Source organism: Pseudomonas orientalis (assembly GCF_022807995.1).
In the GTDB taxonomy this organism is placed as follows: domain Bacteria; phylum Pseudomonadota; class Gammaproteobacteria; order Pseudomonadales; family Pseudomonadaceae; genus Aquipseudomonas; species Aquipseudomonas orientalis_B.
This window is the reverse complement of the sequence record NZ_CP094351.1, coordinates 5,690,884-5,748,554: the sequence shown is the minus strand read 5'-3', so window position 1 is coordinate 5,748,554 and position 57,671 is coordinate 5,690,884. Positions and strand designations below refer to the sequence as shown.

45 protein-coding genes (2 of these 45 only partly in view) are annotated in these 57,671 nt (G+C 61.3%); 20 read left to right on the top strand and 25 right to left on the bottom strand.

All coding sequences use genetic code 11. The annotated features are described in order from the left end of the window. On the bottom strand, positions 1–768 hold the 5' portion of the coding sequence (gene uvrD / locus MRY17_RS25845; protein WP_243353061.1) for a DNA helicase II. The gene continues 1,416 nt to the left of window position 1, outside the view; only the first 768 of its 2,184 coding nucleotides appear in the window; its start codon is at positions 766–768; the stop codon falls past the left edge of the window. 268 nt (positions 769–1,036) lie between these two features. Between uvrD and MRY17_RS25840 the strand changes: the two genes are divergently transcribed. The 3 genes from MRY17_RS25840 to MRY17_RS25830 all read left to right on the top strand — a co-directional run bounded on the left by MRY17_RS25840 (position 1,037) and on the right by MRY17_RS25830 (position 5,352). After that, a complete protein-coding gene (locus MRY17_RS25840; protein WP_243353060.1) occupies positions 1,037–3,910 on the top strand; it encodes an EAL domain-containing protein in 2,874 nt (957 codons plus the stop codon). A gap of 163 nt (positions 3,911–4,073) precedes the next feature. After that, a complete protein-coding gene (gene hexR / locus MRY17_RS25835; RefSeq protein ID WP_003187110.1) occupies positions 4,074–4,940 on the top strand; it encodes a transcriptional regulator HexR in 867 nt (288 codons plus the stop codon). A 214-nt stretch (positions 4,941–5,154) separates the two neighbouring features. After that, positions 5,155–5,352 carry a PA3496 family putative envelope integrity protein gene (locus MRY17_RS25830; protein ID WP_181285743.1) on the top strand — a complete coding sequence of 66 codons (198 nt, stop codon included), beginning with the start codon at positions 5,155–5,157 and terminating at the stop codon, positions 5,350–5,352. Here the strand turns inward: MRY17_RS25830 and MRY17_RS25825 are convergent. Beyond that, positions 5,282–6,256 carry a LysR family transcriptional regulator gene (locus MRY17_RS25825; RefSeq protein WP_181285742.1) on the bottom strand — a complete coding sequence of 325 codons (975 nt, stop codon included), beginning with the start codon at positions 6,254–6,256 and terminating at the stop codon, positions 5,282–5,284. The genes MRY17_RS25830 and MRY17_RS25825 overlap by 71 nt on opposite strands. Before the next feature lie 195 nt (positions 6,257–6,451). Here MRY17_RS25825 and MRY17_RS25820 point away from each other — a divergent pair, with 195 nt between their 5' ends. Both MRY17_RS25820 and oadA read left to right on the top strand, forming a co-directional pair. After that, a complete protein-coding gene (locus MRY17_RS25820) occupies positions 6,452–7,867 on the top strand; it encodes an acetyl-CoA carboxylase biotin carboxylase subunit (protein WP_003195732.1) in 1,416 nt (471 codons plus the stop codon). Between the two features lie 11 nt (positions 7,868–7,878). Beyond that, the gene (oadA, locus tag MRY17_RS25815; protein ID WP_181285741.1) at positions 7,879–9,687 is read left to right on the top strand and encodes a sodium-extruding oxaloacetate decarboxylase subunit alpha; all 1,809 of its coding nucleotides are present in this window, start codon (positions 7,879–7,881) and stop codon (positions 9,685–9,687) included. 68 nt (positions 9,688–9,755) lie between these two features. Here the strand turns inward: oadA and MRY17_RS25810 are convergent, their stop codons facing one another. The 4 genes from MRY17_RS25810 to MRY17_RS25795 form a co-directional block, all read right to left on the bottom strand. Further along, on the bottom strand, positions 9,756–10,691 hold the full coding sequence (locus MRY17_RS25810) for a hypothetical protein (RefSeq protein ID WP_243353059.1): 936 nt from the start codon (positions 10,689–10,691) through the stop codon (positions 9,756–9,758). A gap of 121 nt (positions 10,692–10,812) precedes the next feature. Further along, positions 10,813–12,114, bottom strand: coding sequence for an autotransporter outer membrane beta-barrel domain-containing protein (locus MRY17_RS25805; protein ID WP_243353058.1), 1,302 nt, complete (start codon positions 12,112–12,114; stop codon positions 10,813–10,815). A gap of 174 nt (positions 12,115–12,288) precedes the next feature. After that, a complete protein-coding gene (locus MRY17_RS25800; RefSeq protein WP_375154687.1) occupies positions 12,289–13,083 on the bottom strand; it encodes an amino acid ABC transporter permease in 795 nt (264 codons plus the stop codon). Beyond that, complete coding sequence (locus MRY17_RS25795) at positions 13,056–13,877, bottom strand: ABC transporter substrate-binding protein (protein ID WP_243353057.1); 822 nt, start codon at positions 13,875–13,877, stop codon at positions 13,056–13,058. Before MRY17_RS25795 ends, MRY17_RS25800 begins: the two co-directional genes overlap by 28 nt. Positions 13,878–13,991: 114 nt before the next feature. On the opposite strand from MRY17_RS25795, the gene MRY17_RS25790 reads away from it, so the two are divergent. Beyond that, the gene (locus MRY17_RS25790) at positions 13,992–14,894 is read left to right on the top strand and encodes a homocysteine S-methyltransferase family protein (protein WP_243353056.1); all 903 of its coding nucleotides are present in this window, start codon (positions 13,992–13,994) and stop codon (positions 14,892–14,894) included. Between the two features lie 130 nt (positions 14,895–15,024). On the opposite strand, the gene MRY17_RS25785 is transcribed toward MRY17_RS25790, so the two are convergent. From MRY17_RS25785 to MRY17_RS25775, 3 genes are read right to left on the bottom strand one after another with little or no spacing between them, the layout of a single operon-like run. Further along, positions 15,025–15,696 carry a GNAT family N-acetyltransferase gene (locus MRY17_RS25785; RefSeq protein ID WP_181285735.1) on the bottom strand — a complete coding sequence of 224 codons (672 nt, stop codon included), beginning with the start codon at positions 15,694–15,696 and terminating at the stop codon, positions 15,025–15,027. Beyond that, positions 15,689–16,153 carry a GNAT family N-acetyltransferase gene (locus MRY17_RS25780; RefSeq protein WP_181285734.1) on the bottom strand — a complete coding sequence of 155 codons (465 nt, stop codon included), beginning with the start codon at positions 16,151–16,153 and terminating at the stop codon, positions 15,689–15,691. The genes MRY17_RS25785 and MRY17_RS25780 overlap by 8 nt, the downstream gene beginning before the upstream one ends. After that, entirely contained in the window at positions 16,150–16,788 is a 639-nt protein-coding gene (locus MRY17_RS25775; RefSeq protein ID WP_191952476.1) for an FMN-binding negative transcriptional regulator, read from the bottom strand. Before MRY17_RS25775 ends, MRY17_RS25780 begins: the two co-directional genes overlap by 4 nt. A gap of 87 nt (positions 16,789–16,875) precedes the next feature. Between MRY17_RS25775 and MRY17_RS25770 the strand changes: the two genes are divergently transcribed. After that, on the top strand, positions 16,876–18,417 hold the full coding sequence (locus tag MRY17_RS25770) for a PLP-dependent aminotransferase family protein (protein WP_243353055.1): 1,542 nt from the start codon (positions 16,876–16,878) through the stop codon (positions 18,415–18,417). Positions 18,418–18,423: 6 nt separating this feature from the next. On the opposite strand, the gene MRY17_RS25765 is transcribed toward MRY17_RS25770, so the two are convergent. The 9 genes from MRY17_RS25765 to aspA all read right to left on the bottom strand — a co-directional run bounded on the left by MRY17_RS25765 (position 18,424) and on the right by aspA (position 36,716). Beyond that, complete coding sequence (locus tag MRY17_RS25765) at positions 18,424–23,034, bottom strand: dermonecrotic toxin domain-containing protein (protein WP_243353054.1); 4,611 nt, start codon at positions 23,032–23,034, stop codon at positions 18,424–18,426. 155 nt (positions 23,035–23,189) lie between these two features. Then, complete coding sequence (locus MRY17_RS25760) at positions 23,190–27,791, bottom strand: hypothetical protein (RefSeq protein ID WP_243353053.1); 4,602 nt, start codon at positions 27,789–27,791, stop codon at positions 23,190–23,192. A gap of 127 nt (positions 27,792–27,918) precedes the next feature. Continuing rightward, positions 27,919–29,010 (bottom strand): polyamine ABC transporter substrate-binding protein, encoded by a 1,092-nt coding sequence (locus MRY17_RS25755; protein ID WP_181285730.1) that lies wholly within the window; start codon positions 29,008–29,010, stop codon positions 27,919–27,921. Next, the gene (locus tag MRY17_RS25750) at positions 29,007–30,041 is read right to left on the bottom strand and encodes a histone deacetylase family protein (RefSeq protein ID WP_181285729.1); all 1,035 of its coding nucleotides are present in this window, start codon (positions 30,039–30,041) and stop codon (positions 29,007–29,009) included. The genes MRY17_RS25755 and MRY17_RS25750 overlap by 4 nt, the downstream gene beginning before the upstream one ends. Before the next feature lie 133 nt (positions 30,042–30,174). Beyond that, on the bottom strand, positions 30,175–31,167 hold the full coding sequence (locus tag MRY17_RS25745; RefSeq protein WP_243353052.1) for an AraC family transcriptional regulator: 993 nt from the start codon (positions 31,165–31,167) through the stop codon (positions 30,175–30,177). A gap of 149 nt (positions 31,168–31,316) precedes the next feature. After that, entirely contained in the window at positions 31,317–32,204 is an 888-nt protein-coding gene (locus MRY17_RS25740; RefSeq protein WP_191956262.1) for a hypothetical protein, read from the bottom strand. A 115-nt stretch (positions 32,205–32,319) separates the two neighbouring features. Beyond that, on the bottom strand, positions 32,320–33,297 hold the full coding sequence (locus MRY17_RS25735; protein WP_191952483.1) for an asparaginase: 978 nt from the start codon (positions 33,295–33,297) through the stop codon (positions 32,320–32,322). 76 nt (positions 33,298–33,373) lie between these two features. After that, positions 33,374–34,819 (bottom strand): alanine/glycine:cation symporter family protein, encoded by a 1,446-nt coding sequence (locus MRY17_RS25730; RefSeq protein ID WP_181285725.1) that lies wholly within the window; start codon positions 34,817–34,819, stop codon positions 33,374–33,376. Positions 34,820–35,291: 472 nt separating this feature from the next. Next, positions 35,292–36,716 carry an aspartate ammonia-lyase gene (gene aspA / locus MRY17_RS25725; protein WP_032884466.1) on the bottom strand — a complete coding sequence of 475 codons (1,425 nt, stop codon included), beginning with the start codon at positions 36,714–36,716 and terminating at the stop codon, positions 35,292–35,294. Between the two features lie 182 nt (positions 36,717–36,898). On the opposite strand from aspA, the gene MRY17_RS25720 reads away from it, so the two are divergent. The 5 genes from MRY17_RS25720 (at position 36,899) to MRY17_RS25700 (ending at position 40,705) form a co-directional block, all read left to right on the top strand. Beyond that, on the top strand, positions 36,899–37,807 hold the full coding sequence (locus MRY17_RS25720; RefSeq protein ID WP_057726084.1) for a LysR substrate-binding domain-containing protein: 909 nt from the start codon (positions 36,899–36,901) through the stop codon (positions 37,805–37,807). Positions 37,808–38,150: 343 nt separating this feature from the next. Further along, positions 38,151–38,642, top strand: a complete 492-nt coding sequence (purE, locus tag MRY17_RS25715; RefSeq protein ID WP_003195648.1) for a 5-(carboxyamino)imidazole ribonucleotide mutase — start codon at positions 38,151–38,153, stop codon at positions 38,640–38,642. A 12-nt stretch (positions 38,643–38,654) separates the two neighbouring features. Next, on the top strand, positions 38,655–39,740 hold the full coding sequence (locus tag MRY17_RS25710; protein ID WP_054916926.1) for a 5-(carboxyamino)imidazole ribonucleotide synthase: 1,086 nt from the start codon (positions 38,655–38,657) through the stop codon (positions 39,738–39,740). Positions 39,741–39,845: 105 nt separating this feature from the next. After that, positions 39,846–40,091 carry a GlsB/YeaQ/YmgE family stress response membrane protein gene (locus MRY17_RS25705; protein ID WP_057006311.1) on the top strand — a complete coding sequence of 82 codons (246 nt, stop codon included), beginning with the start codon at positions 39,846–39,848 and terminating at the stop codon, positions 40,089–40,091. Positions 40,092–40,168: 77 nt separating this feature from the next. Continuing rightward, entirely contained in the window at positions 40,169–40,705 is a 537-nt protein-coding gene (locus tag MRY17_RS25700; RefSeq protein WP_181285723.1) for a DUF3299 domain-containing protein, read from the top strand. Positions 40,706–40,824: 119 nt separating this feature from the next. On the opposite strand, the gene MRY17_RS25695 is transcribed toward MRY17_RS25700, so the two are convergent. Then, the gene (locus tag MRY17_RS25695) at positions 40,825–41,724 is read right to left on the bottom strand and encodes a D-hexose-6-phosphate mutarotase (protein WP_243353051.1); all 900 of its coding nucleotides are present in this window, start codon (positions 41,722–41,724) and stop codon (positions 40,825–40,827) included. A gap of 65 nt (positions 41,725–41,789) precedes the next feature. After that, positions 41,790–42,194, bottom strand: coding sequence for an acyl-CoA thioesterase (locus MRY17_RS25690; protein WP_003176975.1), 405 nt, complete (start codon positions 42,192–42,194; stop codon positions 41,790–41,792). A 406-nt stretch (positions 42,195–42,600) separates the two neighbouring features. On the opposite strand from MRY17_RS25690, the gene MRY17_RS25685 reads away from it, so the two are divergent. The 7 genes from MRY17_RS25685 (at position 42,601) to MRY17_RS25655 (ending at position 52,109) form a co-directional block, all read left to right on the top strand. Next, on the top strand, positions 42,601–43,890 hold the full coding sequence (locus MRY17_RS25685; RefSeq protein WP_181285721.1) for an MFS transporter: 1,290 nt from the start codon (positions 42,601–42,603) through the stop codon (positions 43,888–43,890). A 159-nt stretch (positions 43,891–44,049) separates the two neighbouring features. After that, a complete protein-coding gene (locus MRY17_RS25680) occupies positions 44,050–45,036 on the top strand; it encodes a phosphate ABC transporter substrate-binding protein PstS (RefSeq protein ID WP_010207586.1) in 987 nt (328 codons plus the stop codon). Between the two features lie 484 nt (positions 45,037–45,520). Then, positions 45,521–47,554 carry an ABC transporter permease subunit gene (locus tag MRY17_RS25675; protein ID WP_181285749.1) on the top strand — a complete coding sequence of 678 codons (2,034 nt, stop codon included), beginning with the start codon at positions 45,521–45,523 and terminating at the stop codon, positions 47,552–47,554. Positions 47,555–47,569: 15 nt separating this feature from the next. Beyond that, positions 47,570–49,240: a phosphate ABC transporter permease PstA gene (gene pstA, locus MRY17_RS25670; RefSeq protein WP_191952487.1), complete on the top strand. Its 1,671-nt coding sequence runs from the start codon at positions 47,570–47,572 to the stop codon at positions 49,238–49,240. A gap of 133 nt (positions 49,241–49,373) precedes the next feature. Further along, positions 49,374–50,207, top strand: coding sequence for a phosphate ABC transporter ATP-binding protein PstB (pstB, locus tag MRY17_RS25665; protein WP_124434522.1), 834 nt, complete (start codon positions 49,374–49,376; stop codon positions 50,205–50,207). A 70-nt stretch (positions 50,208–50,277) separates the two neighbouring features. After that, positions 50,278–51,039: a phosphate signaling complex protein PhoU gene (gene phoU / locus MRY17_RS25660; RefSeq protein WP_124434521.1), complete on the top strand. Its 762-nt coding sequence runs from the start codon at positions 50,278–50,280 to the stop codon at positions 51,037–51,039. Between the two features lie 167 nt (positions 51,040–51,206). After that, positions 51,207–52,109, top strand: a complete 903-nt coding sequence (locus MRY17_RS25655; protein ID WP_191956259.1) for a response regulator — start codon at positions 51,207–51,209, stop codon at positions 52,107–52,109. A gap of 120 nt (positions 52,110–52,229) precedes the next feature. On the opposite strand, the gene MRY17_RS25650 is transcribed toward MRY17_RS25655, so the two are convergent. The 3 genes from MRY17_RS25650 to phoB form a co-directional block, all read right to left on the bottom strand. Continuing rightward, positions 52,230–53,570 carry a hemolysin family protein gene (locus MRY17_RS25650; RefSeq protein ID WP_057726098.1) on the bottom strand — a complete coding sequence of 447 codons (1,341 nt, stop codon included), beginning with the start codon at positions 53,568–53,570 and terminating at the stop codon, positions 52,230–52,232. 266 nt (positions 53,571–53,836) lie between these two features. Further along, a complete protein-coding gene (gene phoR, locus MRY17_RS25645) occupies positions 53,837–55,123 on the bottom strand; it encodes a phosphate regulon sensor histidine kinase PhoR (protein WP_199771673.1) in 1,287 nt (428 codons plus the stop codon). Positions 55,124–55,217: 94 nt separating this feature from the next. Next, on the bottom strand, positions 55,218–55,907 hold the full coding sequence (phoB, locus tag MRY17_RS25640) for a phosphate regulon transcriptional regulator PhoB (RefSeq protein WP_003195617.1): 690 nt from the start codon (positions 55,905–55,907) through the stop codon (positions 55,218–55,220). Between the two features lie 156 nt (positions 55,908–56,063). On the opposite strand from phoB, the gene MRY17_RS25635 reads away from it, so the two are divergent. Then, entirely contained in the window at positions 56,064–56,441 is a 378-nt protein-coding gene (locus MRY17_RS25635; RefSeq protein WP_191956258.1) for a COG4315 family predicted lipoprotein, read from the top strand. Between the two features lie 119 nt (positions 56,442–56,560). Here the strand turns inward: MRY17_RS25635 and ubiA are convergent, their stop codons facing one another. After that, positions 56,561–57,451 (bottom strand): 4-hydroxybenzoate octaprenyltransferase, encoded by an 891-nt coding sequence (ubiA, locus tag MRY17_RS25630; protein WP_243353050.1) that lies wholly within the window; start codon positions 57,449–57,451, stop codon positions 56,561–56,563. Continuing rightward, positions 57,451–57,671 carry the 3' end of a chorismate--pyruvate lyase family protein gene (locus MRY17_RS25625; RefSeq protein WP_243353049.1) on the bottom strand. 343 nt of this gene lie beyond the right edge of the window, so only the last 221 of its 564 coding nucleotides appear in the window; the start codon falls outside the window, past its right edge — the gene reads right to left on this strand; its stop codon occupies positions 57,451–57,453. Before MRY17_RS25625 ends, ubiA begins: the two co-directional genes overlap by 1 nt.

Here is a 57,671-nt window from a genome sequence, read left to right as displayed (position 1 = left end):
GTAGATCGACTGGTCGTCGTCACCCACCACCATCAGGCTGTCGCCACCCTTGGCCAGCAGGCGCAACCAGGCGTACTGCACGGCGTTGGTGTCCTGGAATTCGTCCACCAGGATGTGCCGGAAACGCTTCTGGTAATGGGCCAGCAAGCCGGGGTTGTCGCGCCACAGGTCGAGGGCACGCAACAGCAGTTCGGAGAAGTCGATCACGCCGGCGCGTGCGCAGGCCGCCTCGTAGGCTTCATAGATGCTGCGCATGGTGGCCAGGAACAGATCGCCGCTGGCCTGGATATGTTGCGGGCGCAGGCCTTCGTCTTTCTGGCCGTTGATGAACCACTGGGCCTGGCGTGCCGGCCAACGTTGCTCGTCGAGGCCCAGCTCGCGGATCACCCGCTTGACCAGGCGTTGCTGGTCGTCGCTGTCGAGGATCTGGAACGTCTGGGCCAGCCCCGCCTCCTGCCAATGCGCCCGCAACAGGCGGTGCGCCAGGCCGTGGAAGGTGCCCACCCACATGCCGGCCGGGCTGATGCCCATCAGTTGCTCGATGCGATGGCGCATCTCGGCGGCCGCCTTGTTGGTGAACGTCACCGACAGGATGGAATGGGGCGACGCGTTCTCGACCTGGATCAACCAGGCGATACGGTGCACCAGCACTCGGGTTTTACCGGAGCCAGCACCGGCCAGGACCAACTGACGGCCAACGGGGGCCGCTACGGCCTGGCGTTGGGCATCGTTGAGGGAGTTCAGCAAAAGGGAGAGATCATCGCGCATCGGCGCATTCTAGGGTGCCGGGGGGGAGACGGGCAAACCCCAATGCCAGGTGGCCGACGGAAAACCGCAGGCGGGCAAACTTCTATTGGGTGCGGATGACCGGTCAGTCATGCGTCACAGCCCGCGTGGCGTCTCGTTCAAGCTGTCTGGAACAACGCTTTGCGCCCAGCCGACGGGTAGTTTTTATGACCTGGGGCAGTTTGGCCCGAGCGCTTGCTTGTGTATGCTCCGTCGACGTTTCGGGCTCACCATTATAAGAACACCGCCTATGACCTTTGACACTGACCTGCTCGGCCCTTCGGCGGCGCCTGCGCAGGTTATCCGCAAGCGTTACGCCACCCAGATGGCGGTCGAGCGGACACGCCTGCTGTATCAGGGCTCATTGGTGCCGACCCTGTTGATGCTGGTCAATGGCCTGGTCTGCGCCTGGCTGCTGTGGGATCCCGAGCAATACTTGCTCGACAGCGCCTGGCTGGTCTGGTTGCTGGCTCTCGTGGCGATGCGGGTCATCCAGGTGGCGGCCTTTGAGTCGGCCATGCCCGGCCGCCAGGCCCAACCGGTCTGGCGCCGGATGTTCATGCTCGGTTCGGCGGCCAGCGGCCTGACCCTGTCGATCGCGGCCATCGCCCTGGTGCCCACCGACAACTTTATGCAGCAGGCCTGGGTGTTCGGCCTGATCGGCGCGGCGATGTTGTCGGCCAGCGTGGCGTACGCCGTCAGCCTATGGGCCTTTGTGTCTTTCGCCTTGCCGTGCTTGCTGCCGGTCATCGTGTATCTGTTCTGGAACGGAACCTCGCAGCAACAGGGCTGGGGCGTGCTCGGTGTGATCCTGCTGGCGTCGTTGAGTGTGGTGGCGTGGCAGGTCAACCGCCTGATCCAGCGCGGGCTGCTGCGCCGCTTCCAGAACCAGGCCTTGATCGAGCATTTGCAGCAGGCCCGGCAACGCAGCGAGCAGTTGAACCAGGCGCTGATGCGCGAAGTCGAGCAGCGCCGCCAGGTCGAACAGGACTTGCGTGACGCCCAGGTCGGCCTGCAAGACCGTATGGCGCTGCGCAGCCAGGAACTGGACGCCGCCAGCCTTGCCCTGAATAAAAGCGAGGCGCGCCTGGCCATGGCACTGCAAGCCAGTGAACTGGGCCTGTGGGACTGGAACCTGCAAACCGATGAGGTGCACCACACCCAGCTCAAGGAACTGTTCGGCCTGGAACCCGAGTACGTCACCGCCATGCTCAGTCATCTCAAGCCGCGCCTGCACCCCGATGACCTGCCGCTGCTCAAGCATGCGCTGGTGAAGCACCTCAAAGGCCGCACCGAGGACTATCAGGTGGAATACCGGATACGTCATGGCGATGGGCATTGGGTGTGGATCGAGGACCGCGGGCGTGCGGTAGAACGTTCGCCCAATGGGCGGGTGATTCGCATGCTTGGCACGCGCCGCGACATCAGTGCCGGCAAGGCCCTGGAAGAACAGCAACGGCTTGCCTCGACGGTGTTCGAGGCCGCCAGCGAAGGCATCGTGATTCTCGACCCGGACTACGTGCTGATCGCAGTGAACCAGGCTTTCAGTCGTGTCACCGGTTTTGATAGCGACGACATGCTCGGACGCAATGTCGTGGAGTTGCCCAGCAGTCGTGATGCCCGGCGCCACTTCCCGGCGATCCGCCAGGCGCTGCTCAGCCACGGCACCTGGCAGGGTGAGCTGGTGGAAACGCGCAAGAACGGCGAACTGTACCCGCAGTGGCTGCAATTGAACGTGGTTCGCGATGTTCGCGGCAATGTCAGTCATATTGTCGGCTTTTTCGCCGATCTTTCCGCGCGGCGCGAGTCCGAGGAGCGCATGCGCTACCTCACCCATTACGATGAGTTGACGGGCCTGGCCAACCGTTCGCTGTTTCGCGAACGGCTGCGCGAAGCCCATCAGCGCGTGCGCCAGGGCGGGCGCAGCCTGGCGCTGCTGCACATCAACCTCGACCGATTCAAGCTGCTCAATGACAGCCTTGGCCATGAAGTCGCCGACCAGCTGTTGCAGAAAATGGCGCGGCGGCTGATCAACGCGCTGCCGGAAGCCGACACCATTGCACGCTTGTCCGGTGACGAATTTGCTGTGCTGTTCGATGCCTATGGCAACTTGTCGAGCCTGGCGCGGGTGGCGACACGGCTATTGGCAAAGCTGCGCGTGCCGGTGACGGTGGAGGGGCATGAGCTGGTGGTCAGCGCCTCCATGGGCGTCAGCCTGCTGCCGGATAATGCGCGGGAGATTTCTGCGCTGGTCAGCCAGTCGAATATGGCGATGCAGCACGCCAAGCACCTGGGCGGGAATAATTTCCAGTTCTACACCGACAGCCTGCAAGCCAGCACTCTGGAGCGCTTGCAGCTGGAAAACCATCTGCGCAAAGCCATCGACGAAGGCCAGCTCACGGTGTTCTACCAACCCAAACTGTGCCTGGCCACCGGTAAGATGAATGCGGTCGAGGCCCTGGTGCGCTGGGAACATCCGCAGTGGGGCCTGGTGCCGCCGGGGGACTTTATCGGCCTGGCCGAAGAAACCGGCCTGATCGTGCCGTTGGGTGAATCAGTGCTGCGCCAGGCGTGCTGGCAGGCCTGTGAGTGGCAGCGTCAGGGGCTGGCGCCGATTCGCGTGTCGGTGAACCTGTCGGTGCACCAGTTGCGCCAGGGCAAGCTGGTCAGCCTGGTGCGCCAGGTGCTGGAGGAGACCGGGCTGGACCCGCAATATCTGGAGTTGGAACTGACCGAAAGTCAGCTGCTCGACAGTGTCGAGCACATCATCACCACCTTCCGGCAGTTGCGCGACCTGGGTGTGAAGCTGGCCATCGACGATTTCGGTACCGGCTATTCATCCCTCAGCTACCTCAAGCGCATCCCGGTGGATTACGTGAAGATCGACCAGACCTTTATCCGCGGGCTTGGCCAGGGGCGTGAAGACGCCGCCATTACCCGGGCGATCATTGCCATGGCCCACGGGTTGGCGCTCAAAGTGGTGGCCGAAGGTGTGGAAGATCAGCAGCAACTGGATTTCCTGCGAAGCGAGGGGTGCGACGAGGTGCAGGGCTATCTGATCAGCCGGCCGATGCACGCCGATGGGCTGGCAGATTTGTTACGAAAAAATCCGGAATTTCCTTAACGACTCGGGGGCAGCCCTTGTGGCTACAAAGCCTCTGCCCTTAATTTCAGTGGGGGGGCGGGGCGATTTAGTGGTGCATCAGGCGGGCAAAACGGCAATTCTTGTAGTATAACTACAAGCTTGCTACATCCCTGGCGTCTGCCAATAACAAGAGTCCTGCCCTTTGAACCTGTTGCAACATATCGCCCAGTCGCGCCACCTGTTACGCAAATCGGAACTCAAGGTTGCCGATCACGTGCTGCTTGACCCTGCGGCCGTGATGCACAGTTCCATGGCTGACCTTGCCCACAGCGTGGGCATCAGTGAGCCGACCATCGTGCGCTTCTGCCGCGCCATCGGTTGCTCCGGGTTTCAGGATTTGAAACTCAAGTTGGCGCAAAGCTTGGCCGCCGGGGCGAGCTTCGGCCAGTTTGCAATCCATGAAGACGACTCCGTTGCTGACTACAGCCTGAAAATCTTCGACACCACCTTGCACACCCTCATGGAAGTGCGCGAGAAGCTCGACCCGGTAGCGCTGCAAAAGGCCGTGACCGCCATGTCCCAGGCCCAGCGCGTGGAGTTCTATGGCTTTGGTGCCTCCGGCGCGGTGGCGGCCGACGCCCAGCACAAATTCTTCCGCCTGCTGCTCACGGCGGCGGCCTACAGTGACCCGCACATGCAGGCGATGTCGGCGGTGACCTTGAAGCCCACCGACGTGGCCATCTGTATCTCCCAGTCCGGTCGCTCCAAAGACCTGCTCATCACCGCCAATCTGGTGCGTGAAAGCGGCGCTTCGCTGATCACCTTATGCCCGAGCCAGACGCCGCTGGCGGAATTATCCACAGTAAACCTGGCGATCGATGTGCACGAAGACACCGAGATCTACACGCCGCTGACCTCGCGTATCGCTCACCTGGTGGTAATCGACGTATTGGCGATGGGCGTTGCCATGGCCCGTGGGCCGAGCCTGGTCAATCACCTCAAGAGCGTGAAGCGCAGTTTGCGCAGCCTGCGGTTGTCGCCCAAGTCGGTCAAAGCCCTCGACGACTGATTCAAGGCCATACTCGGCCGAAATGTGGGAGGGGGCTTGCCCCCGATAGCGCAGTGTCAGTCACCCGATTCATTGACTGACGCACCGCCATCGGGGGCAAGCCCCCTCCCACATTTGCATCCGTTGTGTGTCCAGAATCTTCACCGGGTTGTCATCGTCGTGTCATCCCCCGTGCCCATCCTGTACTCCCCGCACTCGCATTGGGAGACTCCAAATGGCCCGGACCTACGAAGACAGCAACAGCACCGTCAAGACCCGTCGTCAGCAGGAAGACCAGCGCCGCATGGCGTTCCGTCGCGCAATCGAAGACCGCTGTGACCAGCGCCAGCTGCTGCAGAGCATCAGTGACTACCCGGAACTGCATTGGCAGGTGCCCTTGGCTGCCCAGCGAAGCGCTCAGCCAGGGCGCTGATCTGTACCCGTTCGCTGCGGATAAAGCCCAGGAACGCATGGGCCACCGGTGACAGCCGCTTGGCTTTGGCTTGCACCAGGCACCAACTGCGGTACAGCGGCAGTTCTTCCACCGCCAGCTCCTTGAGCCCGCCGGTGGCCAGTTCCAGGTTCAAGGCGTGGCGCGTCAGCAGGGCCACGCCCAATCCTGCGACCACGCACTCTCGCTGCGCCTCGGCCGAGGCCACTTCCACGGTCTGGGTGAAGTGCACGCGTTTTTCCTTGAAGTATTCTTCGCACGCCAGCCGTGTGCCGGAACCCGGTTCGCGGATGAGCAGCGTGTAAGGCTCAAGGTCTTGCAGGCGCAGCGGCCCCTGCAGGCTCAATGGATGATCCGGCAGCGCCACGGCGACGATCGGGTTATTCAGGAACGGCAGGAACTCCAGGCCCATGTCCTGGGGCACCATGGACATGATCACCAGGTCGTCGCGGTTGTCCGAGAGCCGGCGGATCACCTGGGCGCGATTGACCACGGTCAGGTGCAACTGCACCTCCGGGTGCTGGCGCTTGAAAGCAGCGAACAGGTGCGGCACGAAGTACTTGGCGCTCGATTCCACCGCCAGCTTCAATTGGCCCTGCAGTGAGCCCTGCATGTCCGAGAGCTGCATATCGAGGTTTTCCAGGCGTCCGAAAATATCGCGGCTGGCCCGTTGCAGGGCTTCGGCGGCCTCGGTCATGTAGAGTTTTTTGCCGACATAATCGAACAGCGGCTGGCCGATCAGTTCTTCGAGCTGGCGAATTTGCAGGCTGACGGCAGGCTGGGTGAGGGACATTTCCTCGGCTGCGCGGCTGTAGGAGCGCAGATCGCACACTTCATTGAATATCTGCAACTGACGCAATGTCATACGCATCAATGACTTACGCATTAAATACTTCTCCGCTCACCGATCATCCCTCCAACTATAAGTCTTTACTTATACACAGCCCAATAATTATTGATTTTTGTTAATCCCTCGGTGCGCATAGTGTGTGTCTCGCGACTGTCATGAAACATTTGGTCACGCGCTGACCCGGCTACTGAAAGGTCAAAGACGCAGCAATCGGCTCAAGGGAATTTCCAAGTGATAAAAAAGATCCTGATCGCCAACCGTGGTGAAATTGCCGTACGAATCGTGCGTGCCTGCGCCGAGATGGGCATTCGCTCGGTCGCGGTTTATTCGGACGCCGACCGCCACGCGTTGCACGTCAAGCGTGCCGACGAAGCCCACAGCATCGGGGCCGAGCCCCTTGCTGGCTACCTCAACCCGCGCAAGCTGGTGAACCTGGCGGTGGAAACCGGTTGCGACGCGCTGCATCCCGGCTACGGCTTCTTATCGGAAAATGCCGAACTGGCGGACATCTGCGCTGAACGCGGTATCAAGTTCATTGGTCCTTCGGCCGAAGTGATCCGCCGCATGGGCGACAAGACCGAAGCGCGCCGCAGCATGATCAAGGCCGGTGTGCCGGTCACTCCCGGCACCGAAGGCAACGTCGCGGATATCCATGAAGCGCTGACCGAAGGCGACCGCATTGGTTACCCGGTGATGCTCAAGGCCACTTCCGGTGGCGGCGGGCGCGGTATCCGCCGTTGCAACAGCCGCGAAGAACTTGAACAAGCCTTCCCCCGCGTGATCTCCGAAGCCACCAAGGCGTTCGGTTCGGCGGAGGTGTTCCTGGAAAAATGCATCGTCAATCCCAAGCACATCGAAGCGCAGATCCTCGGTGACAGCTTTGGCAACGTGGTGCATCTGTTCGAGCGCGATTGCTCGATCCAGCGTCGCAACCAGAAGCTGATCGAAATCGCCCCCAGCCCCCAGTTGACCCCCGAACAGCGCGCCTACATCGGCGACCTGTCGGTGCGCGCGGCCAAGGCGGTGGGCTACGAAAACGCCGGTACCGTGGAGTTCCTGCTCGCCGAGGGCGAGGTGTACTTCATGGAGATGAACACCCGGGTGCAGGTGGAACACACCATCACCGAGGAAATCACCGGGATCGACATCGTCCGCGAACAGATCCGCATCGCCTCGGGCCTGCCGCTGTCGGTCAAGCAGGAAGACATCCAGCACCGTGGTTTCGCGTTGCAATTCCGTATCAACGCCGAAGACCCGAAGAACAACTTCCTGCCAAGCTTCGGCAAGATCACCCGTTACTACGCCCCCGGCGGCCCCGGTGTGCGTACCGACACGGCGATCTACACCGGTTACACCATCCCACCGTTCTACGACTCCATGTGCCTGAAACTGGTGGTGTGGGCGTTGACCTGGGAAGAAGCCATGGACCGTGGCCTGCGCGCCCTGGACGACATGCGCCTGCAAGGCGTGAAGACCACCGCCGCTTATTACCAGGAAATCCTGCGCAACCCGGAATTCCGCAGCGGCCAATTTAATACAAGCTTCGTGGAAAGCCACCCTGAGCTGACCAACTACTCGATCAAGCGCAAACCCGAAGAGCTGGCCCTGGCCATCGCCGCCGCCATCGCCGCCCACGCAGGCCTGTGAGGAATACAACAATGTCCAAGAAGATTTTCGTAACCGACACCATCCTGCGCGACGCTCACCAATCGCTGCTGGCGACCCGCATGCGCACCGACGACATGCTGCCGATCTGCGACAAGCTCGACAAAGTCGGCTACTGGTCCCTGGAAGTCTGGGGCGGCGCCACCTTCGACGCTTGCGTACGTTTCCTGAAAGAAGACCCGTGGGAGCGCCTGCGCCAACTGCGCGCCGCGTTGCCCAACACGCGCCTGCAAATGTTGCTGCGCGGCCAGAACCTGCTGGGTTACCGCCATTACAGCGATGATGTCGTAAAAGCCTTCGTCGCCAAGGCGGCGGTCAACGGGATCGATGTGTTCCGCATCTTCGACGCGATGAACGACGTACGTAACCTGCGCGTGGCCATCGAAGCGGTCAAGGCCGCCGGCAAACACGCCCAGGGCACCATCGCCTACACCACCAGCCCGGTGCACACCGTCGACGCATTCGTGGCCCAGGCCAAGCAGTTGGAGTCCATGGGTTGCGACTCCATCGCGATCAAGGACATGGCCGGCCTGCTGACCCCTTACGCCACCGGCGAGCTGGTCAAGGCGCTGAAAGCCGAGCAGAACCTGCCGATCTTTATCCACTCCCACGACACCGCTGGCCTGGCCGCGATGTGCCAACTCAAGGCCATCGAAAACGGTGCCGACCATATCGACACTGCCATCTCCAGCTTCGCCTGGGGCACCAGCCACCCGGGCACCGAGTCGATGGTCGCGGCCCTTAAAGGCAGCGAGTTCGACACCGGCCTGGACCTGGAACTGTTGCAGGAAATCGGCCTGTACTTCTATGCCGTGCGCAAGAAGTACCACCAGTTCGAAAGCGAATTCACCGCGGTCGACACCCGCGTGCAAGTCAATCAGGTGCCGGGCGGGATGATTTCCAACCTGGCCAACCAGTTGAAAGAGCAGGGCGCGCTGAACCGCATGAGCGAAGTGTTGGCCGAAATCCCGCGCGTGCGTGAAGACCTCGGCTTCCCGCCGCTGGTCACTCCGACCTCGCAGATCGTCGGTACGCAGGCGTTCTTCAACGTGCTGGCCGGCGAGCGCTACAAGACCATCACCAACGAAGTGAAACTCTACCTGCAAGGCGGCTACGGCAAGGCGCCTGGCACCGTGAACGAGAAGTTGCGTCGCCAGGCCATCGGCAGCGAAGAGGTCATCGACGTGCGCCCGGCCGACCTGCTCAAGCCTGAAATGACCAAGCTGCGCGGTGAAATCGGCGCGTTGGCCAAGTCCGAAGAAGACGTGCTGACCTACGCCATGTTCCCGGACATCGGGCGCAAATTCCTCGAAGAGCGCGACGCCGGCACCCTGGCCCCTGAAGTGCTGCTGCCGATTCCGGAAGCGGGCGGTGTGGCCCGCGCCGGCGGCGAAGGCGTGCCGACCGAGTTCGTCATCGACGTGCACGGCGAAAGCTACCGCGTGGATATCACCGGTGTCGGCGTGAAGGCCGAAGGCAAGCGTCACTTCTACCTGTCCATCGACGGCATGCCGGAAGAAGTGGTGTTCGAACCGCTCAACGAATTTGTCAGCAGCGGCGGCAGCAAGCGCAAGCACGCGACCGAACCGGGTCATGTCAGCACGGCGATGCCGGGCAATATCGTCGATGTGCTGGTCAAGGAAGGCGACGTGGTCAAGGCCGGCCAGGCCGTGCTGATCACTGAAGCCATGAAGATGGAAACCGAAGTCCAGGCAGCCATTGCCGGCAAGGTGACCGCCGTTCATGTGGCCAAGGGCGACCGGGTCAACCCGGGTGAGATCCTGATTGAGATCGAAGGCTGAACAACAGCCTTCGACATTACCGCTTAATCCTCGGGAGGGCAGGTGCCCTCCTTTTTTTTGCCTGACATTCAGGCCTTATTGCGCTTGAAACTGACAAAGGCACCGGTGGCCGTGTAGATCAATTCCGGGGTCAGGGTTTCAAGGTTGCTGGTGATCCGCTCGAAACGGCCTGCGATCTGTGCGGCGTCGACGATGCGTAGCTGGCGGTTGAGCAGTTCGTCGTCTTCGTATTCCACCTGGATATTCAGCGCTGCGCCTGCGAGGGTGGCGCGGCTGCCGACTTTCAGGGTGCTGTGCGTTTCGCCCTGGCCTACGTTGAAAACCAGGGTCGAGCCCTCTGTCATGTTCAAGTCATGTTTGACTCGGCCTTGGTTTTTCAAGGCCGGGTCGAGCACCAGCGTACCGGCGACGTCAAGTTCGGTCACCGTGCCACCGGCATAGGTGGCGCCGTGTTCAACCGTGACCCTGCCGCCGATGCGGCTCTGGTTGATCAGCGTGGCGCCGCTCTGAACCCTGCCTCGCTGGTTGGCATCCAGTGCGCCGGTCAGGGTCCAGGCGCCTGTGTTGACGTCCAGTTGCTGAACCTGGCGGGCACCGTTGAACGTGCCACCTTTGCTATCGTCCAGGATGACTTGGTTGGTACCGCTGCCACCGTCCACCTCGCCGCTGAATCGGGCCTGGCTTCGCACTGTCAACACGTCGTCGCCACCGCCCATGTCCAGGGCAACGCCGTTGGCGCCGCTGATCAGGCCGTTATTAATGATCCTGTCGTTGAAGTCGCCAATGAGCTTCACCCCATAACCGTTGCGACCCGTAATGGTGCCGTTGTTGACCAGCAATGTGCTGCCGGCGTCAGGCTCCGCGCTCCCGTTGTCGACGCGTATGCCGTACTGCTCGCCGCTGATGAGGCCGTGGTTATGGATGTCGTCACCGGCGCTGGGCGCCGAGCCAGGATAGAGCGCTTGAGGTGGATAGACGGCAGGCTGGCTGGGTACTCGCGACATTGGATTTCGACCTCACGTGTGGAGGTCGAAAACTAACCCAAGGAAAAGCTCGTCGCTGTCGGCGGTAGCACCGAGGATTGTAAGAGGGCTCGCTATTGGAAGGGAGTCTTACGGCGCTCGGTTAAAAGCTCATCGTCCATTGCCCCTTGATACCTTGATTGCGGCTATGGGTACCCGCCTGGCCGCTGTAGCTCAGGCCCAGCGTGTGTTGCTTGGACAAGGCCAGGTCCACGCCGGCGTTCACGTCCAGGCTGTTGCGGTCCAGCGACGTACCGGTGATGGTGAAGCCGTCCAGTGCCGCTGGAACATTGCGATAGGCTTGGCGCACCTGGCTGTCGACTGCGCCATAAAGGTGTTTCCAGCCGGTGCTGAGGTGGGGCGTGAGGCTGACTTGATTATCGAAGCGGTACACCGTCGCCAGGCGCAGGCCAACGGTGCTGCTCAGGTTCTGCTGGGTCTGTGCGCCGACGTTGAGTGCGGTCAGGCCACCGCTTTCCTTGAAGCTGTCACGGTGATAACGCTGGTAGCCAAGGCCGGCGAAAGGCTCGACGCGCAAGCCCTGGCTGCCCAGCTGATAGCCCAGCTCCGAGAACAGCGTTTGGCTTTGGGCATCGTAACGAGACTTGAGCTGGTCCTTGTAATCGAGCAGATTGACGTTGCGCCTGTTGGTCCCGGCATGGCTGCTGTAGATCGCACCCAGGCGCAGCGCCAGCGGGCCGTCCTGGCGCACGGCGTAGGCACCCAGATGCAAACTGTCCAGCTCGGCGGAGAAGCGCTGGGCTTCAAGATTGCTGGCGGATTTGGCCCCCATCACACCCACGCGCCAGGCTTGGTCCACCGCCCAGTCGGCTCCCAGCAACAGGCCACGGGTAGCCTGTTTCAGGCCGGCGCTGCCGCTTCGTGGATCGAGGTTGCCGTCGTTGCCCAGGCCCTGCACCCAAACGTGATTATTCTCGTCAACGGGCAAGGCGCGCAGGGTCGAGAGCAATTGGTTGCTGATTTGACCGGTGACGGCGTGGGTGGCGGTGGCCAGGTTAGCGTTTTGGCTGCCGGCCAATTGTTCGAGGGCTGCGCCGATGCCGCCGGGCTGTCCGGCCAGTGCTTCATTTACCTTTTGCAGCGCCTTTATTTCTTCCGAGGTCAGTTCGCCGGAATTGAGCACATCAAGCAGCGCGGGTTCCAGCACCTTGGCGACCTGCGCACCGTTATAGGTGGTGGCCTGGCCAATGAGGTAACCGGCGTAGGGCGGTGGGGAAGGCGGTGCATCGAATTCGGGTTCCAAGGCCCACTCAGTGTCGGCCGAATCGTAAGGCTGATAAAAAAACGGCCTGTATTCGATATCGCCGCGTGCTTGCGCGGATTGAACACTGATGGCCACTGCAAGGCTGATGAACGCAGCGATTCTTGAAGGTATAAAAGACATGAATTGCCGACCTCTGATGAATGAGGCCGGGAATGTAGCGAGGTCGCCGAGAGATAACTGTCAGGCCACTGACCGCTGGTATGCGGGAGTTGTCCTTGATGTGGTGCGATTAAAAGCTCAATTGCCATGGGCAGAACAGGGCATGTCAAGGTACGGCGCAACTGGTCCCGGGTTTCAACCGCGGCGCTCGTAACCTTTGCCGAAATGCCGCTCCATGCGCGCCTGGATCAATTCCAGCCCCAGGGACATCACCCAATAAATGATCGCCGCCGTCGTGAGCATCTCGATATAGCGGTAGCTTGAGCGGCCATAGGACTGCGCCAGAAACATTACTTCCCACACGCCCATCACCGAAATCAGGGAGGAGTCCTTGAGCATCGAGATGAACTGGTTGGTGGCCGGCGGGATGATGGTGCGCATGGCCTGGGGCAGGGTCACGTGCCAGAAGATCGCCCTGTCGCGCATGCCCAGGGCCAGCGCGGCCTCGCGTTGGCCATGGGGCACGCCGAGGATGCCGGCGCGGAAAATTTCACTCAGGTAGGCGCCGTAATTCAGCGACAGCGCGATGATCCCGGCGACGATGGCGCCTGGCACCAGCCCCAATTGCGGCAGGCCCAGGTAAATCAGCAGGATCTGGATCAGCAGCGGCGTGCCGCGAAAGAACGAGGCATAGAAACTGGCGATGCCGAACGCCACCGCACTTTTCGACAGGCGCCCCAATGCGGTGATAAAGCCCAGCACCGACGAGGCGACGATGGCGCACAGGCACAAGAACAGCGTCAGCGCCGCACCTTGCAGGAAGCCGTTGGGCGCCAGGTGCAGGCCGACCAGGTTGGGCAGCTTGTCGAGGATGATCGAGAACTTCAGGTCAAAGCTGAGGAAGAAACTCGCAAACAGGCCGAACAGCGCCGCCCAGGTCAGGTAAAGCCGTAGGCGAAAACTCATCGGCTGATATCGGCGCCGATCCATTTTTGCGACAGCTTGCTCAGCGTGCCGTCCTGTTTCAGTTGCGCGAAGACCTCACGCACTTTGGCGTCCCATTGCGGGTCGCCTTTCTCGATGGCCACCGAGTTGGGCTCCGAATAGAGCGGCTCGCCTGCCAGCTTGAAGCGCTTGTCCTGGGTCAGGCGCGGCTGCGCGGTAACCAGGTTGGTGAGGATTGCATCCAGGCGCACGCCTGCGCCCAGGCCGAGATCCTGAAACGCCACGTTGTCGGTGTCGTACGGAGCGATCTGCACATCCTCGAACGGGTACTGCAATTGCGTGTCTTCGGCCCCTTCGATCACCAGGTTCTTGTTCAGGTAGCTTTCGTAGCTGGAGGCGCTGGTGAGGCCGACTTTCTTGCCGCTCAGGTCTTTGGCTGCATGGATGCGATCATCCTTGGCGTTGACCACGATCACGGCCGGCGAGGCGTAGTACTCCACCGGGAAGTCGAACACCTCGGCGCGCGCTTTGCTTGGGGTCATGGAGCAGATGCAAAGGTCGTAGCGCCCGCTCCAGCGGCCGGCGGCGATCACGTCCCAAGACGGGGTTTCCAGGCGCAACTTCACGCCCAGTTTTTGCGCAACGGCCTTGGCTACGTCCACGTCGAAACCGTCGAGCTGGTTCTGGTCATTGAGAAACGAAAACGGCGGGTAGCTTTCCATCAGTACGCCAACCAATTCTTTCTTCTGCTCGATACGATCCAGCGTGGCACCGCCAAAGGCTTGGGTGGAAGCAGCCAACAGGGTAAGGCCCAGGGCCAACAGCGGTCTTAATTTCAAAATCGAGCACCTGAATAAAAAAGAGGTTGTTATTAACCGAACGGTACGCATTAAATAGTTATAAGAACGACTCTCATAGTGAGTTATTTTCATAAGCATATGAGTAAAAAGCATATGGGCGCAGATAGCACAGTAATTCTCGATGGCGGCATGGGCCGTGAACTGCAACGCCGTGGCGCGCCGTTCCGCCAGCCGGAATGGTCGGCACTGGCCTTGAGCGAAGCGCCGCAAGCGGTGGAGGCCGTGCACGCAGCCTATATCGGCAGCGGTGCCAATGTGATCACCAGCAACAGTTACGCGGTGGTGCCGTTTCATATTGGCGAAGCGCGGTTTGCCGAAGAAGGCCAGGCGCTCGCCGCGTTGGCCGGTGAGCTGGCGCGACGGGCGGTGCAGGCGTCCGGCAAATCGGTGCGCGTTGCCGGTTCATTGCCGCCGTTGTTTGGCTCATATCGGCCCGACTTGTTCCTGCCTGAGCGGGTCAACGAGTTGCTGACACCGCTGGTGCAAGGCCTGGCCCCTCACGTTGACCTGTGGCTGGCGGAAACCCAGAGTTCCATCGATGAGGCACGGGCGATTCATGCCGGCCTGCCTGAGGACGGCAAGCCGTTCTGGCTGTCGTTTACCCTGAAAGACGAAGACACCGATGACGTACCGCGCCTGCGCTCCGGCGAACCGGTGGCGGACGCGGCCGAGGCGGCGGCACAGTTGGGCGTGCAGGTGTTGCTGTTCAACTGCAGCCAGCCGGAAGTGATCGGTGCGGCGATTGATGCGGCGCGTGAAACATTCGTGCGATTGGGCGTCGCGATCCAGATCGGCGCGTACGCCAATGCCTTCCCGCCACAACCCAAGGAAGCCACGGCCAACGATGGCCTGGACCCATTGCGCGACGACCTCGACCCGCCGGGTTACCTGCAGTGGGCGGCTGATTGGAAAGCGCGCGGCGCCAGTCATCTGGGCGGCTGCTGCGGGATCGGACCGGAGCACATTGCGGTGCTGGCCCAGCGGCTGACCGACTGATTCACCGCAGATCAAAACTGTGGGAAGGGCTTGCCCCGGACGGCGGTGTGTCAGTCACTGTATGTGTTGACTGAACCACTGCATCGGGGGCAAGCCCCCTCCCACATTGGTTTTGCGTTGCGAGTGAGGTTTAGGCTCGGCATTCGGCCAGTGTTTTGAGCTGGCCGGCTCCCGCCTGGTTCGCCTCCGACAACCACGCCTCAAACCCGGCACCCACCTTCGGCCATTCCGAATCCAGAATCGAATACCACGCCGTATCGCGGTTCTGCCCCTTGACCACCATGTGCTGGCGGAACACCCCTTCAAACCTGAACCCCAAGCGCTCGGCTGCGTACTTGGACCGCGCATTGCCGTTGTTGCATTTCCACTCCAACCGCCGGTAGCCCTGCTCGAACGCATACTTGGCCAGCATGTACACCGCTTCGGTACTTTTTGGCGAGCGCTGCATCGGTGCGCCGAAGGTGACGTGGCCGATTTCGATACGGCCTTGCGCCGGGACGATGGACATCAGGCTGAGGATGCCCTGAACCTGGCCCGTCGCACGGTCGATCACGCTGAAAAAGTACGGGTCGCTGTGGGCGGCGTGGTTGTTCAACCAGGCGTCGAAGGCACTGCGCTCGGTGAACGGGCCGTAGGGCAAGTAATCCCACAGCTTCGGGTCGGCCCCTGGGCCTTCAAGGGCTTGCCACAGTTGATCGGCATGGCGCGCCGGGTCGAGCTTTTCCAGGCGGATAAAGCGCCCTTCAAGCAGGTGCGCGGTGGGCGCCGGGACGCCTTTCCAGTCGGCGAGGGAATTAGTCATGCTGCGCTCCTAAGAGACCTTTGCGAAATTGAATGAGGCCCGGGCGTTCAGCGATGCGCTCGTAGAGCTGGATCGCGGTGGCGTTGCTCTCGTGGGTCAACCAGTGCACCTTGCAGCAGCCATCGGTTTTGGCGGTGGCGTAGACGAACTCAATCAATTGGCGGCCCACGCCCGTGCCACGTCGGGCCGCGTCAACCAGCAAGTCCTGCAGGTAGCAGGAGTTCTCGATGCTCCAGTTGGAGCGATGGTAGATGAAGTTGACCATGCCCACCGCCTTGCCGTCCTGCCAGGCCAGTGCCGAATGGGTCGGCTCGCTGGGGTCGATCAGGCGTTGCCAGGTGCTCTGGCTGACGGCGTCCGGCAGTTCGGTGTTATAGAACTTCAAGTACGCCTGCCACAGCGGCAGCCAGGCGGCGTGGTCGGCGGCGCTGACCTGGCGAATGTCGATCAAGCTCATTCTGAAACTCCTTGAGGAATAAAGCGGGCCAGGGTCTGGTCGCGTAGATCGGCACTGGCGGCCAAGCCGTCACGGACACCGGCCATGTCGGCGGCGCTGCGGTTCTGGCTGAGTTTGCGTTTGCCCACCAGGCGTTCGATCGGCAGGGCAAAGCCGACGATGGCCTTGAGCATGCCGTCAATGTAATCCGCCGGTGCGTCGCTGACACGCCAGGGTTGGGCGCGGCCGCTTTCATGGCGGTCGGTGAGGGCAGTGACCACCTTGAGCAAGCGCTCGGCGTCGCTGAACACCTCAGGCGTGCCATAGGCGTGCACGGCGATGTAATTCCAGGTTGGCACCACTTTGCCGTGCTCGGCCTTGGCGGGGTAAAACGCCGGGCTGATGTAGGCGTCGGCACCGGCGAAGATCACCAGCGCCTCACCGCCATCTTGCAGCTCGCGCCATTGTGGGTTGGCCCTGGCCAAGTGACCGTACAGTGTGCCGTTGGGGCCTTCGTCGGGGTTGAGCAGCAAGGGCAAGTGGCTGGCTTGCAGGCCGTTTTCACCCAGGGTGATCAACTGCGCCAAACGAGTGTGCTGGATCAGTTGCTGGATTTCGGGCAAGTCATCGAGAGCAAAGGCGCGGGGTGTGTACATGGAGATTTTCCTTGGCGAATGCCTGCATCCTAGGCAGGCTATTGGTTCGTTGTAAGAGCCATCTAGCGCTATTTTCATAGGTCCAATATGCCGCCTATTTCTTCGCCGCCGTTGTCTTTCAACCCAGCCGGTATCGAGCTGGACCGCCGCCAGGGCCTGACGCGCCAACTCTATGAGGCCTTGCGCCAGCGAGTGCTGGATGGGCGACTGGTCAGTGGCACGCGGCTGCCCGCAACCCGAGATCTGGCGACGGCCTTGTCGATTTCCCGCAACAGCGTGGTGCGCGCCTACGATCAGTTGTATGCGGAAGGGTTTATCGAGAGTCGGGTAGGTGATGGCACCTACGTTGCCCAATTGACGATGGCCAAAAAACTATCCACAAAAGTATCCACAGGGTTTTCAACAGGCTTATCCCCAAGGTTATCCACAAAATGGGCGAATTTACCTGAAGATTTGGATGATGAAGTTATCCACAGCGCAGGCTTGGCGCGGGTAAAAGACCACCACCTGCCTCAGCCCCCCTTGGGGCCGCCGCGGGCGTTTCGCGTGGGTGTACCGGCCTTTGACCTGTTCCCATTTGAGGTATGGGCCAAGCTGAATGGGGCGTTCTGGCGTAAACCCGACCTGGAACAGCTGTGCTATGGCGACCCGGCCGGTGATGGCCGACTGCGCGGTTTGATCGCCGCGTACCTGCGCAGCTCGCGCGGCATGCAATGCACGGCTGAACAAATTGTGATCACCAGTGGCGCACAGCAGGCCATCAGCCTTTGTGCACAGTTGCTGGTGGAGCCTGGGGACGGCGTGGCGGTGGAAAACCCCGGCTATCGCGCGGCGGGCCATGCATTCGCTTTGGCCGGCGGGCGACTGCATGGCGTGCCGGTCGACGGCGAGGGCATGGATTGCCAGGTGCTCAGTACCCTCAATGACTGCCGCGTGGCGTATGTCACGCCTTCCCATCAGTACCCCCTGGGCGTGGTGATGAGCCTGGCACGGCGCCTGGAATTGCTGGCCTGGGCCGAACGTTCGGGCGGTTGGATCGTGGAAGACGATTACGACGGCGAGTACCGCTACAGCGGTGCGCCGCTGTCACCGTTGGCCGCGCTGGACCGCAATGGCCGCGTGCTGTACGTCGGCACCTTCGGCAAGGTGGCGTTCCCGGCGTTGCGCCTGGGTTACCTGGTCTTGCCCCCGGGCCTGGTGCAAGCCTTCACCCGGCGCCGCGCGGTGGACGTGCGTCACTCCGAAGTCAGTACCCAGGTGGTGATGGCCGAGTTCATGGCAGCGGGGCATTTCCAGCGCCACATTCGCCGCATGCGCCGCGCTGCATTGAGCCGACGCAATGCCTTATTGGCCGGTTGGCCCGACGGGGTGCCCGGCGTCGGCGCCTTGCCCAGCGTTGCAGCCGGGCTGCATATGACGGTGCGCGTGGATAGCCTGGCCCGTGAGCAGGCGCTACTCACTCAAGCCAACGCGGCAGGCGTGGAAATCAACGGCCTGAGCAGCTATTGGCTGACCGGCCCCAGCCCACCTCCGGACCAGCGCGCAGGCTTGGTGATGGGGTTTGCCGCAGTGCCCGAGGGCGATATCGCACAGGCGCTGGTACGTTTGCGCCAGGCGTGGTTGCCGTAAAGCCGTTCAGCTATTGAAGAACAGCGACTTGGCCAGTTGATTGCCGATCCTGCGGCGGTGAACCTCAATGGTGTCCCAGTCGCTTGGCCCGATGCGTTGGCGCGAGCCGCCAAGGCGTTGTTGTTCGCGGGTCTTGAGGTGGTCCGCAGTGAAATCCTCCAGCGCGGCATTTTTCGTATCATAGTGAAAGTGTGCGTACCAGAGCACCGTACCGCTCTCTTTGTCGCGAATTTCGTATTCGTCCAGATAGTCCTTTCTGGGCCCCTTGAGCGCACGGCGGGTGACCACTTTGACGATGCTGATCAGCCCTTGGCTGTGCAGCCAGTCCACGCGCTCGGCGGTGGGTGCTTGTTGCTTGATCATCTCGATGTAGGTTTTCCTGCCCAGCCGATAGAAGCGTTGTGCCGCGTCATGGAGGTTACGGTTGGTCGAGGCAGCGGAAGCATGATCGCTTTCTGTCAGGTTGCGTCGGGTCAGGGCTTCTTCGATGGTGGTTGATGCGTCTTCCAGCCCCTTTGCATAGGCATCGAACATGTCCTTGATATCCTGCGGTGCATGCCAGGGCTTTTTGGCGAAACCCTGGTATTTGCGGATTTCAGCCTGTTCGCCATCCAGCAGGGTTTGCCCGGCGTTGATACTGATGTCCAGGTCCACGGTGGCCGGTGTGGGTGAGTGCGCCGGGGTTTTCTCGCGTTCAACCCAAACGCCCGGCGCCTTTTCGTGGAACGTTGCGATGACCTTGCCCGTCAGGGCAGCCTTGACGTCCACCAACGAGCTGTCGGTTTCACGGGGTTCACCCATCACCAAGCCGTGATGGCGTGTCTTGATCACCTTGCGCCGTGGCGGTGGTTCTGCCTTTGAGCTGCCAGGCTTGGGCTCCCGGGCTTTTTTCTCGCGCAGCAGGTAGGCCAGGTCGCGGATGGCCCGCTCGCTGAACTCGCCGATATGCTGGCGAAAGCTCTCTAGGCGAGGTTTGAGCAAGTGCTGCGGGTACTCGGCATGCAGGTCCAGCAGGCGTTGATCGGCGCTGGAGAATTGCTCAACCAGGCTGTTCAGCACGTCGATACGTTCATCCAATGACGCGCCGTTGCCCCGTTCGACAATTTCGCTGAAACTTTCGACGGTGAGTTCGGCGGTATCGACGATCTGCCCCATCTGCTCACGCAGCGTGGCGGGGATCTGGCGTTGCGACTCATCGATACACAAGTAGCGGCTCAAGCCGATCTCCAGCGATTTGAGTTCGATGAGGGTGAACTGCGGTAACTCCGCGATGGTTTTTCGAATGACCTTCGCGCCTTCATCGCCCAACTCTTTGAGATCGCTGAAGCGGTCATTAATAAACTCCAGGCGCTTGATGATCTTCAGGTTCAAGGTGGACAGGGCCTGTGCGCTTTGCGTTTGATTTTTATAGTCAATGTCTACCTCGGCTTCCAGGACAGTAGACGACGACTGCAAGGCCTCCTTGTAGCTCACCAGTTGTTGTTCCAGGGCAATCTGCGTCAGTTGCACCTGTTGTTTCAGGTAACCCGTCATATTGCTCTGATAGGTGGGCACGGCGTCGATGATACTCAAGGACTTCAGGTGGCTGATCACCTCGTCGTACTCCGCCAGTCGGCTATCGACTTTACCGACGAACTCCGTGCGCTGCTGGTCGGTAGACGGGCCGGGCGTTGCGTCCAGCGCGGGTTTGGATTCAAGTACGTCCAGTTGTTTACTGGCGGCGATGGCGTCAAAGGCATTGAGCTGGGTCTTGAGTTGCAGGATGCGCGCAGGCTGATCGACCTTCACCGCTCGCCGTTGGTTGCGAAGACCTCCACCGCGCAGGCGTAAACGAACATCGACAAACCATTGGCCCGCCAGGTTGCCTATCAGCGGTGGGCCGGTACGCGAGGGGTCATTCGGGTCGATGACGATGACACTGTCGTTGTCATCCACCATCACCTCGAACCAACGCCTGCCCACTGGTGCATACCACTTGTCTGCCAGCGGATAGAGATTGAGGTGGCGACCGGGGGTTTTGTTTTGCTCGCCAAGTGCGGTGGGTTTGGCGAGGTTGAAACTGTCCAGTGCCTTGGCCAGGCCCAGGGGGCTATGACTCAGGGCTCCCTGGGTGTGCACGGCGCCTTGATGCCTGGCGGGAAGTTGGCCGTCGGGAATATTGATTTGCTGCACGCTGGTGTATGTCTTCTCGGCAATTGAGGGCTTATCTGCCGTGCCCAGGGACGTTGGTTCTGCGTCGGTCTTCAGGCTTGGAGCCTCCAGTTGCTCCCGTGGTCGAGGATGGCGCAGGGCGATGTGCAGCGTCAGGGCCATACCCAGGTTGAGAAATACATCCACCAAGGCGGTCCAGGTAGCGGGCTGGTCGCCCTTGTCCACGGCCTCTTCGGCCGCCTGCAAGTCATCCATGATTTGCCAGATCCAGGCGGCGATGCCCAGGGTGCGTCCCATGAAGGGCAGCGCGACGTTGAATATCTGCCAACCGGCATGCCGGAAGGTCGCCCAGCGCTTTTGCACGTTGGATACCGACTGGCGTGTCGCCAATTCGATCAGGGCATTGGCGTTGGCCTTGAACAGCGTCGCCAGGGTGTCATTGCCGACTTCTTCATCGCTCAGCGTTATGGGGCCGCTCATGTACAGCACGGTCAGCGGTTCGACCAGCGCGCGCACCACGGTCCAGGGCGAGGGCACCGTATCGGGGAACACGTACTGGGCATAGTTGAACCGTTGCGCTTCAGGCAGCCAAGCCAATACCGATTCGCGCAGGGAGCGTTCATGCTTGATGGCGTACAGCAGGTTTTGCCGCGATGCAAACTGCATCAGGACCGGCTCCAGCAGGGGCCGATACAGCACGCAGGGGCCGGTGCCGGACTGTCTGGGGCCGATCACGAACATGTTGGCCACAACATCTTGCTCATGACCCGGGCGCAAGGTGGGCACAAAGGCCAGCTTGCGAATGACGATGGGCTTGCCCTCTACCTGGCGCGCATGTTCATCGGCGTGCATCACGGCAGCGACGTAGCGGTAACCCAGTTCATCAATGTCGCCCTGCTTGCGGATTTTCATTTGCAGCGCCAGCAACGGCAATTGCACCTGCAGGTGGCGGGTGTAGAGCTGCTGTCGGTGGCTGGATTGCAACGGGTCATCAAGAAGTTTCTGTTTGACCAGGGCTGGGTAGTACTGGCCAATATCGATGTCTTCGATCACGTCTTTCAGGTAGCGGTAGGTCATCCAGGCCGGCACGCCATTGTCCTTGCCGTTGTAGTGCACCGTTGTGTTGCCCGTGGGCAGGCCGGTAAGGTTTTCCAGGGCCAGGTCGATCAGGCTGCGACGGGTGATGTCCACGGCACCCGGGATGATAAAAGTGCCCCACAGAACCGGGCTCTCGATCACGATTTCGATCTTGTCCAGGTTAAGACTGGCGTTCGGCTCAGGGGCGCGGATGTGGCTTTGCAACTGGCTCCTGGCATAGTCACGAATGGTGGGAATGCCGTCCTGGAAGGTCTCGCCGTGGTTATGGGTGTGCAGGTGGGCCAGGTCGATCAAGTAGCGGCTGTAGGCGGCGGTATCGGAGTCTGATGCCGAGGCCAGCCAGTCGGGAAGCTGTAGATGAATGTCGCGGATCGTCGACAGTTGATGATCGCTCATCTCTTCGAGGCTGGGCACGATGCGGGCGACGGAGGGCATGCGAGGCTGTTCCTGCACATCGGGCCCGCCGAAACTGCCGATGACCTGGATCTGCAAGGAGATCAAGGTACAGGCCAACGCATCGAAGAAGTTGCCATCGGGCTCATACAAGCGCCATTGCAAGGTCGTGTCCTGCTCTGGCGCACTCAGCCGGGCAGGCAGCGAGGCGCCGAATTCGGCCAATGACGCGAACGTCTCATACCCGCTTACCAGGGAGTAAGTGAGGACCATCTGGCGATTCTCGTGCTCGCCCACCAATACGGTCATGTCCAGGAAACTGACGTGGTTGGACTCGCCGTTTCTGAGAATGTCTACATCCACCAGGTAGGCGTGGCTTTTGTAAGGGTCCTTCAGCGAACGCCGCGCTCGGTCAGGCTCCTGGAAAACCGTGCGGGCCATGGCGCATTCGTGTTCACTCAGGCCTTGTTCTTCGGTGATGTTCCAGACTTTCCTCAGGGCGTTGGAGAAGGCCTGCCAGCGCGGGCCAGTGGCGCCGTTTGACGCGTTCCAGAAGTCCAGCTCCTGCTCTTGGAAGGCGCTGAACAGCAGGCCGGACAAGTCGTTGATCAGCCGTGCGATGGCATCGATTTTCACCGCCAGGTGTACAGGCGCGGCAGCGTACGGTTGCTGCGTGAGAAAGTGCAGGCCGTCGATGTAAGTCACCCTGTCGTTGGACATCGCTTGATGGGCCAGCACCGAGGTGAGCGATTCGACGAGGGCCGGCGCACGTTCGACGGTGTTGCCGACCACCTCCCATTGAGGGCTGACCACTACGGCCAGGTCGGGGTCGATATCCAGCGTGGGGTACAGCTCTTTGAGTGCCGAACGCAGTGTGGTGGCGGCGACTTCCCGGGTAGTGGGGCCTGTGGTTAATTGAGTGAGCAGTTCGTAGCTCGTTGGTGGGCGATGGTTGTTCGCGATGTCATTGGGCATGGGCAGCTCCTGTGCGTTCGATGGCCCGGAGGGGCTTCAGGAATGGCAAGGTAGCGAGCGCCGGTGTGGGCAGGGCGGTAGATACGTCGAGGCGCGCGGTAATACGCGCTGTGATCGTGGCGAGGGGGCAAGCTTCCTCACCACGGGTGGGTGATTTACTTCACATTGAAAAACAGCCGCCGCGCCTGCTCCAGGTTGATTTCGCTGAGATAGACCGCAGTTTTCTGCTTCTCGCTCAGGCCGTTGAGGGTGTCGGCTTGCGCGCCCCTGGCCTGCTCTTGCGGGGTTTTGAGGCGCGCCCGCAGGAACGACTTGGCCCGCACCCAGTCGGTCGAATAGTGAAAGTGCGCATACCACAGCACGCTATGGTCGCTGCGGTTGCTGATGCTGTACTCGTCCAGATAATCGTTCTCAGGGCTTTTGAGTCGACGCCGCTTCACGGTTTTCTTGATGACGACCTCGTCGTGTTGCATCAGCCATTCCAGCCCCTGCACGGTGGGTGGGTGCTTTTTGATCGACAGCGCTTTTTGGCGTCGCGCCTCGCTGTAGAGCTCGCGCACCGCATCGCTGAGCTGTTTGTCGACCAAGGCTGCCGAGTTCTGGCTGCTCTCAGTGGCGTTGCCGGCGGTGAGCGCCTGCTCAATGTCGACGCCGGCCTGTTCCAGCTTCTGGGCATGCTGGTGATACAGCAACTCGATGCCGATGGCACTGCGTTCGGGTTTGGCGGCTTGTTCGGCGGCGTGTTGCTTGAAGGCCTCCAGCCCATCCAGCAGGTCCTGGGCCTGGTTGACGCGGGTCGCGATGTCGACGGTGGTCGCTGGCGGCGTTTCGACAGGGCTCACGTGCTGCACCCAGACGCCGGCGGGTTTTTCATGGAAAGTCGCCATGAGTTGCTGGTTGAGCGGTGATCGAATATCCACCAGCCCGGTGTCATCGCCTGTGGCTGACAGGCGTGGTTCACCAATCAGAACACCGTTGTAGCGCGTATTAATCACCTTTTTCCTGGCTTTTGGCGGCGTAGGCGGCGGTGTTGGCCGGCCTCTGAGGGTTTCGCGATCATTGTGCAAAAGCGCCAGGTGGCCAACCGTTTCGTTATAGAAATTGCGGATCTTTTCACGCAGGCGCGCAAGGGGAGTGGTGAGCGCGACATCGGTAAATTCCTGGGGGAAATCCTGCAGGCGTTCATCGAGGATATTGAACTGTTCCACCAGGCTGCCGAGGGTCTCGATACGCTCATCCAGGCGCGACTCGCTGCGTTCAAGCAGGGCTTCATGCAAGGTCTGGATGGACAGGTCGGCGTTGTCGATAATTCGGTCGATGGCATTCCACGCATCCGGCGCAGTGGCGGTGCTGCTGTCGTCCACGCACAGGTTGCGTGCCATCGTCACCTGCAAGGCCCTGAGGTCGCGGGCGGTGTAGATCGGCAAGCTTTTGCGGTGCTCACGAATGACCTTGAAGCCGGTTTCGCCCAAGGCTTTGAGTTGAGCGAAGCGTGATTCGATGTAATTGAGGCGCTCGATCATGTCCTGGCTCATTTCGGTCATGGCGCGGGCATCGTCTATGTGACGGTCCTGGGGGTGGCTGATCTGGTGCTCGATCTGGTCCAGCACGCTCTTGAGCCTGGGCGTGAACGCGACCTGAGCTTCACGTATGGCGGTTTCGGTCAGGTCCAACTGGGCGCCCACGTAGCGCACGGCTTGCTCCTGATAGCTCGCGATCGGGGCGAACACATTCAAGACCTTGAGCTGTTGCAGCGCGGTTTCGTAGTTATTTCTCTGGGCTTCAAGCTTTTGCAGGTAGGTTTCACGACGGGTTTCGGCTGATGTACTGGCCTGGGGATCGTCCATCGCCTCCCGCGCCTGTTGCACTTGCAATTGCGCCGCGGTTTTGTCGTGCTCAAATTGCGACAGGCGTCGTTGGGCCTGCGCTGCCTTGCTATCCGCTTCGGACTTTGACCTCTCCTGCTGGCGTTTGGGGCCGCCGCCGCGCAGGCGCAGCCGGGTGTCGATGAACCATTGGCCTCGGGCATTGTGAATCAAGGCCGGGCCTGTGCGACCAGGGGTTTTGGGGTCGAGGATGACCACCGTTTGATCTTCATCGGCGCTGACTTCGAACCAACGTTCCCCCACAGGTGCGTAGTACTTCTGAGTCTGGTGGTAAAGGTGCTGGTACTGGCCTTCTGCGGTCTCAGCGCTGCCCAGGCCTTCGGGTTTACTGACTTTGAAGGTGTCGAGCAGCGTGCCGAGTTCGCCGGGGGCGCGCTTGATGGCACCGCTGATGTGCAAGTGAGGTGAGTCCTTGGACGGCAGCGCCTGTGCCGGGCTTTGCCGTTGCTTGACCGTGACCTCTTTGGCGGTTGTCGCCTCCGGCAGTGTGGGCCTGGATTTACCTGGGTAGCCGGGACGGTGGTTGCGGCTGGCGACATGCAAGGTGATCGCCATGCCCAGGTTGAGCAGGACATCGGTGAGCGCTGACCACTCAGTCTGTTTATCACCCTGTTCCTGCGCCTCGACAAACGCTTGCAACTGGTCGACCACCTGCCAGATCCACGCCGCCGTACCCACGCCACGGCCGACAAAGGGCAGCACCAGATTGAATATCAGCCAACCGGCGTGCTTGAAGGTCGCCCAGCGGCTTTCGGCATTGGAAACCGATTGCCGATCAGCCAGTTCGACCAGGGCATCGGCGTTGGCTTCGAACAGCGTTGCCAGGCGGTCGCCACTGAGCACTTGTTCGCCCAGCGCCATTGGACCGCTCATGGTCCACAGCTTATCGGGCTCCACCAGGTAATCGGCCACCTGCCACGGCGACGGCAGTGCGCCGGGAAATACATAGTTGGCGTAGTCGTTGCGCACTGCGTCCGGCAGCCAGGCCAGCACCGACTCACGCAGGCTGCTCGACTTGGAAATCGCATAGAGCAGGTTGGCCGGCGAAGGGAACTGCATCAGCGAGGGCGTGAACAGCGGGCGATACAGCAAACATGGGCCGGCCGCCGGGTCATCGGGGCCGATTACGTACATGTTGGCGACGCTGTCCAGGGACGTATTCGTGCGCCGCAGGGGCCGGAAAGCCAATGGCCTGAGCACAATGGTTTGCCCGTCCACCCGGCGGTCACTGGCCTCGTCCTGCAACACGGCGGCCACGTAACGGTAGCCACGTTCGTCGATACCCTCTTGCCCGTTGATCTTGGCTTGCAGCGCCTGCATCGGCAGTTGGATACGCAGGTGCTGGCTGTAGAGGGTTTGGCGGCGCGGTGATTCCTGAGGATCGTCCTGCAGTTTTTCTTTGATCAACGCAGGGTAGGTGCTACCGATATCGGCAGCGGTGACCAGTGATACAAAATAGTCTGCGTCGAGCCAATCAGGCAGGTTGAAGCCATTTCGCGTCTTGAGGGCGCGGTTGCCGGTGGGTAGCGCAATCAGATTTTGCAGGGCCAGTTCAGCCACGCTGAAGGTGCGGGTATCGAACTGACCTGGCACAACGAAGGTGCCCCAGATGACCGGGCTCTTGACCTCCAAGTGGATTTTTTCCAAGGCCACATGGGCGCTGTCAGGGTGATCCTTGAGCATTTGCGCCTTGGTCATCTTCAATGCGTAGGCTTGGATGGAGGGAATGTCGTCCAGGTAGGAACGGCCAGCGTTCTGGTTATGCAGTGCAGCGAGGTCCTTGAGGTGGCGGGCGTAGAAGTTCTGATCGGCGCTCGAGGCATTCTTCAACCATTGTGGCAACTGCTGCTGATACCACGCCAGGCCCGGGCCTTTGACCGTGGCAAAGGGGACCACGGCGGGCGGCGTGCCAACGGCGACGTCAGCGGTATGGGTGTGGCGCAGGTCTGAAAAATCGATGTCGCCCACGGCTTCCACCAGCACAGACACCATTGCGCAGGCCTGCTGGTCAAAAAAATCGCCCTCAGGTTCGTACAGGCGCCATTGGATTTCCTGTTTCGAGACAGACGCCGGCAGGTGCGCAGGCAACGACTTGCCCAACTGCTCCAGTGAGGGGAAGCGTTCGTACCCCTTGAGCAACGAGTGCATGAGAATCGAGGTTTTCCCTTCATGCTCGCCGAGCAGTACGGCGATCACCACTTCGTTCTGGTGAGTCACTTGCTCTGCGTCGATTCGGTCGATATCGATCAGGTACGCCTTGAGCTGGTAAGGGTCTTTGCCCTTGCGATCAGCCTTATCGGGGTGGGCAAACAGGGTGCGCGCCATGGCGCACTCGATGGCGCTCCAGTCATCCAAGGTCTCGACGTTCCAGACTGCCCGCAATGCACTCGACAGTTCATGCCAATGGGGGCCGTTGCCGTTGGTCTGGTTCCAGTAGTCGACCAGTTGTTGCTCAAAGGCCCGCAGCATGACCGGCGCCAACAGGTTGAGGCTCTTGGCCAGTTCACACATGCGTACAGGCAGGTGCACCGCCGGCTCGACGATAGGTTGCAGGGTCAGAAAGTGCTCGCCCTCGATGTACAGGACCGGCTCCGCCAAGACCGCCTGTATGGCGAGGATGTCACTGAGCGCCTGATACTGGGTGGCGCCGGCGACGATCTCATCGCCGATCAATTGCCAGGTGGGTGTACCGACCATGGCGATGTCGGGGTCGATTTCCAGCGCTGGGTATTGCTCGCGCAGCGACTGGCGCAGCAGGTGGGATGCGGTCTCCCTGAATGAGGGGCCGACGTAGAGTTGAGTGAACAGCGCGGCGCGTTCATCCAGGCGCTTGGCGTTCGTGTGGGTACTGTTTGACGCGGGTGAGGTCATGGCGTGGCTTCCCTGTCTGGCCGGTAGATGGAAAAAGCCCGAGGTTCGGGCTTGGCATTTCCATGCTAGGGCTCGGTCAGCCAGGGAGGCGGTGCTTACGTAGGCCTGCCGTGAAATCTACAGGGCGTTACCGGCCGGATTTGATCTTGGTCCAGGCCCGCGTCCTGGCGCGTTCGGCTTTGCTGTCCAGGGGCTTGAGGGTGTAGAGCGTGGCCATGGCCGCGTCGGTCGGGTACAGGTTGGGGTTGTTGCGAATGGCCGGGTCGACCAACCCGCTGGCGTCCTTGTTGGGGTTGGGGTAACCGACAAAGTCGCTGATCGGCGCGATGACGTTGGGTTGCAGCAGGTAGTTGATGAAGGTGTAGGCGTCGCCCGGGTTGCTCGCGCCCTTGGGGATGGCAAGCATGTCGAACCAGATCGGCGCGCCTTCCTTGGGCAGGCGCATGTCTACGGTCACGCCATTTTTGGCCTCCTTGGCGCGGTTGGCGGCCTGGGAAAAACTGCCGGAGTAGCCCACCGCCACGCAGATATCGCCGTTGGCAATGTCGGCCATGTACTTGGAGGAGTGAAAGTAAGTGACGTAAGGGCGGATTTTCATCAACAGCGCTTCGGCCTTGTCGTAGTCCTTGGGGTTGCTGCTGTTGGGGTCCAGGCCCAGGTGCTGCAAGGCCAGGGGCAGGATTTCCGAGGGCGAGTCCAGCAGGGCGACGCCGCATTGCTTGAGCTTGCTGAGGTTCTCTTCCTTGAAGATCAGGTCCCAGCTGTCCACGGGCGCGTTGTCGCCCAGGGCCGCCTTGACCTTGGCGGGGTTGAAGCCGATCAGGATGGTGCCGTACATGTAGGGTACGGCGTATTGATTGCCGGGATCGTTGGCCTCGATCAGCTTCATCAGCTTGGGATCGAGGTGGTTCCAGTTGGGCAGTTGGCTGCGATCCAGAGGCTGGAACACGCCGGCCTCGATCTGCTTGGCCAGGAACACGTTGGAGGGCACCACCACGTCATAGCCGGAGTTGCCGGTGAGCAGTTTGGCTTCCAGGGCCTCGTTGGTGTCGAAGATGTCGTACACCAGCTTGATCGACGGGTGCTGGGCTTTGAAGTCTTCCAGCGCCTTGGGCGTGATGTAGTCGAACCAGTTGTAGACCTTCAGGGTCTTTTCTTCGGCCTGGGCGGCGCCGCTGACTACCACGGCGCACAGGGCGAGCGACTTGAGCATGTTCATTGGGCTGCTTCCTCGAAACCTTCCAGCACGTTGACGGCGTTGATGCCGATTTCTTCCACCGCGTAGCCGCCTTCCATCACGAACAGCGTGGGTTTGCCCAGGCGCGCAATGCGTGCGCCCATGGCCAGGTAGTCCGGGCTGTCGAGCTTGAACTGCGAAATAGGGTCGTCCTTGAACGTGTCCACGCCCAGGGACACCACGATGATGTCGGCAGCGTAGCGCTCGATCTCGGCGCAAGCCTGTTCCAGCGCGGCGCTCCAGGCCTGCCAGCCGGAGCCGGCCGGCAACGGATAGTTGAAGTTGAAACCCACACCTTCGCCCTCGCCATGCTCATCGGCATAGCCGAGGAAGAACGGAAACTCCGCCTCTGGATGGCCGTGGATCGAGGTGAACAGCACGTCGCTGCGCGCATAGAAAATCGACTGCGTGCCGTTGCCGTGGTGGTAGTCCACGTCTAGGATAGCGACCTTTTTGCAGCCCTGATCAAGGAACGCCTGGGCCGCGATGGCCGCGTTGTTGAGGTAGCAATAACCGCCCATCAAATCGCTGGCAGCGTGATGCCCCGGTGGGCGGCACAGGGCGAAGGCACTGTGGGCGCCTTGCGCGATGGCGGCCTGCGCCGTAAGGGCCACTTGCGCTGCGCTGTAGGCCGCTTGCCAAGTGCCGGCGGTGATTGGCGCGCCACCGTCGAAACTGTAATAGCCCAACTGGCCGTGCAGGCTGGTGGGCAGTACGCGGCGCAACGTACGCGCCGGCCAGGTGTAGGGCAACAGGTCGCCGTCCTGGCCGTGTTCGGTCCAGCGTGACCACGCGCCCTTGAAGAAGTCGAGGTAGTCGCGGCTATGGATACGTTGCAGCGGCGCCAGGCCGAAATCCTGCGGGGCCTGCACCGGGCCCAGTTCGCGGTCCTTGACCCGTTGCAGCACGTGGTCGGCGCGCGAGGGCATTTCGAAGCAGGGCATCAGTTGCCCGTCCATCAGTTCACAGCGGCCATGGTGCAAATGATGATCGTCCGAGTAGATCGTCAGCATGTTGTTGTTCTCCGCAGGCTGTATTCGTGAGTGCAGTCTTGCGGCGCACGCGCATTATGAGAACGACAGGAGCGGCCAAAAGGAGATAAATATGGCCAAAGTGTGTGTCCGCAATTCGCCCCTCATTAGCGCGTCATGCACGAAATTGGCTCGGTGTTACGCCGCTCCAGCGCACGAACGCATGCCTGAAGCTCGCCGTTTCGCTGAACCCCAGCGTCTCGGCAATCCGGTGGATCGGCCACAGGTCGTCAGCCAACAACTGTTTGGCGCGTTCAAAGCGCAACTCATCAAGCAGTTCCTGATAGCTACATCCCAGGTTGTGCAGGTGCCGGCGCAGGGTGCGCGCAGAACAGTTCATCTGTTGGGCCAGGCCGTCGAGCCCAGGTGCGGCGTGCAATTGCGCAGCCAGCAGTTGGCGGATCCGCCCCAGCCAGGCCTCGCGCCCGGTGAATTCGGTGTTCTGTTTGCGGCAACGTTCGACCATGGCCTGGTGGGTGACCGCGTCGGCCAGGGGCAAAGGTTGGGCGAGCCAGCGTTTATCAAACGCGAACGCATTAACAGTCGCCTGGAACTGTAGCGGGCAGTCGAAGCACTCGTTGTAGCGCGCCTGATAATCCGGCGCATCGTGCTCGAACCGAGCGCCCAGCAACGGCAGTGGATGGCCAAGCAGGTCGTCGCAGATGACCTTCAGCGATCCCAGACACAGCTCGACATTGAAGGCGGTCAGTGCCGGGTTTTCGCGGTAATCGTCGGCCGTGAACCAGATACGCTCGCCGTCCTCTTCCAGGCTCAGTTCGAAGAGTGTTCCCAACAGCGCCGGATACCGCAGGGCCAGGCGCAAAGCGTCACCGAAAGTGGCACTGGTGAGCAGGGCATAGCCCAATAGGCCGTACGCAGAAACATGCATCCGCCGGCCAACGATCAGGCCGATATCGCGCTGATGGGCCACGGCATTGGCACACACTCGCATCTCCTGATGGGTGGCGATACGTGTGTCGGCGCGGCTCAAATCCGCCGCACAGATGCCGCTGCCGGCCAGCAATGCTTCATGGGGCAAGCCTTCGGCTTCGAAGGTACGCAGCACCAGGGACACAGCGTTGAGGGTGGTCAGGTGTGAATGCAGCATGAGGGATTCCAGCCTGGGTTTGTCAGGCTGGAGCAAGTTATGTGCCGTTGCGCGAGCGCGCCGTCAATAGACCTCTGGCGGGAAAAACAAGCGCTGGGCTTGGGTGAGGTTGATGGAACTGCGGTAGTAGTCGAGCTGTTCCTCTGCGTTCAAGCCGGTGACTGTGTCAGCCACCTCTTTGAGCTGTTGTTCTGCTGGGGTTTTGAGCCGTGCGTAGAGAAACCTATTGAGTGAAGCGTGGGCGCTCGAGTATTGGAAATGCGCATACCAGAGGGTTTTGCCGGTAGACAGATCGATGACGGCGTACTCATCCTGATAGCTCCAAGTGGCGCCCTTGAGCGGTTGTCGGGTGATGGTCTTTTTGATGGCGATTTCACGGTGGTTAATAAGCCAGTCGACATGGGCAATGGTCGGTGGCTGTCGCTTGATGAGCTTGGCCACGGTTTCAGTGGCCCGTTCGAGCGGGTGGGGGCATGGAACAGCGTGCGGGCCATCGTGCAGTCTTCGTCGGTCCAGGCATCGACGTGTTGCACATTCCAGGCTCTGCGCAGGCTCTGGGTGAGTGTTTGCCAGCGAGGACCGTTGCCGTTGCTTTGGTTCCAGAACGTTACCAACTGTTCCTGAAAGGCCCGGTAGACCACCAGCGCCAGGGTGTTGATCAGGTTGGCGACTTCGACAATACGCACGGGCAAATGAAGCGGGGGATCGGTTACAGGCTTCAGGGTCAGGAAGTGATTGCCCTCGACGCACAGCGTCGGCACTTTGAGGATGGCCTGCCGGGCCAGGATGCTGCTCAGGGTTTCATAATGTGTTGGCCCTGGCACGATCTGGTCATCGATGAGCTCCCAGGTGGAAGTGCCCATCAGTGTCATGGCCGGGTCGATGTCCAGGTCGGGGTATTTCTCCAGTAAAGACTGGCGCAGCAGTTCGCCAGCGGCTTCCCGGAACGAAGGTCCGACGGACAGTTGGGTGGCCAGTTTGCGTGTTTCAGTGTCTGGAGGCGTTTGCTGCGAGGGTGTGGAGCTGGAGGTCGTCATGCGGGCATCCCTGTCTTGCCGATCTATGGAAAAAGCCGAGCGCAGGCTCGGGTTTTCCATGTTAGGTATCGGCAAGCAGGGAATTGCAGTGCTTATGTAGGGCTGTCTTGGGCGCTCACGCTGGCTGGGTATGCAGGTCCAACTCTACCAGGCATCGCACTTGCTCCACGGCAAGGCCGGCACCGAGCAAGGCGTGCAACTTGCCGAACGCGGCTTCGCGGGTCATCCCGCCGCCTGACAATACGCCGGCGTCGCGCAAGCGGCTGCCGGCTTCGTAGACGTCCAGCTCTACACCGCCTTCATGGCACTGAGTGATGGCGACCACCACCACACCTTGATCCTGCGCACGCTGCAAGCTGGCGAGGAATTGCGGGTTATCGCTCGGCCCGGTGCCGCTGCCGAAGCACTCCAGCACCAAGCCCTGAATGCCGCTGCCGATGATTGCGTCCAGCTGTGCAGCGTCGAAACCGGGTATCAGCGGCAATACGCCGACGTTCGCCAAGGCTTTGGGCTGACGGTAATCCAGCGCCGCCGGCAGGGTTTGGGCACGGGCGAAGTCGTCCTGGCGTTGCAAGGCTGCGAACGGGTTGCGCCCAAAGCTGCGAATCTTCGCGCAGCGGGTCGGCGCCATCAGCGCACCGTGGAAGTACAGGTGCACACCCGGCTTCAACCCTTCGCCCAAGGCCGTCAACGCACCGCTGACGTTTTCCCAGGCATCGCTGTCGGGCACACCGGCTGGCAGCATCGAGCCGGTGAACACCACCGGCACCGGCAGGCCCAGCAGTTGGAAGCTCATGGCCGCCGCGCTGTAGGCCAGGGTATCGGTGCCGTGCAGGATCAGCACGGCGTCGCAGCCGGCATCTACCGCCTCAACCACGGCGCTGCGCAGGCGTTGCCAGTAGGCAGGGTTCATGTTGGCGCTGTCGATCAGTGGCGACATTTCCTGGAAGCGCCACGCGGGCAGGCCTGCGTCGGCGAACTGTTCACGCATGCGCACTTCAAAACCAGACGCAGGCGCCAGGCCATTGGCGCTGGCCTGCATGCCAATGGTGCCGCCGGTATAGAGCACCATCACGTTATTAGCTGATTGCATCGAGAATCTCCTGAACGAAAAACGCCGCCGGGCCCAGAGCATGCCCAAGGCCGGGCGGCGTGTCATCTAGCCGTGATTAACGTTGCGCTTGAGCGCTCAGTTCAGCCGCTGGAGCCGCCTCGGTTTTCACCGGGTTGGCCGGCCAGGCCTTGCGGTCCAGGTCCAGGTCGGGGAACTGGCTGGAGTCGAACACCGGGGTTTTGATGCCCGCTGCGCGCTGGCTGTCGTAGTCGTTGAGGATGCGCATGGCGATCTTGAACAGGAACGCCAGGGCGAACAGGTTGACGAACGCGAGCAGGGTCATGGTGATGTCGGCGAAGGCGAACACGGTGCTCAGGTTCTCGATGGAACCCCAGAAGATCAGCACCAGCACCAGCGCACGGTAGCCCATCAGCACCTTGCGGTTGTTGCCGACCAGGAAACGCAGGTTGCTCTCGCCCAGATAGTAGTTGTACATGATCGAGGTGAATACGAACAACGCCAGGGCCACCGAGATGAACATGCGACCCCAGTCACCGACCACCGCCGCCAGCGAGTTCTGGGTCAGGGCAATGCCGTCGCCTTCAAAGCCTGGGGTGTAGAAGCCGGAGAGCAGGATCAGCAACGCGGTGCAGGTGCAGATCACGAAGGTGTCGAGGAACACGCTGAACGCTTGCACCACGCCCTGGGCGATCGGGTGTTCTACCGAAGCGACAGCAGCCACGTTAGGCGCGCTGCCCAGGCCGGCTTCGTTGGCGAATACGCCACGTTTCACGCCCATGATGATCGCGCTGCCTACCAGACCACCGAAGGCCTGGTCGAGGCCAAAGGCGCTCTTGACGATGGTCGCCAGCATGGCTGGCACGTGGTCGAATTGCAGCACGATCACGTACAGGGTCACGGCGATATAGACCAGGGTCTTGACCGGCACCAGCAGGTCGGCAATCGAGGCGATACGCTTGATCCCGCCGATGAACACCAGGCCCAGCAACACGGCCAGCGCGAGGCCGGTGTAGGTGGTGTCGAGGCCAAAAGCGTTATTCAGCGAGTGGGTCACGGCATGGGCTTGCAGGCCGTTGAAGGCAAAGCCGAAGGTCACCAGCAGCAGGAACGCCATCACCATCCCCAGCCAGCGTTTGTGCAGGCCGTGCTGGATGTAATAGGCCGGGCCGCCACGATAGGTGCCTTCAGCATCGGTGCGCTTGTACAGCTGGCCAAGGGAGCACTCGATAAAACTCGAAGACATGCCCACCAGCGCGGTGACCCACATCCAGAACACCGCACCCGGGCCACCCAGGGTCACGGCAATGCCGACACCTGCGATGTTACCGGCACCCACACGGCCGGCCAGGCTGAGCATCAGCGCCTGGAACGAGCTGAGTTGACCGGAGCTGCTTTTCAGGCTGTCTTTAAACACCGAGAACATGTGGAAAAAGTGACGCAGTTGAACGAAACGCGAGCGGATCGTGAAATAACCGCCGAGCCCGACAATGAGCACGATCAGTACTTTCCCTGAGAGGAAGTCGTTGATGACTTCGAGCATGGAGTGTTCCTCGCTGATTTTTCTAATGGCAAACGCAGGAAGGTTCGACGCCGTCGCATCGCACCAGGCAGTGCGCGACAGTTCGACCCCAATCCTTTTGCGGGTTGTTATTCATGCGGTTTCGCGTTGTATCCGGGCCTCGTTACCGACGGCCGCGCACGCGAAGAGGGGCGGCACTATACCTAGGCGAACGTCATCCGTCTGCCCGGGCTGATTAAAGGTTTCATCAAAGTCCTTATGGCTTCACCCGTTGACTGTGGGAGCCGGGCTTGCCCGCGATGGCGGTGTGACAGGCAGCAATGATGTTGCTGACCCACCGCCATCGCGGGCAAGCCCGGCTCCCACAGGGTTTTTCGGTGTTCGGTCGAGCGTGTTTCCAAGTTAAAAAAAAGGGCCTGAAGAACGAGCCTTCAGGCCCTCAAAAGGTGAGAGGTGTCTAGTCCCTCAACCTGGTGAGCGGTGCAACAAACACTTAGGCCTTCAGCGGGACCAAGCGTGGAGCGATCATGTTTTCGGGGCGCAGGATGTCGTCGAGCATGGCGTCGTCGAGCAAGCCTTCTTCGCGCACCAGTTCCAGCACGCCGCGACCGCTTTCAAGGGCGATACGCGCAATGCGGGTGGCGTTTTCATAGCCGATGTAGGGGTTCAGCGCGGTGACCAGGCCGATGGAGTGTTCCACCAGTTCGCGGCAGCGCGCTTCGTTGGCGGTAATGCCGACGATGCAGTGCTCGCGCAGCATGTCCATGGCGCGTTGCAGCAGGCGGATCGAGTCGAAGATCTTGAAGGCGATCAGCGGCTCCATCACGTTCAACTGCAATTGGCCGCCCTCGGCCGCCATGGTTAGGGCCAAATCGTTGCCGATCACCTGGAAGGCCACCTGGTTGACGGCTTCCGGGATCACCGGGTTGACCTTGCCGGGCATGATCGAGCTGCCTGGCTGGCGTGCCGGCAGGTTGATCTCGTTGATGCCGGTGCGTGGGCCGCTGGACAGCAGACGCAGGTCGTTGCAGATCTTCGACAGCTTTACGGCGGTACGCTTGAGCATGCCGGAGAACAGCACGAAAGCGCCCATGTCGGAGGTGGCTTCGATCAAGTCGGCCGCCGGTACCAGCGGCTGGCCGCTGATGGTGGCAAGACGCTGTACGGCCAGGGCCTGGTAACGCGGGTCGGCGTTGATGCCGGTACCGATGGCAGTGCCGCCCAGGTTCACTTCGGTGAGCAACTCCGGCGCCAGGGTTTTCAGGCGGGCCAGGTCTTCGCTCAGGGTGGTGGCGAAAGCGCGGAATTCCTGGCCGAGGGTCATCGGTACGGCGTCTTGCAGTTGGGTACGGCCCATTTTCAATACATGCCCGAACTCGACGCCTTTGGCGGCGAACGCCTGGATCAGGCTGTCGAGGCTGGCCAGCAGCGCGTCATGGCCCAGCAGCAGACCCAGGCGGATCGCGGTCGGGTAGGCGTCGTTGGTCGACTGCGCCATGTTCACGTCGTTGTTGGGGTGCAGGTACTGGTATTCGCCCTTCTGATGGCCCATGGCCTCCAGCGCGATGTTGGCGATCACTTCGTTGGCATTCATGTTGGTTGAAGTGCCGGCGCCGCCTTGAATCATGTCCACCACGAACTCTTCGTGGAAATCGCCACGGATCAGTCGGGCACAGGCTTCGCTGATGGCAGCGTGCTTGGCTTCGCTGAGCTGACCCAGTTCGCGGTTGGCGTCCGCCGCTGCTTGCTTGACCATTGCCAGGCCGACCACCAATTTCGGGTAATGCGAAATCGGAACACCGGAGAGACGGAAGTTATTCACCGCTCGCAGGGTCTGGATGCCGTAATACGCTTGAGCCGGTACTTCGAGTACGCCAAGCAGGTCTTTTTCGGTACGGAATGATGCAGCAGAGGACATGACGGAAATCATCTCGATAGGGACCCGGAACTGGCCGGAACGCTGCGAATGCTAGGCTTGTAGAACTTTTTGGGCCAATGCTGTTAAACACTGGCCTATGCACAAACGGCATAATGTGGATGTGACCCGGTTACCATGACGGGCGTGTGTGCCAAAATGGTGCATTCCCGTGGGAGGCAGTGATGAACCTTGAGAGCAAATGGCTGGAAGACTTCAGTGCCCTGGCGGCGACGCGCAGCTTTTCCCAGGCGGCGGAGCGGCGCTTTGTGACCCAGCCGGCGTTCAGCCGACGCATTCGCAGCCTGGAAGCGGCGTTGGGCCTGACCCTGGTCAATCGCTCACGCACGCCGGTGGAGCTGACGGCGGCGGGGCAACTGTTCCTGGTCACTGCGCGCACGGTGGTCGAACAGCTCGGTGAAGTGCTGCGTCATTTGCATCACCTGGAAGGCGGGCAAGGGGAGGTCATGCAAGTCGCGGCCGCCCACTCCCTGGCGCTGGGTTTCTTCCCCCGTTGGATCGCGCAACTGCGCAACGAAGGTTTGAACATCGCCACGCGGCTGGTCGCCACCAACGTCGGCGATGCCGTACACGCCCTGCGCGAAGGCGGCTGTGATCTGATGCTGGCGTTCTACGACCCGGACGCGGCGATGCAGATGGACGCTGAGATCTTTCCCTCGCTGCACTTGGGCAACACCGAAATGCTCCCGGTGTGCGCCGCCGATGCCGACGGCAAGCCGCTGTTCGACCTGGAAGGCGAGGGCAGTGTGCCGCTGCTGGCCTACAGCGCCGGGGCGTTCCTCGGCCGCTCGGTGAACCTGCTGCTGCGCCAGCGTGCCCTGCGTTTCACCACCATCTATGAAACCGCCATGGCCGACAGCCTCAAGAGCATGGCGCTGGAAGGCTTGGGCATCGCCTGGGTGCCGCAGTTGAGCGTACGGGCGGAACTGGCCCGTGGCGAACTGGTGGTGTGCGGTGGATCGCAATGGCATGTGCCGCTGGAGATTCGGCTGTATCGCTGCGCGCTGGTGCGCAAGGCGAATGTGCGGTTGTTGTGGAGGAAGCTGGAAGGTGGCGCGGCGCAAAATACCTGAGCCCAATCTCGGGCCCGATGCAGGGCAAATGTGGGAGGGGGCTTGCCCCCGATTGCGGTGTGTCAGTGACAGATAAGTGCCTGACACTCCCTCCTCGGGGGCAAGCCCCCTCCCACAGGTTTTGCGGTGTTTGGGACTGACTCTTGAGTCAATAAAACCGCCGGTTTGGGCGGTAAGACAGATGGTCATCCCAGGGGCTGTTTATCTGGATTATTACGGTATACTGCGCGGCCTTCGGCCGGTCCAACCGGCCTTAATTCGTACACCAAGCCACGCCGGATTTCCCGCGTGGCTTGTTGTTTTTTGACGCGCCTGCGGGCGCCCAGAGAGAAGAGGCACGACGATGAGTGCATTGGTTGGCGTGATCATGGGCTCCAAGTCCGATTGGTCCACCCTTAGCCACACCGCCGATATGCTGGAAAAACTCGGCATTCCGTATGAAGTGAAGGTGGTCTCCGCCCACCGCACGCCGGATTTGCTGTTCCAGTATGCCGATGAAGCAGAATCCCGTGGCATCGAGGTGATCATCGCCGGTGCCGGCGGTGCGGCGCATTTGCCTGGCATGTGTGCGGCCAAGACTCACCTGCCCGTGCTGGGTGTGCCGGTGCAGTCGTCGATGCTCTCGGGCGTGGATTCGCTGTTGTCCATCGTGCAGATGCCGGCCGGCATTCCGGTGGCAACCCTGGCGATCGGCAAGGCCGGCGCGATCAACGCCGCGTTGCTGTCCGCCAGTATCCTGGGCGCCAAGCATCCGCAGTTCCATGCGGTGCTGAAAAAATTCCGTGCTGAGCAGACAGACAGCGTGCTGGACAATCCAGACCCACGCATCGCCTGAGGGTGTTGATTGATGAAAATCGGTGTAATCGGTGGCGGCCAACTGGGCCGCATGCTGGCTCTGGCGGGAACCCCGCTGGGGATGAACTTCGCTTTCCTGGACCCGGCGCCGGACGCTTGTGCGGCCGCCTTGGGTGAACACCTGCGCGCGGACTACAGCGACCCGGATCACCTGCGCCAGCTGGCCGACGAAGTCGACCTGGTGACCTTCGAGTTCGAAAGCGTCCCGGCCGAAACCGTGGCCTTCCTGTCGCAGTTCGTCCCGGTGTACCCGAGCGCGGAAGCCTTGCGCATCGCCCGCGACCGCTGGTTCGAGAAGAGCATGTTCAAGGACCTGGGCATTCCGACCCCGGCCTTCGCCGATATCCAGTCCCAGGCGGACCTGGACGCCGCCGTCGCCAGCATCGGCCTGCCGGCCGTGCTGAAAACCCGCACCCTGGGGTATGATGGCAAGGGCCAGAAAGTGCTGCGCACCGCTGCCGATGTGGTCGGTACTTTCGCCGAACTGGGCAGCGTCGCCTGCCTGCTGGAAGGCTTCGTGCCGTTCACCGGTGAAGTCTCGCTGATCGCCGTGCGTGCCCGTGATGGCGAAACCCGCTTCTATCCGTTGGTGCACAACACCCACGTCAACGGCATCCTGAAAGTGTCCGTGGCCAGCACTGACCACCCGCTGCAGGCCCTGGCCGAAGACTATTCGAGCCGTGTGCTCAAGCAGCTGGATTACGTCGGCGTGATGGCGTTCGAGTTCTTTGAAGTCGACGGTGGCCTCAAGGCCAACGAAATCGCCCCGCGCGTGCACAACTCCGGGCACTGGACGACCGAAGGCGCCGAGTGCAGCCAGTTCGAAAACCACCTGCGGGCGGTGGCGGGCTTGCCGTTGGGCTCCACGGCCAAGGTTGGCGAGAGCGCCATGCTCAACTTCATCGGCGTGGTGCCGCCGGTCGAGCGGGTCATGGCGATCGACGATTGCCATGTGCATCACTACGGCAAGGCCTTCAAGGCAGGTCGCAAGGTGGGTCACGCCAACCTGCGCTGCAAGGACCGCGCGACCCTTCAGGCGCAGATCCTCAAGGTCGAAGCACTGATTGCCGAACAATAAGCTGCGTCGCCGCGGGAACCATTAAGGCTCGGTGTCCCTCTGATTGCAGGATGCCAAAGTCTGACTAGGCTTTGGCATGACTCACACCAATCAGAGGGAAATGCCATGGGTATCATCGGAACCATCTTTATCGGCTTGATCGTCGGCCTGCTGGCGCGTTTCCTCAAGCCTGGCGACGACAGCATGGGCTGGATCATGACCATCCTGCTGGGTATCGCCGGCTCCCTGGCTGCAACCTACGGTGGCCAGGCGCTGGGAATCTACCAGGCCGGTCAAGGCGCAGGCTTTATCGGTGCGCTGGTCGGCGCAATCGTGCTGCTGGTGATCTACGGCCTGATCAAAAGAAAGTAATCAGCCGACAAAGTCCTCTGCGCTGCGCAGGCGCAGAGGGCTAGAATGCTCGGCACTTGTACTTGCCGAGTCTCTCCATGCGCCGTCTTCTGTTGACTCTCCTCTTGCTGGCCCCAGGCCTGGCCCACGCTGGCGAACTGCCGGAAACCGATTGGTTGGATCTGATGCCGCTGTCGGATCAGAAAGCCCTCGAAGCCATGCCCGAGATCGATCACAACTCGCCCGAAGCCCAAGGTACCTTTACCGACAAGGGCGGCCTGAAGCAGAGCAAAGGCTTGCCGGCGGTGATGTATTCAACCAAGACCGTGGCCGCCATGAACGGCAAGAACATCCGTATAGGCGGCTATCCGGTACCGTTGGAAACCGATGCCAAAGGCCGCAGCACGCTGTTCTTTCTAGTGCCTTACCCCGGCGCGTGCATTCATGTGCCGCCACCGCCGCCCAACCAACTGGTGCTGGTGCGCTATCCCAAGGGCCTGAAGCTGGATGATATCTACACGCCGCTGTGGGTCACCGGCACCTTGAAAGTGGAGAAGGTCAATAACGACCTGGCGGATGCGGCGTATGCGCTGGATGCAGGGAAGGTGCGGGTGGTGAAGGAGTCCGATCTCTAAAAGCCAACACATAACAATGTGGGAGGGGGCTTGCCCCCGATTGCGGTATGCCAGTCAAAAATGTTCTGACTGAACCACCGCTATCGGGAGCAAGCCCCCTCCCACATTTCGAACTTCGTCTACAGGGCGACAGCGGCGATGCTCACGCCCAGCGTATGGCTTTCGCCGGGTGCCAACGCCACCACATCATCCAGCACATTCGCCGTCTCGATGCACAACATCCCCTGCCAGCCATCGTCGGCCATGTCATCGAAGGCCTTGGCGCGTTCGGTCCATGGGTTCCAGATCACGGTCGATTTCGAACCTTCGCTGGTGAGCTGGATGCGACGCTGCCAGTCCTTGTCGAGGATGCTCAGGCGGGCCGGTGTATCGAGGTAGATACGGTCAGTCTCGGCACTGAAGTGCAGCAGGCCGGACTGGGTTTTCTCGGTCCAGCCATCGGCGGTATCGATATAGGCTGACCCGTCCAGGCCTTCGACCTGTACGTTGCGCACATCGCTGACGGCGAAGTAGGTATGCAGTGCCTGGCTGAGGGTCACGGTGTCAGTGCCACGGTTATGGCTGGTCAGGTGGATATGCAGCTGGTCGTCCAGCACCAGGCTCAACTTCAAGTCGACCTGATGAGGCCAGCCAGGAAAACCGCCTGCCGGTACGGGCAGCGCCAGATCCACCCGCAACGCTTGGCCTTCAAGCTCGGTTGCGGCCAATTCCCACCGCGCCGTACGCACAAAACCGTGGGCGCCGGCCGGCTGATCGCTGTGGCGCATCGCCTTGACGCTCTGCGGGTTGCGCTCGAATACACCAAACCAGGGCCAGCACACCGGGACGCCGGTACGAATGCCTTTGCCCTGCTTGAACATTGCCTCGGGGTTCGGCCAGATCAGCGGCTGCTCGCCGTCGCGCTGGTAACTGAAGAGATGCGCGCCCTGTTGGGCCACCAACAATTCGGCGCCGTTGTGGCGGATGCGCCAGCAGTCCAGCTCGTCGATTTTCAGGGTTTCAACGTGAGGCGTGGGCATAACAAGGCACTCTCAATGGCAGGCAATGGACAATGGGGCAATTGACCGTGAAAACCCGATGAGGTTTAACGCGCGCGCGATGGAACCGAGCGCGTGCGGCCGCTGCCATCGATGGCGACGAACACGAATACCGCCTCGGTGACCTTGCGCCATTCGCTGGACAGCGGGTCGTCGCTCCACACTTCGACCATCATCTGGATCGAGCTGCGGCCGATTTCCAGGGCCTGGGTATAGAAGGACAACTGTGCGCCCACCGCGACCGGTACCAGGAATGCCATGCGATCTATGGCCACGGTGGCCACGCGCCCGCCGGCAACCTTGCTGGCCATTGCCGTGCCGGCCAGGTCCATCTGCGCGACCAGCCAGCCGCCGAAGATATCGCCAAAACCATTGGTTTCACGCGGAAGCGCGGTGATTTGCAGGGCGAGATCGCCTTGCGGGATAGGATCTTCTTGTTCGAGTTCGATCATGCCGAGGGTGCCTCTGACCCGTGACGCTTCATGGGTATTTCAAGTGGATAGCCGTCTTGTGGAAAAACGTTTCAGCACCAACATACACCGCTCGATGCGTTTCTCGTAAGGCGAACTAAAGGGAAACTCTGCCAAATCGGCTGGACGGCGCCCAACGACGTTTTGGCACAGCAGCCCGTCAAGACTGGGGTTCCTGCGCTTGCACGGGCGAGTATATCGGGCCGCTGGCGTGACGACGACCACCTGAGGCTCATTTGGTCGGTAAATAGAGGCTGTATCGGGGCTTTTGCGCGCAACTGTTTTCATGGCGCTGTGCTTTTTCAAGCGATTTGCTATCTTGCCAGACCCCGCCGCAAGTCACGGGCGCGCAGTCCTTTACGATGACTACTATAAGAGAAGCCTTGCCATGTCCTCCGTGCCCGCAAGCAGCGCGCAACCGTCGCGCCCGCTGACCCGCAACGACTACAAAACCCTGTCGCTGTCTGCCTTGGGCGGGGCGCTGGAGTTCTACGACTTCATCATTTTTGTGTTTTTCGCCACCGTGGTCGGGAAACTGTTCTTCCCCGTCGACATGCCCGAATGGCTGCGCATGATGCAGACCTTCGGCATCTTCGCCGCCGGCTACCTCGCACGCCCACTGGGCGGCATCATCATGGCGCACTTCGGCGACCTGCTGGGCCGCAAGAAAATGTTCACCCTGAGCATCTTCATGATGGCCGTGCCGACCCTGATCATGGGGCTGCTGCCCACCTACGCGCAGATCGGCCTGTGGGCGCCGGTCCTGTTGCTGCTGATGCGCATCATCCAGGGCGCTGCGATTGGCGGTGAAGTCCCGGGCGCCTGGGTATTCGTCTCCGAACATGTTCCACCACGCCATATCGGCTACGCCTGCGGCACCTTGACCAGCGGCCTCACCGCCGGAATTTTGCTGGGTTCGCTGGTGGCCACGGCTATCAACTCGATCTACAGCCCGGAGCAGGTCTCGGATTTCGCCTGGCGTATTCCGTTCCTGCTCGGCGGTGTGTTCGGTTTGCTGTCGGTGTACCTGCGTCGCTGGCTGCATGAAACGCCGATCTTCGCCGAAATGCAGCAACGCAAGACCCTGGCCGCCGAGCTGCCGCTGCGCGCGGTACTGCGCGATCACCGTGGCGCCATTGTGTTGTCGATGCTGCTGACCTGGCTGCTGTCGGCCGGCGTCGTGGTGGTGATCCTGATGACCCCGACGGTGCTGCAGACCGTCTACCACTTCAGCCCCACGGTTGCGTTGCAGGCCAACAGCCTGGCCATCGTCACCCTGAGCCTGGGGTGCATCGCATCCGGCGCACTGGCCGACCGCTTCGGTGCCGGCCGAGTGCTGATCACTGGCTGCGCATTATTGCTGGCAACCTCGTGGACGCTGTATCACAGCCTGATGGCCCATCCGGACTGGCTGTTTCCGCTGTACGCCCTGACCGGCCTGTTCGTCGGCACAATCGGTGTGGTGCCTTACGTGATGGTCAAGGCATTCCCGCCGGTGGTGCGCTTCAGCGGCTTGTCGTTCTCCTACAACGTGGCCTACGCCGTGTTCGGCGGGCTGACGCCGCTGGCGGTGTCGCTGCTGATGAAGGAGAGCCCGATGGGGCCGGCCTACTATGTTGCGGCCCTGTGTGTGATGGGGATGGTGGTGGGCGGGTATCTGTGGAAGCGTTCCCGCTAACCTATGATCGTTCCCACGCACCCGCGTGGGAACGAGCGTCAACCCTGCGCTTTCGATAGTGGCCTTTCATCTAATTGTCACATTGCAGACATAGAGTGTTCACACGGCCTCTCGATACTTGGCCCCGATCCAATTATCCCTATCTGCTAGGAGCAAGGCATGAAACTGAAACGTTTGATGGCGGCAATGACTTTCGTCGCTGCTGGCGTCGCGACCGCCAACGCGGTGGCTGCTGGCGTTGACCCGGCGATCCCGGCATACGTCAAGACCACGGGTGTGTCGGGCAACCTGTCCAGCGTCGGTTCCGATACCCTGGCAAACCTGATGACCCTGTGGGCCGAGGGTTACAAGAAGGAATATCCGAACGTCAACATCCAGATTCAAGCGGCCGGCTCCGCTACCGCGCCACCTGCGCTGACCGAAGGCACCTCCAACCTGGGCCCGATGAGCCGCAAGATGAAGGACACCGAACTGGCGGCCTTCGAGCAGAAGTACGGCTACAAGCCAACCGCTATTCCGGTGGCCGTGGATGCCTTGGCTGTATTCGTGCACAAGGACAACCCGATCCAGCACCTGACCATGGAGCAGGTCGATGCGATCTTCTCCTCGACTCGCCTGTGCGGCGGCAAAGCCGACGTGAAAACCTGGGGCGACCTGGGCGTGACCGGCGACCTGGCCAACAAGCCGGTTCAACTGTTCGGCCGCAACTCGGTGTCCGGTACCTACGGCTACTTCAAGGAAGAAGCCCTGTGCAAAGGCGACTATAAGCCTAACGTCAACGAACAGCCTGGCTCGGCTTCGGTCGTGCAGTCGATCAGCTCCTCGCTCAACGGCATTGGTTACTCGGGCATCGGCTACAAGACCGCCAGCGTGAAAACCGTGGCCCTGGCCAAGAAGGGCAGCACCGACTTCATCGAAGACAGCGAAGAAAACGCCCTGAACGGCAAATATCCGCTGTCGCGTTTCCTCTACGTTTACGTCAACAAAGCCCCGAACAAGCCTCTGGCTCCGCTGGAAGCCGAGTTCGTGAAACTGGTGCTGTCCAAGCAGGGCCAGGAAGTTGTAGTGAAAGACGGCTACATCCCGCTGCCAGCCAAAGTTGCCGCCAAGGCACTGGCTGAGCTGGGTCTGAAAGAAGGCAACTAAGTAGCTGAGCTGGGTAAAACCAGCCTTTCTGTAGGAGCGAGCTTGCTCGCGAAAGACGATAGGGCGCCGCGGTTATTCAGAAACGGCGCGTTATCGTTGACGATCTTCGCGAGCAAGCTCGCTCCTACAGAAACTTCTAATTTTTTATCCGCTGCCAGCCCTGCTTCGCGGCGGATTTCCTGCGTCACTGCATTGTCATCTTTCTGTCATACAGGACCGCTAGGGTGTGCGCATGAATGATCTGGCCAATTCCACCATGACGACGACTTCTCCCCCCAAGCGCATTGATTTCAATACGCCTGAGCTGCAACGAAAACGCCGCATTCGCGCGCTCAAGGACCGACTGACCCGTTGGTATGTACTGGTCGGCGGCCTCGCTGTGCTCGGCGCCATCACCCTGATTTTCTTCTTTCTCGCCTATGTGGTTGCGCCGCTGTTTCAAGGCGCCTCGCTGACCAAGGAAGACGCGCTGACGCCCGCCTGGATGCAGGACGCCGGCAAACCGCTGCTGATCTCTCTTGAAGAACAGAACCAGGTCGCCATGCGGGTTTCCGACAAGGGCCAGGCGCTGTTCTTTGCAGTCGACACCGGCGCCGAGCTCAAGCGCGTTGATCTGCCGCTGCCGTCGGGCGCGAGCGTGGCGTCCATCGGTGAAGACCAGCCGGGCAGCCCGCTGGTGATCCTCGGTTTGTCCAATGGCCAGTCCCTGGTGTTCCGTCACACCTATAAGGTGTCGTACCCGGACGGCAAGAAAACCATCACGCCTGCGATTGAATACCCCTACGGTGAAACACCGATCGTGCTTGACGATGCCGGACGCCCGTTGGAACACGTAGCCCTCAACGCCACGGATTCAACCTTGGTCGTTGCAGGTTCGGCCGGTTCGCACTTGAACGTGTTGTCCCTGAGCCGCGAAGAAAACATGATGACCGGCGAAGTCACCAGCGAGCAGAAGCGTATCGAGCTGCCGCAAATGACCGAGCCCGTGAAGGCGATCTTCATCGACCCACGCCAGCAGTGGCTCTATGTGATTAACGGCCGTGCCCTCGCCGATGTATTCAGCCTGCGCGACAACAGCCTCAACGGTCGCTACAAACTGCTGGAAGACGGCAATGCTGAAGTCACCGCCAGCACTCAGTTGGTGGGTGGTATCTCGCTGATCATCGGTAACTCCAAGGGCGGCCTGGCCCAGTGGTTCATGGCCCGTGACCCGGATGGCGAGCAGCACCTCAAGCAGATCCGCACCTTCCAGATGGGCACCACGCCCATCGTGGAAATCACTGCTGAAGAACGTCGCAAAGGTTTCACTGCCCTTGATGCGTCCGGCAAGTTCGGCGTATTCCACAGCACCGCGCACCGCACGTTGCTAGTCGATCCCGTGGTCGACGGCCAAGGGGTGTTCGGCCTGTCGCCACGGGCCAATCGCGTCATCGTCGAAGCCGGTGGCAAGCTGCAACCGTTGCTGCTCGACAACCCGCACCCGGAAGTCTCGTGGAGCGCGCTGTGGAGCAAGGTCTGGTACGAGAACTACGACGAGCCTAAGTACGTCTGGCAATCGACCGCCGCCAATACTGACTTCGAACCCAAAATGAGCCTGGCGCCGTTGACCTTCGGTACGCTGAAAGCCGCGTTCTACGCGATGCTGCTCGCCGCGCCGCTGGCTGTAGCCGCCGCGATCTACACCGCTTACTTCATGGCCCCGAGCCTGCGCCGCAAGGTCAAGCCGGTGATCGAGTTGATGGAAGCGATGCCGACGGTGATCCTCGGCTTCTTCGCCGGTCTGTTCCTGGCACCTTATGTGGAAGGGCATCTGCCGGGGATTTTCAGCCTGTTGATGTTGTTGCCGATTGGCATCCTGGTGGCCGGTTTTGTATTCAGCCGTTTGCCTGAGTCGATCCGCCTGCGGGTGCCGGATGGCTGGGAAAGCGCGATCCTGATCCCGGTGATCCTGTTCGTGGGCTGGCTCTCGCTGTACATGAGCCCGTACCTGGAAACCTGGTTCTTCGGCGGTGACATGCGTATGTGGATCTCCCATGACCTGGGCATCACCTACGACCAGCGCAACGCCCTGGTGGTCGGTCTGGCCATGGGTTTTGCGGTGATCCCGAACATTTACTCCATCGCCGAAGACGCCGTGTTCAGCGTGCCGCGCGGCCTGACCCTGGGCTCCCTGGCCCTGGGTGCCACGCCCTGGCAGACCATGACCCGCGTGGTGATCCTGACCGCCAGCCCGGGCATTTTCTCGGCATTGATGATCGGCATGGGCCGCGCCGTGGGCGAGACCATGATCGTGCTGATGGCCACCGGTAACACGCCGGTGATGGAGATGAACCTGTTCGAAGGCCTGCGCACCCTGGCGGCCAACGTCGCGGTGGAAATGCCCGAGTCGGAAGTGGGCGGCAGTCACTATCGCGTGCTGTTCCTCTCGGCGCTGGTGCTGCTGCTGTTCACTTTCATCATGAACACCCTCGCCGAGCTGATCCGTCAGCGTCTGCGCAAGAAATACTCGTCGCTTTAAGAAAGGTAGAAGTCTGTGAAACAGAACTCCCTGAATGGATGGTTCAAGAGCGGCGCCCCCGGCGTCTGGATCAGCGGTGGCGCGGTGTCCATCGCGGTCATCATGACCATTGGTTTGCTGGCGGTGATTGCGGTGCGCGGTCTGGGCCATTTCTGGCCGGCCGACCTGATCCAGGCCAACTACAACGTACCGGGCCAGGCCAACCATATCGTCATCGGCGAAGTGGTGCAGAAGGAAGAGGTCCCACGCGAGCGCCTGAAAAGCGCGGGCCTGCCTGTGCCCGATGAGGGCCCGGAGTTCATGACCCGCGAGCTGATCAAGGTCGGCAACCGCGACTTGAACGGCAATGACTTCACCTGGATCGTCGGCGAATGGTTGAAGGACCAGACCAAGCCGGTGCAGTTGATGGCCATCGAGCGGCGTGAATGGGGCAACTTCTACGGCACCCTGGTCAACGTCAAGCAGGATGGCAAGATCATCGCCGAAGGCGAGGCCGCGTGGCCGGAGCTGCAGGCGCGTGTGGAGCGCGTCAACAAGCTCGCCGCCCAGCTCAAGAGCCTGGAAAAAACCGATATCGGCGCGATCAACGCCGGGCTTGAGCGCGTCCGCCTGCACGGTCGCAAGCTGGAGCTCGAAGGCAAGCTCGACGCCGCCGCCCAGGCCGACATGGACGCCGACCGCGCCGAACTGAATGCCCGCTACCAGGACATCGAAGCGCGCCTGGCTGACCTGCACGCCCAGTTCAACCGCGACGCGCTGACGGCCCGGGACGGCAACGGCAAGGAAATCGAAATCGGTATCGGCAAGGTGGTGCACGCCTACCAGCCGAACGCCATGGGCACGATGACCAAGATCGGCTTCTACTTCAGCAAGGTCTGGGAGTTCTTGAGCGACGATCCACGGGAAGCCAACACCGAGGGCGGGATCTTTCCGGCGATCTTCGGTACCGTGATGATGACCCTGATCATGGCGATGATCGTCACGCCGTTCGGCGTGCTGGCGGCGGTGTACCTGCGTGAGTACGCCAAGCAGAACACGCTGACGCGAGTTATCCGCATCGCGGTCAACAACCTGGCGGGCGTACCGGCCATCGTCTACGGCGTGTTCGGCCTGGGCTTTTTCGTGTACGTACTGGGTGGCTCGGTGGACCGGCTGTTCTTCGCCGAAGCCTTGCCGGCGCCGACCTTCGGCACGCCGGGCCTGCTCTGGGCCTCGCTGACCCTGGCGCTGCTGGCGGTGCCGGTGGTGATCGTGGCCACCGAAGAAGGCCTGGCGCGGATTCCTCGCACCGTGCGTGAAGGTTCCCTGGCGCTCGGCGCGACCAAGGCGGAAACGCTGTGGAAGATCGTGCTGCCCATGGCCAGCCCGGCGATGATGACCGGCATGATCCTCGCCGTGGCCCGTGCCGCCGGCGAAGTGGCGCCGCTGATGCTGGTCGGCGTGGTGAAACTGGCCCCGTCGCTGCCGTTGGACGGTAACTACCCGTACCTGCACCTTGACCAGAAGATCATGCACCTGGGCTTCCATATCTATGACGTCGGCTTCCAGAGCCCCAACGTCGAAGCGGCGCGGCCATTGGTGTATGCCACCGCCTTGCTGCTGGTCATGGTGATCGCCACGCTCAACCTGTCGGCAGTGTGGATACGCAACCACCTGCGCGAAAAATACAAAGCGCTGGACAGCTGATTTATAAGTGAATGCAGAATAAATGTGGGAGGGGGCTTGCCCCCGATAGCGGCGGATCAGAAACAGATGTGCTGACTGACACACTGCCATCGGGGGCAAGCCCCCTCCCACACAACAGCACAGGGAGCATCCCATGCAACACGACACCCATTCCCACGGCATCAACATGTCTGCCCTGGGTCGCGACAAACAGAGCCTGAACCTGGCCCAGGAAACCGTGGCCATCGAAGTGCCCGGCCTGAGCCTTTACTACGGCGACAAGCAAGCGCTGTTCGACGTGAGCATGAACATCCCCAAGCAGCGCGTGACCGCCTTCATCGGCCCTTCCGGCTGCGGCAAGTCCACGCTGCTGCGCACGTTCAACCGCATGAACGACCTGGTGGACGGCTGCCGCGTGGAAGGCGCCATCAACCTCTACGGCACCAATATCTACCGCAAGGGCGAAGACGTGGCCGAGCTGCGCCGCCGCGTGGGCATGGTGTTCCAGAAGCCCAACCCGTTTCCCAAGACCATCTATGAAAACGTCGTCTATGGCCTGCGCATCCAGGGCATCAACAAGAAGCGCATCCTCGATGAAGCGGTTGAATGGGCGCTCAAGGGCGCGGCGCTGTGGGACGAGGTAAAAGACCGCCTGCACGAATCCGCCCTCGGCTTGTCCGGCGGCCAGCAGCAGCGTCTGGTGATCGCCCGTACCATCGCCGTGGAACCTGAAGTGCTGTTGCTCGACGAACCGTGCTCGGCCCTCGACCCGATCTCGACGCTCAAGGTCGAAGAACTGATCTACGAGCTCAAGTCCAAGTTCACCATCGTCATCGTGACCCACAACATGCAGCAGGCGGCGCGGGTGTCCGACTACACCGCGTTCATGTACATGGGCAAGCTGGTGGAGTTCGGCGATACCGATACCCTGTTCACCAATCCGGCGAAAAAGCAGACCGAAGACTACATCACCGGTCGCTACGGCTAGGAAGCCGTGGTTCTGAATGCACTGACGCTGCGGTTCTCCGCACCTTACCGGACGCTCCAAGGACGCCAACATGATTAGCAAAGAAGGCCTTACCCACCACATCTCCGCGCAATTCAACGCCGAGCTTGAGGAAGTGCGCAGCCACCTCCTGGCGATGGGCGGCCTGGTGGAGAAGCAAGTCAACGATGCGGTCACCGCGCTGATCGAGGCCGACTCGGGCCTGGCCCAGCAGGTGCGGGAGATCGATGACCAGATCAATCAGATGGAACGCAACATTGATGAGGAATGCCTGCGCATCCTGGCCCGCCGCCAGCCTGCGGCTTCAGACCTGCGTTTGATCATCAGCATCTCCAAATCGGTGATCGACCTCGAGCGTATCGGCGACGAAGCCACCAAGATCGCCCGCCGCGCCATCCAGCTGTGCGAAGAAGGCGAAGCGCCGCGGGGTTACGTGGAAGTGCGCCACATCGGCGACCAGGTGCGCAACATGGTGCGAGATGCCCTCGACGCGTTTGCGCGGTTCGATGCGGACCTGGCGCTGTCGGTGGCCCAGTACGACAAGGTCATCGATCGCGAATACAAGACCGCCTTGCGTGAGCTGGCCACCTACATGATGGAAGACCCGCGCTCTATCTCGCGGGTCTTGAGCATCATCTGGGTGCTGCGCTCGCTGGAGCGCATCGGCGACCACGCGCGCAATATCTCGGAGTTGGTGATTTACCTGGTGCGCGGCACCGACGTTCGGCACATGGGCCTCAAGCGCATGAAAGCCGAAGTTGAAGGCAAGGCTGATCTTATCCCTAATGTTCCGGACGAATCTGACGATAAGTAAGGTTGCCCGAGAAATTAACGCCCGGCCATTGGTCGGGCGTTTTCGTTTGTGGCGAGCGGAATTTATTGCGGACGGGGCGTAATAAGCCCTACCGTGACTGCAGAGTTTTGGCAAAATGCCATCAGTCAGGCGTACTGCCAGCCAAGGTTTTATAGGATGAAGGGTCGATGAGTAAAGTCAGTGTGTTGGTGGTGGATGACGCCTCGTTTATTCGCGACCTGGTGAAGAAGTGCCTGCGCAACTACTTCCCAGGGATCAAGATCGAAGATGCGGTGAACGGCAAGAAGGCGCAATCCATTCTGATGCGCGAGACCTTCGACCTGGTGCTGTGCGACTGGGAAATGCCGGAGATGTCCGGGCTTGAGCTGTTGACCTGGTGCCGCGAGCAGGCCCATCTGAAAGCCATGCCGTTCGTCATGGTGACCAGCCGGGGTGACAAGGAAAACGTGGTGCAGGCCATCCAGGCCGGCGTGTCCGGCTACGTCAGCAAGCCGTTCACCAATGAGCAATTGCTGAACAAGGTCAAACAGGCCCTGCACAAGATCGGCCGCCTCGATGCGTTGATCGCCAGCGCGCCGACCAAGATGAACTCGGCCTTCGGCAACGACTCCCTGAGCGCACTGACAGGCGGCAAGCCCGAAGCCGTCAAGCCGGCGCCGGTGGCGGCAGCCCCGAGCAAAGGCCTGCTCAACAGCGCGCCTGTGGTCGCCGCTCCGGCTGCGTCGCCTGCCGGCGGTCGTGGCCAGGGCCAGTTGCGCCTGGCCGGCGGCACCCAGCAGTGCGTGATCAAGGCATTGAGCATCAAGGAGGCGTTGTTGGTGGTGCGTCGCGGTGAGGTCCTGCCCCAGGTCCTGGAAAGCGCCGTGCTCGACCTCGAACAGGGCGAAAACGCTGAAGTGGCACGCCTCAATGGCTACCTGCACGCCATCGTCGCCTACGAGCCCAGGCCCGACAGCGACTGGCTGCAACTGACCTTCCGGTTTATCGACCAGGATGCGCAGAAGCTGGACTACATCTCCCGCCTGATCGCCCGTGGTACCGCGCAGAAGCACTTCGTGCCGGGTGCTTGATTTACAGGGCAACGCCTGACCAATGTGGGAGGAGGCTTGCCCCCGATTGCGGTCTGTCAGTCAAACCTATTCTGACTGAACCACCGCTATCGGGGGCAAGCCCCCTCCCACAATGGGTTGTCAGTCCAGCATCAACACCTTGGCCAGCACGATTTTGGGCCCTTTCATCTTTTTGATGATGATCCGCAAGCCTTCGACCTCCAGCACTTCTTCCTCTTCCGGCACCCGTTTCAAGGTGTCGTAGATCAGGCCGGCCAGGGTTTCGGCTTCGATGTGGTCCAGGTCGATGCCGAGCAGGCGCTCTACCTTGAACAGCGGGGTATCGCCACGCACCAGCAGCTTGCCCGGCTGGTAGGCGAGGATGCCGCGTTCGGCCTTGCGGTGTTCGTCCTGGATATCGCCCACCAGCACTTCCAGCACGTCCTCCATGGTCAGGTAGCCAATGATCTTGCCATCGGCTTCTTCCACCAGGGCGAAGTGCGCGCCGCCTTTGCGGAACTGCTCCAGCAACTGCGACAACGGCATGTGCCGCGACACCCGCTCCAGCGGACGGGTCAGTTCGGCCAGGTTGAACGACTCCGGGATATGGTCCAGGGCCGCCAGTTCCAGCAGCAGGTCCTTGATATGCAACAGGCCCACGAACTCGTTGCGCACGGCGTCATACACCGGGTAACGGCTGAATTTGTGGCGCCGGAACAGCGCCAGGATTTCCTTGAGTGGGGCGTTGAAATCCAGGGTGACCAAGTCTTCCCGGGAGTTGGCCCAGTCCACCACTTCCAGTTCGCCCATTTCCACGGCGGAGGCGAGTACGCGCATGCCTTGGTCGCTCGGGTCCTGACCACGGCTGGAGTGCAGGATCAGCTTGAGCTCTTCGCGGCTGTAATGGTGTTCGTGATGCGGGCCGGGCTCGCCCTGGCCTGCGATACGCAGGATGGCGTTGGCGCTGGCGTTGAGCAGGTAGATTGCCGGGTACATCGCCCAGTAGAACAGGTAGAGCGGCACGGCGGTCCACAGCGACAGCAATTCGGGTTTGCGGATGGCCCAGGATTTGGGGGCCAGCTCGCCGACCACAATGTGCAGGTAGGAAATCACGAAGAAGGCGGCAAAGAACGACACGCCCTTGATCACCTCCGGCGACTCTACGCCTGCGGCGCCCAGCAACGGCTCGAGTATGTGCGCAAAGGCCGGCTCACCGACCCAGCCCAGGCCCAGGGAGGCGAGGGTGATACCCAGCTGGCAGGCCGACAGGTAGGCGTCGAGCTGGCTGTGCACGGTGCGCAGGATCTGTCCGCGCCAGCCGTTGGTGTGGGCGATGGCCTCGACCCGGGTCGAGCGCAGTTTGACCATGGCAAATTCCGCCGCAACGAAGAAGCCGTTGAGCAGTACCAGGACCAGTGCAAAAAGAATCATGCCGAAATCGGCGAAAAGTGTAGCGAGGGTGATACCAGGGGAAGGGTCCATGATGGGGTTTTGCAGGTTCCGTATGTTCAATAGGGGGAAGGCGGGCCTGAAAGGCAGGCGCAAGTCGGCCAATGTAGCGGCTGATGGGGCGCTTGCCTAGTGGTTGCTGCCGGGCGGGGCCTGGAATGCGCCCTCCAAATTCATGCAAAACCACTGTGGGAGGGGGCTTGCCCGCGATAGCAGAGTGTCAGTCAGCACATCTGGTCCTGATACACCGCTATCGGGGGCAAGCCCCCTCCCACATTTAAATTAGTGCCATGGCTGAGTTATTCGTCATCCCCGACGAGCCGCGAACGGGTCGCCTGCGCTGGCGGAAAATGGCAGGTAAACGTACTGCCATGCCCCAGCACGCTGCTGATCTCCAGGCGTGCCCGATGGCGCAGCAGCACATGCTTGACGATCGCCAGGCCCAGCCCGGTCCCGCCGGTGTTGGAGTTGCGGCTGGAGTCGACGCGGTAGAAGCGTTCGGTCAGGCGCGGCAGGTGCTTGGCGTCGATACCGATGCCGGAATCCTGCACGCTCAGGTGCGCACCCTGTTCGTCGGCCCACCAGCGGATGCGGATATTGCCCTTGTCCTGGGTGTACTTCACCGCGTTGAACACCAGGTTGGAGAATGCGCTGCGCAGCTCGCCCTCGCTGCCCTTGAGCAGCACCGTCGGGTCGGCTTCCAGGGTGATCTGCTGGCCGCGTTCGCCGGAGAGCGCCTGGGCGTCGTTCTTGATGGTTTGCAGCAGGCTATGCACCGCCACCGGGTGGTTATCCGAGGGGTAATCGGTAGCCTCAAGCTTGGCCAGCAGCAGCAAGTCATTCAGCAGGGTCTGCATGCGTGAGCCTTGCTGCTGCATCTGCTGCAGGGCGCGGCTCCAGCGCGGGTTGATCTCCTCGACATTGTCCAGCAGCGTCTCCAGGTAGCCGCAGATCACCGTCAGCGGCGTGCGCAGCTCGTGGGAGACGTTGGCGACGAAGTCCTTGCGCATCTGTTCCAACTGATGGATGCGGGTCACGTCGCGCACCAGCATCAAGTGCTCATTGTTGCCGTAGCGCGTCAGGTACAGCTGGATGCGCACGCGGTCGTTGGTGGGCGAGGGAATTTCCAGGGCTTCTTCGTAGTTGTCCTGCTCGAAGTATTCCTTGAAGCGCGGGTGGCGTACCAGGTTGGTCACCGGCTGACCGCTGTCCTGGGGGGTCTTGAGGCCCAGCAGGGTTTCGGCGGCGCGGTTCCACCATTCCAGGTTGCCGTCGCTGTCGAGCATGATCACCGCGTCCTTGAGCGCGGCGGTGGATTCCTGTACCCGGTCGATCACCGCTTGCAGGCGTCCGCGTACCCGTTGGTCGCGGCGCTGCAGGTGGTAGATGCTGTCGAACACTTCGCCCCACAGGCCGTAGCCGTCGGGTGGTGCTTCGTCGGGTTTGTGCTGGCGCAGCCATTCATGCAAGCGCAGCAGTTGTTTGAGGGTCCAGCCCAGGTACAGCGCGATGCCGATGGCCAGGCTCCAGCCGTAATAACCACTGATCAGCCCGACCAGCAGGCAACCGGTGATCAACAGAAGCATGTGGCGGATCAGGGTGCCATGCCAGTTTTGGTTCACTTGAACATGCGTCCTTGTCAGCTGTTAAGTCAGGCGCTTGAGTCTGCAACCGGCTGGCTCAGCCCTTGGTGGAAAACCGGTAGCCCGTGCCGCGCACGGTTTGTACCAGATTCTCGTAGGCATCGCCCAGGGCTTTGCGCAGGCGGCGGATGTGCACGTCCACGGTGCGCTCCTCCACGTACACATTGCCGCCCCATACCTGGTCCAGCAACTGGCCACGGGTGTAGGCGCGTTCCTGGTGGGTCATGAAAAATTGCAGCAAACGGTATTCGGTCGGGCCCATTTCGGCCGGCTTGCCGTCGATGGTCACGCGGTGGCTGATCGGGTCCAGGATCAGGCCGTCGACTTCGATGGGGGCTTCGCCATCGGTCGGACCGGCCCGGCGCAGCACGGCCTTGAGGCGCGCTACCAGCTCTCGAGGGGAGAAAGGCTTGGTGATGTAGTCATCGGCGCCGACCTCCAGGCCCTGGATCTTGTTGTCCTCTTCGCCCTTGGCGGTGAGCATGATGATCGGGATATCCCCGGTCAGCTCGTCACGCTTGAGGCGCCGGGCCAGTTCGATACCGGAGGTGCCGGGCAGCATCCAGTCGAGCAGGATCAGATCCGGCTTGCGGTCGACGATAATGGCATGGGCCTGCTGGGAGTTCTCCGCCTCCAGGCAGTCGTAGCCGGCCATTTCCAACGCAACGGCGATCATCTCGCGAATGGGCGCTTCGTCGTCAACAATCAGAATGCTCCTGCCAACCATGCTCAAAAATCCTCTTTGTCATTTAACTGTCTTGCGCCGCATTAGATAACGGAATTATTGCAGTCGTGTGACAGTAATTTAGTCGCTAGAGCATTCTGCGCCTCTCTGGACTACGCTAGGGGTCCGAATCCTGACAACCGCAAAAGGAAGGTTCCGATGACTTACAGCACGATTTCCTGGAAAGCCCTGCTGGTAACCGCCGCGTTGACGCTGCCGGGCCTGGCTTTGGCCGCAGAACCTGCGATGAAGAAAGACGGGATGCTGGTTGATCACAAAGGCCTCACGCTCTACACCTTCGACAAGGACGCCGATGGCAAGTCCGTGTGCAAGGACCAGTGCGCGACCAATTGGCCGCCGCTGAAGGCCGAGTCTACGGATACCACGGCGGGCGACTGGACGGTGATTACTCGCGACGATCAGACCAGTCAATGGGCCTACAAAGGCAAGCCGGTGTACACCTACAAGGATGACGAGAAAGCCGGGGACAAGACCGGGGATGGCAAGGGTGGGGTTTGGCACATCATCAAGCCTTGACTGCGCGGCGCTGCTGAAATCATCGGGGGCAAGCCCCCTCCCACATTTGAAGGCGTTCACTCATCAACTGTGGGAGGGGGCTTGCCCCCGATGGCGCCGCAACAGCCACCGCAAACCTCTCAGCGAACCGCGTAATCCACCACAATCCCCACAAAAATCGCCAACCCCGCCCAGTGGTTGTGCAAAAACGCCTTGAAGCACTTCATGCGGTCCCTGTCCCGGGTGTACCAGAATTCCCAGGCAAAACAGCCCGCCGCCGCCAGCAACCCCAGGTGGAACCAGCCGCCGAGCTCGAACCGAGCGCCGGCGAGCAACAGGCACATCAGCGCCAGGCCCTGCAGGGTCAAGATGATCACACGGTCAGCATCACCGAACAGGATCGCGGTGGATTTCACACCAATCTTCAAGTCGTCGTCGCGGTCGGTCATCGCGTAATAGGTGTCATAACCCACCGTCCACAACAGGTTGGCGATGTACAGCAGCCACGCCTCGGCCGGCAGATGGCCGGTCTCTGCGGTGAACGCCATCGGCATGCCCCACGAAAAAGCCGCGCCCAGCACCACCTGCGGGTAATAGGTGTAGCGCTTCATGAACGGATAGCTTGCCGCCAGCGCCAGTCCGCCAAGGGACAGCAGGATGGTGCTGGCGTTGGTCAGCAGCACCAGCAGGAAGCTGATACCCATCAGCAGCGCAAAAAACACCAGCGCCTCTTTCGAACTGATCTTGCCGCTGACCAGCGGGCGTTGCTCGGTGCGTTTCACATGGCCGTCGACCTTGCGGTCGGCCCAGTCGTTGATCACGCAACCACCGGCACGGGTCAGCACTACACCCAGCACGAAAATCACGATATTGAGCAGCGACGGCGAGCCTTTGCCGGCGATCCACAGCGCCCACAGCGTCGGCCACAGCAGCAGGTAGATGCCGATGGGCTTGTCCATGCGCGTCAGTTGAATGAAATCCCAGGCCCTGGGGTTCAGGCGATTCAAGGATTTGAGCACACGTTGGTACATCAGCGGTTCTCCGGACGATCATGCAGCACCTGCCAGAAACTCGGCAGGAAGACTTCCGCCACCAGCACGCTCAGCGCACCGCGATCGAAGCGCGAACGCCGCGCCCACAGTCCGTCGGCCTGATCCGCAGCGGGCAGCCAGCTTGCCGGGTAATGGCACACCTCGATCGGCTGGCGGGTGAAGGCGTGGTCGCAGAACAACAACTCGCCCAGCGAGCGGC

Bases quoted from the DNA above. Each gene is read 5' to 3' on its own strand.
- phoR (WP_199771673.1), bottom strand. From the start codon at position 55,123: ATGCTTCTGTTGATCACCGGTTGCCTGCTGGTCGGGCTGATCAGTGGT.
- MRY17_RS25765 (WP_243353054.1), bottom strand. From the start codon at position 23,034: ATGCCCAATGACATCGCGAACAACCATCGCCCACCAACGAGCTACGAA.
- MRY17_RS25685 (WP_181285721.1), top strand. From the start codon at position 42,601: ATGTCCTCCGTGCCCGCAAGCAGCGCGCAACCGTCGCGCCCGCTGACC.
- purE (WP_003195648.1), top strand. From the start codon at position 38,151: ATGAGTGCATTGGTTGGCGTGATCATGGGCTCCAAGTCCGATTGGTCC.
- aspA (WP_032884466.1), bottom strand. From the start codon at position 36,716: ATGTCCTCTGCTGCATCATTCCGTACCGAAAAAGACCTGCTTGGCGTA.
- MRY17_RS25680 (WP_010207586.1), top strand. From the start codon at position 44,050: ATGAAACTGAAACGTTTGATGGCGGCAATGACTTTCGTCGCTGCTGGC.
- MRY17_RS25840 (WP_243353060.1), top strand. From the start codon at position 1,037: ATGACCTTTGACACTGACCTGCTCGGCCCTTCGGCGGCGCCTGCGCAG.
- pstB (WP_124434522.1), top strand. From the start codon at position 49,374: ATGCAACACGACACCCATTCCCACGGCATCAACATGTCTGCCCTGGGT.
- oadA (WP_181285741.1), top strand. From the start codon at position 7,879: ATGTCCAAGAAGATTTTCGTAACCGACACCATCCTGCGCGACGCTCAC.
- MRY17_RS25700 (WP_181285723.1), top strand. From the start codon at position 40,169: ATGCGCCGTCTTCTGTTGACTCTCCTCTTGCTGGCCCCAGGCCTGGCC.
- MRY17_RS25650 (WP_057726098.1), bottom strand. From the start codon at position 53,570: ATGGACCCTTCCCCTGGTATCACCCTCGCTACACTTTTCGCCGATTTC.
- MRY17_RS25655 (WP_191956259.1), top strand. From the start codon at position 51,207: ATGAGTAAAGTCAGTGTGTTGGTGGTGGATGACGCCTCGTTTATTCGC.
- MRY17_RS25800 (WP_375154687.1), bottom strand. From the start codon at position 13,083: ATGGATCGGCGCCGATATCAGCCGATGAGTTTTCGCCTACGGCTTTAC.
- MRY17_RS25790 (WP_243353056.1), top strand. From the start codon at position 13,992: ATGGGCGCAGATAGCACAGTAATTCTCGATGGCGGCATGGGCCGTGAA.
- MRY17_RS25690 (WP_003176975.1), bottom strand. From the start codon at position 42,194: ATGATCGAACTCGAACAAGAAGATCCTATCCCGCAAGGCGATCTCGCC.
- MRY17_RS25780 (WP_181285734.1), bottom strand. From the start codon at position 16,153: ATGAGCTTGATCGACATTCGCCAGGTCAGCGCCGCCGACCACGCCGCC.
- MRY17_RS25760 (WP_243353053.1), bottom strand. From the start codon at position 27,791: ATGACCTCACCCGCGTCAAACAGTACCCACACGAACGCCAAGCGCCTG.
- MRY17_RS25740 (WP_191956262.1), bottom strand. From the start codon at position 32,204: ATGACGACCTCCAGCTCCACACCCTCGCAGCAAACGCCTCCAGACACT.
- ubiA (WP_243353050.1), bottom strand. From the start codon at position 57,451: ATGTACCAACGTGTGCTCAAATCCTTGAATCGCCTGAACCCCAGGGCC.
- MRY17_RS25755 (WP_181285730.1), bottom strand. From the start codon at position 29,010: ATGAACATGCTCAAGTCGCTCGCCCTGTGCGCCGTGGTAGTCAGCGGC.
- MRY17_RS25675 (WP_181285749.1), top strand. From the start codon at position 45,521: ATGCAGGACGCCGGCAAACCGCTGCTGATCTCTCTTGAAGAACAGAAC.
- MRY17_RS25745 (WP_243353052.1), bottom strand. From the start codon at position 31,167: ATGCTGCATTCACACCTGACCACCCTCAACGCTGTGTCCCTGGTGCTG.
- MRY17_RS25830 (WP_181285743.1), top strand. From the start codon at position 5,155: ATGGCCCGGACCTACGAAGACAGCAACAGCACCGTCAAGACCCGTCGT.
- phoB (WP_003195617.1), bottom strand. From the start codon at position 55,907: ATGGTTGGCAGGAGCATTCTGATTGTTGACGACGAAGCGCCCATTCGC.
- MRY17_RS25770 (WP_243353055.1), top strand. From the start codon at position 16,876: ATGCCGCCTATTTCTTCGCCGCCGTTGTCTTTCAACCCAGCCGGTATC.
- MRY17_RS25705 (WP_057006311.1), top strand. From the start codon at position 39,846: ATGGGTATCATCGGAACCATCTTTATCGGCTTGATCGTCGGCCTGCTG.
- phoU (WP_124434521.1), top strand. From the start codon at position 50,278: ATGATTAGCAAAGAAGGCCTTACCCACCACATCTCCGCGCAATTCAAC.
- MRY17_RS25785 (WP_181285735.1), bottom strand. From the start codon at position 15,696: ATGACTAATTCCCTCGCCGACTGGAAAGGCGTCCCGGCGCCCACCGCG.
- MRY17_RS25720 (WP_057726084.1), top strand. From the start codon at position 36,899: ATGAACCTTGAGAGCAAATGGCTGGAAGACTTCAGTGCCCTGGCGGCG.
- MRY17_RS25805 (WP_243353058.1), bottom strand. From the start codon at position 12,114: ATGTCTTTTATACCTTCAAGAATCGCTGCGTTCATCAGCCTTGCAGTG.
- MRY17_RS25775 (WP_191952476.1), bottom strand. From the start codon at position 16,788: ATGTACACACCCCGCGCCTTTGCTCTCGATGACTTGCCCGAAATCCAG.
- MRY17_RS25695 (WP_243353051.1), bottom strand. From the start codon at position 41,724: ATGCCCACGCCTCACGTTGAAACCCTGAAAATCGACGAGCTGGACTGC.
- MRY17_RS25825 (WP_181285742.1), bottom strand. From the start codon at position 6,256: ATGCGTAAGTCATTGATGCGTATGACATTGCGTCAGTTGCAGATATTC.
- MRY17_RS25635 (WP_191956258.1), top strand. From the start codon at position 56,064: ATGACTTACAGCACGATTTCCTGGAAAGCCCTGCTGGTAACCGCCGCG.
- MRY17_RS25735 (WP_191952483.1), bottom strand. From the start codon at position 33,297: ATGCAATCAGCTAATAACGTGATGGTGCTCTATACCGGCGGCACCATT.
- MRY17_RS25730 (WP_181285725.1), bottom strand. From the start codon at position 34,819: ATGCTCGAAGTCATCAACGACTTCCTCTCAGGGAAAGTACTGATCGTG.
- MRY17_RS25750 (WP_181285729.1), bottom strand. From the start codon at position 30,041: ATGCTGACGATCTACTCGGACGATCATCATTTGCACCATGGCCGCTGT.
- MRY17_RS25810 (WP_243353059.1), bottom strand. From the start codon at position 10,691: ATGTCGCGAGTACCCAGCCAGCCTGCCGTCTATCCACCTCAAGCGCTC.
- MRY17_RS25710 (WP_054916926.1), top strand. From the start codon at position 38,655: ATGAAAATCGGTGTAATCGGTGGCGGCCAACTGGGCCGCATGCTGGCT.